Raw genomic sequence first — 55236 nt, 5'->3', positions numbered from 1 at the left:
TGAGGCGGTCGGTTTCGCGGTTGGCAATTTCCAGATAATCCTGCCGCTCCGCCGAGGACATCTGCTCGCCGTACTCGTAGAGGGTCTCGATAAAAGACTTGATGCTGAAGAGGGGGGTGCGCAGCTCGTGGCTGATGTTGCTGATGAATTGAGCCTTGGCTTCGTTGAGCTCCACCTCGCGGGTGATGTCCTGCACCGTCATCACGATCCCCTTGAGATTTTGCCGCCGCGGATCCGACACCGGCGAAAGCAGGATGCGGATAACACGCTTGGTGGGGCCGGTGAGGTTGACGCGAACTTCCTCTGCCTCTTGATCCCCGCGGGCAATTTGCATCAGGGGGCGGGCCAGTTGCTGCTGCAGATCCTCCGGCAACAGCTCCGGCAGGGGTTTGCCCAAAACGGGATCCCCTCCCCAGCCAAACATGCGGGAGGCGGCAGGGTTGAGCAGCAGCACCCGCAACTCGGCATCCAGCAAAATGGCAGCATCGACGATGGAGAAGACCAAGGTCTCCAACTTGGCTTTGGCGGCAGCCAGTTCCTCGATGTTTTGCTCTTCGTAGCTTTGCAGCCGCTCCGCCATCTCGTTAAAGCTGTCGATGAGCTGGGCCAGCTCTCCCCCGAAGGGCAGGTCGATGCGCTGCTTGAAGTTACCTTTGGTGATCTCCTGGACACCTTTGACCAGCTCTTTGATGGGATAGGTGATGGTGAGGGCATTGACCACCGCTCCCAGGATGGCCAAGACCCACACCGCCAAAAACACCCCAATCGAGACCTCCCGCGCCAGCTGGGTGGAGCGCACCAGGGCAGGATTGGGATTGATCCCCAGGCCGAGGGTGCCCAAAAAGCGGCCCTGATGGTAGATGCCGACAAAAATATCCGTCACCCGCCCGGCAGGAGTGAGGTGGGTGCGCACCAGCGGTTGGCCCTCAGCAGGGGGGCGATTGTCCGGCAGTTGCATGCGACGGGTGAGGCTGAGGGAGGTTTTCACCTCTTGGTTGGAAAACGGGATCCCGTAGTAGATGTTTCCTTCGGGATCGGCGTAGAGCAAATAGCGGATGCTGCTGGTGCTCTCAAAGTACTGGCGGGACAGTTGGGCAACTTCGCCAATGCGATCTTCCGCAATCAGGGGGGCGACATTGGCGGCCAAGAGCAGCCCCAGATCTCGGCCAAAGCGGGCCTCGTTGAAGCGGGCATCCTGCTGCACAGTGCTGACGGCCCAGAAGGTAAAACTGCTCACCACCAATGAGACCACCAGCGTTGCCACAAAGAGCAACTGAGTTTCCAACCGCAGTTTTTGCTTCCATCGCGCCCACCAGCGCTGCAGGGATCCCATAGAGATCCCGGTCGTTGTTGGCACTGACATGTCCACAGCGCCAGGCAATGGCTCGGCAGGAGAAGAAGCCAGCTCAGGAGATTGGACTTCGGCAATGGGCTCGGCTGGCTCGACAGTGCTGACAGGAGGCATGAACCCAACGTGAACAGATAGCGTGAACGGATATAGGGCGGTGATTCGCCACCATTCTGACATGGGCAGGCGATCCCTTTGTCTCAGCCAAGGCCGGGTGAGAACCGGTATGGGATCCCGGCTTCGCAACGCAACCTGCTCCAGCCGACCTGCAGGGGAATGGTTGCCAATACCGATAAAGGTATCCCCAAGCAAAGCTTGTCAGCGCCCCTAAAGTTGATAGACTAGAAAATCGTGCTTCACCAGGTCAGAGTGACCGGAAAAATCGTGACCAACAGCCCCGTCAGCCAATTTATCCAACATCATTTTCGCCACTTCAACGCCGCCGCGCTGGTGGATGCGGCCAAGGGCTACTGTGCTCACCTGGAAAAGGGCGGCAAAATGATGGTGACCCTGGCCGGTGCCATGAGCACAGCGGAGCTGGGCCTTTCCCTAGCGGAAATGATCCGGCAGAACAAGGTGCACGCCATCTCCTGCACCGGCGCCAACCTAGAAGAGGACATCTTTAACCTCATCGCCCATGAGTTCTACGAGCGGGTGCCCCACTACCGCGATCTTAGCCCGCAGCAGGAGCAGGAGCTGCTGGAGCGGCACCTGAACCGGGTAACCGATACCTGCATTCCCGAAGAGGAGGCGATGCGGCGCCTAGAAAAAGCCCTTTTGGAAGAGTGGATGGCTGCCGACCAGGCCGGGGAACACTACTTCCCGCACGAGTTTATCTACCGCATCCTGCGCAGCGGCCGGCTGGAGCCCTACTACCAAATTAATCCCCGGGATTCTTGGGTTTACGCCGCTATGGAGGCCAACTTGCCCATCTATGTGCCGGGATGGGAAGACTCCACCACCGGCAACATGTATGCCGCCCACTGCATCACGGGTGAGATCCGCAATGTGCATACCGTCCGCACAGGGATCGAGTACATGATCCACCTGGCGGACTGGTACACGCACACCTCGGCGGAGTGCTCCATTGGCTTCTTTCAAATTGGCGGCGGCATAGCCGGGGATTTCCCCATTTGTGTGGTGCCCATGCTCCATCAAGATCTGGGTCGCCAGGGCGTACCCCTGTGGGGCTATTTCTGCCAGATCAGCGACTCCACCACCAGCTACGGTTCCTACTCGGGGGCAGTGCCCAATGAGAAGATCACCTGGGGCAAATTGGGGATCGACACCCCCAAATTTGTCATCGAGTCGGATGCCACCATCGTGGCGCCTTTGATCTTCGCCTGGGTGCTGGGGTGGTAGAGAAGGGGAATCAATCTGTATGCCCGTCGGTTGAGGCGGAGCGGGGCCAGCGGGACAACAGGGTTGCAGCTTCCCAGCGGCGCAGATCCTGGGCGATGCGCAGGGGCGTGAGGCCGTAGCCGTCCGGCTCGTCGATCTCGGAGCCATGTTCCAGCAGCAGCCGAACGACCTCGGGGTTGCCGGACCAAGCGGCAAAATGCAGGGGAAGGCCACCGGCGCCAAAACGAGCGTTCACCTCGGCCCCTCCCTGGAGCAGGGCTTTCGTAACCTCAGGGTTGCCCAGGCGAGCCGCTTGGTGCAGTGGGCTAGCTCCCCCATGGTCTAGTTGATTGGGATCCGCCCCCGCTGCCAGCAAAAGACGGGCGTTGAGGCCGCTCTCCACGAAAAACAGGGCTGTCTTGCCCCGCTCATCGACGGCGTTGGCGTCTTTCCCCAGCCAGAGAGCCAGTTGCAGCCGCAGCGGGTTGGCTTGGGCCAAGGCTTGTGGATCTTCTGGTAGGGAGTATCCATAGAATCCCAGACCCCCCACTAGCAGGGATCCCAGTCCGACAGCGATTTTTAGGACCTGACCTCGCATAGCCCTATTCCTCAAAGAAAAGGATGGCGAGCCCCTGCCTGGGCAGAGCCTGGGCCGAGAGCAGCAACGGGTTGCTGAGGGCAGGTTGCGGGGCAGCAGCGGGGAAGAGACGCAAAAACTCCTGCAGCGGCAGCAGCTCGCATTGGGATTCCTCGGCGGCGGCCGTGCGATACATGGTGGGGATGACCAGCTTGGGCTGCAGCGCCTCAATGGCCGCCTTGGCCCCGGCAGGATCGTAATTTTTCGGCCCACCCCCCACTGGCACCAGCAACAGGTCGGGACGAGCAAGCAGGATGGACTGCTCCCGCGTAATTGGCTGCAGCGCCCCTCCCAAATGGACAATGTCGATCCCAGCCATGCGCCAGCGCCAACCCACGTTTACGCCAAAGCGAGGGCCACGGGGCATGCGTACTCCTTGCACCCGGATCCCGTCAATCAGATAGTCTCCCGGCTGAAACAGCACCTTGGGGTTGCCGGGCACCACATCCAAAGCACCCTCATCCAACAAGCGGCTGCTGAGCAACACCAGATCGGCAGCAACTCGTGGGGCAGGATAGCCAGCCGTACAGCCCGCCGGCCGAAACGGGTTGACCAGAAACCGTTGGCCCTCCCCCTCGAACAAAACACAACTGTGGTGCAGCCAAGTCAGTTGCAGCCCCTGCGAGCTGGAGCCGGGAGTGAACTCTATAGACCCTGGGGTTGTTGGCGTTTCCGAACCTTGTGCCGGCGCTGTCTGAGCGCCCGCTTTGCGCCCTCTGGCCAGGTTCACGGCCATCGATCCCAGCAGCCCAGCGCTGGCTTGCAGAAGCTGGCGACGCTTCATGGAGTGGGGATCCCTGATGTAACAACGGCAACGGTTTCCTGAGGTTTCTGCGAAACATTGGGCTGAGCAGCAGTTGAGGCTTTGGCGCTGCGCAGGAAGTTGCTCAACAAGCGCTTGCCCTCTGCAGTCAAGATGCTCTCCGGGTGGAACTGCACGCCCTGAACATGGGGATAGCGGCGGTGGCGTACCCCCATGATGATCCCATCGCTGGTTTGGGCCGTCACCTCCAGCTCGTCAGGACACGTAGAAGGCTCGATCACCAAGCTGTGGTAGCGGGTGGCCGTGAAAGGCTGGCTCAACCCCTCAAACACCCCCACCCCTCGATGGTAAATGAGCGAGGTTTTGCCATGCATCAGCTCAGGTGCGCGCACGATCTGACCACCATAGACCTGGCCAATGCACTGGTGCCCCAGACAAACCCCCAAAATCGGCAGCTCTGGCCCCAGCTCCCGAATCAACTCCAGCGAGATCCCAGCATCTTCTGGCCGCCCTGGCCCAGGAGAGATAACTACAGCTTGCGGCTGCATTCGGCGCAGGTCGTCAACGGAGAGCTGGTCATTGCGAAAAACCTGAAGCTGAGCTCCCAACTCCCCCAGGTACTGCACCAAGTTGTAGGTAAAGCTGTCGTAGTTGTCGATGACGACCAGCACGATAGCATCCGGCAACGGCACCCCATTTTAGCACTTGCTTGAGCTGCTGTTCTTGATCCAAAGAAGCAGAGTAACTGGCGCTTTTTGCAGGGGAGCAGTCGACGCCCCAAGAAAGCTTGTATCCTAGAAGGTACAACCCACAGGAAGCAGTGAATTGGGCGGGTTTCCAGGTTTCCCAATGTTGATTTGGATCCCATGAGTGCGCTTCTCTCCCCGGCAACCGATTTGCTGGACGAGTTGCGGCAGCTTTTCCCCTTTGAGCTGGACGACTTTCAGATCCGAGCCATTCAGGTTCTGGCTGCTGGGGAATCGGTGGTGGTTTGTGCTCCCACAGGATCCGGCAAGACCCTGATTGGAGAATATGCGATCTATCGAGCCTTATCCCAGGGCAAGCGGGTTTTCTATACAACGCCCCTAAAGGCCCTCTCCAACCAAAAGTTCCGGGATTTTGGCCAGCAATTCGGCCCAGAACAGGTTGGCCTGCTCACCGGCGACATTTCCATCAACCGGGATGCACCGGTCTTGGTGATGACCACCGAGATCTTCCGCAACATGCTCTACGGCACACCGATATCCTTGGCAGTGCAAAGGTATGCCTACGGCGAACGCGATGACGGCACAGAATTCTCAGAGGGCGAGGTGGATCCCTTGCGGGATGTGCAGGCGGTGATCTTGGACGAATGCCATTACATGAACGACCAGCAGCGGGGCACCGTCTGGGAAGAAGCAATCATCTACTGCCCCCCCACGATCCAGCTCATTGCCCTTTCTGCCACCCTGGCCAACAGCGACCAGCTCACCGATTGGATGAACCAGGTGCATGGCCCCACCCATCTGATCGACTCCAACCACCGCCCGGTGCCGCTGCAATTTCACTTTGCCAATCGCAAAGGGCTGTTCCCCCTGCTGGAGCAAACCGAGTCGGGGCAGTGGGTTCGCAACCGCCGCTTGAAAAGCAAACGGCCCAACTCCCACGAGCCCTCCTGGGCAGGAGTGCCGGACATAGCGCAGGTGTTGGAAAACTTGCGCCAGCGGGACATGCTGCCGGCCATCTATTTCATCTTCAGTCGCAAAGGCTGTGATATGGCCGTGGCCAGCGTAAGGGATCTGGACTTGGTAGCCAGCGAGGAAGAACGGCAGCAGTTGGCCGAGCAGATCGACCGCTTTTGTCGAGAAACGCCCGAAGCTGTCCGACGAGATCAGTTGGATGCCCTTTACCGGGGTATTGCCGCTCACCATGCCGGCATGTTGCCTGCCTGGAAGGGACTGGTGGAGCATCTGTTTCAGCAGGGGCTAGTGAAGCTGGTCTTCGCCACTGAGACTTTGGCCGCCGGGATCAACATGCCTGCGCGAACCACGGTGATCTCTTCCCTTTCCAAGCGCACCGACAACGGCCACCGCCTCTTGACCGCTTCCGAGTTCATGCAAATGTCGGGCCGAGCCGGACGGCGGGGCAAGGACATCATCGGCCATGTGGTGACGGTGCAATCCCCGTTTGAGGGGGCCCAAGAAGCTGCGCGGCTGGCCACCTCTGGAGCGGATCCCTTGGTGAGCCAGTTTACCCCCACCTATGGCATGGTGCTGAACCTGCTGCAAAAGCACTCTTTGGAAGCAGCACGGGATCTGATCAACCGCAGCTTCGGCCAGTATTTGCTCTCGTTGCAAAAGTTGCCCGAACAACAGGAGATCCTGCACACGCGCGCCGAGCTGGAGGAGATCGACCGTCTCTTGGGAGGCATTGCCGACGAAGATATCGCCCGCTATGAGAAGATGCAGGCGCAACGGCGGGAAGAACGACGCATTTTGCGCTACTTGCTCAAACAACGGGAAGCTGAGCCGGATCCCACCTTGCGGCTGTTGGCCTTTCCCCACATTCATGCCCAAGAGGAAAAAATCCGTGCCCTAGAAGCTCAAATCCGAGAGAACCCCGCTCACCAAGTGGGGAAAAAATTGCTGGGTTTGCGAGAAAAACGCCAGCGCTTGCTCAAGCGCCTCGAGCACCTGGAGCGGCAAAGCGATTCCGTGCAGGAGTTGCGCTGGCAGCAATTTATGGCCTTGGTGGGGGTGTTGCAGGATTTCAACTGTCTGCAAGAGTATCAACCTACCGATAGCGGAGAGGTGGTGGCCGCGCTGCGGGGGGATAACGAGCTCTGGCTGGCGCTGGCTCTGCTCTCGGGTGAGTGTCAGGGCTGTGCTCCCCATCATTTGGCCGGAGTTGTGGCTGCCTTGGTCTCAGAGGCTCCCCGTTCAGGTACCTACAGCCGGCTGCGCACCTCGGGGCTGGTGGAGGATGTGCTGCACGGATTGCGGGGTTTACGGCGGCAGCTGTTCCGCAGCCAACGGCAACACCAGGTGTTTCATGTGCCGATTGGGTTTGAGCCCAGCTTGGCTGGGATCGTCGAACATTGGGCGCAAGGGATCCCTTGGGAAACCCTAGAAGCCAGCACCAACCTAGATGCCGGAGACTTGGTGCGCCTGATCCGCCGCACGCTGGATTTGCTTTCTCAGATCCCTTATGTTCCCCATCTGCCGGCGGAGTTACGGGAAAATGCCCGTCAAGCCCAAAAAATGCTGGATCGCTTCCCGGTGAGCGAGTTGATCTAGCGAGCTCAGACCGTTTGCTGTTCAGTGAGGTTGCAGCTCTATGATGCCCGCCGGTGAACCCACCCTCAGGGATGTGTTGAGTGTTATTGAAGAGATCCGGCAAGATGTGGAAGAGATCCGACAGGATGTGGAAGGACTACGGCAGGATGTCTCCAGAACCAACGAGCGGCTAGAAGCCCTGGCAGCCGATCAAGCAAAGCGCTGGGCCGAGCAGGAAAGACGTTGGGCTGAGCAGGAGAGACGTTGGGCCGAGCAGGAGAGACGTTGGGCCGAGCAGGGGATAGAAAACCGGGTGATCCTAGAACGAATTGACACCTATCAAAAGGCTAGCGCCCAAGTGGTTAACCTGGCTTTTGCCTTGATTGGAGCTGCCACCGTAGCTCTTGTCGGCATCGTCCTACGGTTGGCCGTTAGTCTATAGTCTATAGTCAGCTGGTTCGGCAAAAACTTCGGCAGGCAGGATGGCCTTGCTTCTCTATTCGGCAACTGGTACGGCTTGTCCTTGAGTTTGGCATTCCGAATGGCCATCTCTGACAGGGCCATGTCCCACCCCGTCTGTTATATCCCCTATTGTGTCCCACTTTAGCCTGGATTACAGTGGGTTTCCCCGGTCTATCGTGGACACTAAAAAGCCCAGAAGCCTTGCTGGGTAAGAGCTTTCTGGACTTCAGTGGACGTTATCGGATTACGGAGAGAGTAGGATTCGGTCGCGCCAGCGGGCCGGATGGCCTTACCCACGGTGAGTTGCTCTGACAAACAAGTTCCAGCGGAGAGAGTGGGATTCGAACCCACGGTGAGTTGCCCCACACAGCATTTCCAGTGCTGCGCCTTCGACCACTCGGCCATCTCTCCAGATTGAGAACAGGGGCGACTTTCCAGGAGGGCTAAAAAGTCAGCTTTGTGATCCTAGCAAAGGATGGAAGCTATTAACGGGATCCTTTGGGATCCCCAGGCCGAAACATTTGCAGCAACACTTGCCGGCGAGAGCACCGCCAGTAATCAACATGGGATCCGATCAACCCCGTCTCATTGATCTGCATCTCTGTCCAGCCGGGGATGCACAGGCGGGGACGCCAAGGCAAAGCCAAAGCACCGCTCAGGATCCACTCGGTGCGGATCTGGTTGCCGGTTTGCCGAATATCCTGCAGATCGAGACGGATATCCTGTAGCCAACGCCCTATCCCCTCGATCATGCGGCGATAGCGATCCAAGCCGCGAAACTCGTTGAGGGGATCCCGGAAGTAAACCTGCGGGTCGTAGATCGCATAGGTCTGATCCCGGGGAAAGCGAGCGTAATCTGCCCGCAAGATGGCCACCAGATCGGCGCTAGGCGGGGCTTGGGAAGGAAGGCTCATGTCTTGGCCACGACAGAAAGAGACACCGTTTCCCCAGGGGCGGGGCAACACAACTGGATGGATTGGGACGTGGCGGCATTCAAGGCTGCCAGCTTTTCTCGAAACTCCTGCAGGCTGCCCAAGGGGCGGATCTGGGCGGCAAACCACCCGTGGTAGTCCACCTCTCCCATCGCCGTAGGGATCACCTGCTGGGGGCGTAGGGCTGCCACCACCTCCAGGGCCCGCTCTGGCCCCATGATCACCTCTCCCAAGAGGGGAAAGATCTGCCCCACCACCGGAATCAGTAGGGTATGGATGGAGCCAAACTCCTGCTGCAGCCGCGGGCGGACATCCGGTTGGGAAAGATGAGGCTCGTAGTAAAGCCGTGTCTGAGAGGGCACCTCTTCCAGCAGATAGCCCAGCTCACGGACAGGCCCTAGGGGCGCACCGGGAATGGCCGTGACCCGCAGATCCCCCCAGCGAACAGACTGCCAGGGATCCAGAGCCTGAACCGTTGCAAATCCTAGACTCTTCACGACTCTGGCTGCAGCCGGCGAGGCCAAAACGGGGATCCGCTTATCCAGGCGCTGCAACGTTGGTGGGTGGCAGTGATCCGGCTGGGCTTGGCTGAGGAGGATCCCGTCGATTTTGGGCAAGGTCTCCGGCGTAAAAGGGAGCGGCTGGCGGTGCTCCAGGCGGATGAACCAGGGGATCCCCAGAAACACCAGGGGATCCACCAGCCACGGATCCAATAGGAAGGTTTGCTCCCGGGTGTGGATGAGCCAACTGTTGAGGTCGATGCGGGTCAGTTGCATGAGTTTGAAGTGAGGTTATTGCCCGGTAATGGAGAGATCGGCAACCCAGATGCGGGGACACAGCCCACCCGGTGTGACTTGCGGCTCGGGCTCGACGTAGAAAATCGACTTCAACAGCTCCAGGAAGTCTCCGGCCACCGTGGCCGCTTCGATGCTGATGCGTTCTCCTTGGCGTACCCACCACCCCTGAAACGGCAGCGAGAAGGATCCCTGTAGGGGCTTAACGCCGGCATGAAGCGCTTGCAGCTCATCGATCCAAACTACATTTTCAGCCGTAGCCAAGTCATAGGTGCTCTCCGGCGGTGCCCCGGCAAATACATGGTAGTAGTGGGCGGCAACTGTGACCTTGGCGCCGATGTTGGCATGGCCAGTGGGCTTGGCTCCTAGGCGCTTAGCCGTACCGGCGCTGTGCAAAAAGTGGGTCAAGACCCCATTGGTGATGAGAGGGACACGGCGGGTGGGGGTGCCTTCTCCATCAAAGCTGATCGCTCCCACATTGGTCGGGTGCAGGGCATCGTCACACACCGACAGAAGAGGTGAGGCAATGGTCTTGCCCAGGGATTCTGGGGTGGACAGGCTTTGGTTGTCCAAAATGTTTTGGGCATTGAACACATTGGAGAAGGCGCCCAACAAACTCAAAAAGGCTTCTCCTGAAAAGACCACTGTGTATTTTCCAGAAGGGATCCGCTCGTACTCCAGATGGCTAATCAGTTTCTCAGCAGCTTCCTGCACACAACCCTGGATATCCAACTCATCCAGGCTGCGAGCCACTCGCATGGCTCCGGCGCTGCGGGGTTTGCGACCTTCTTGCTCTGCCTTGCTGTAGAGAAAAACCGAAGCGAGGGTATGCTCCTCTTGTCGCAGGGCTTGGTGGCTGTTGAGGTAGAAGCGGTTGATTTGCCGCTGCGCTAGGCCGTTGTAGGGCACCCCCTGAATGGCGGGATGGGATCCCAGGAGTGCCTTTTCAGCAGCCACCAACTGTTCCAACAAGTCGCCAGCCAAAGCCAACGGCCCTTTGTCGTTACAAGGCTGGGCAATGGGCAGAGTGGCTTCCGGGCTGAATTGAGGGGCATGTTCCCGCACGCCAAAATGGCTGGCTTCAAAGGCCGTTTGCAGGGCCAGTTCCAGCCCCGCCTCATCCACATCGGTGGTGGAAGTTACTCCCACCTGCCCTTGGTCGTTCCAGGCCCGCACCGTCACGCTGCAGCGGTGGGAAGCCTTGACCTGGCGAGGTTCCCCATGATCTACCTGCACGCTGGTTTCATCCACTTGAGCCCCGTAGAGATCAAACTGAGGGATCCCCAGCCGCCGGGCACAGCTTTGTGTCTGTTCTGCCAACACCTCGACTTGCACCATTGCCACTCCCCAAGTTCCTGTTGCCATCCAGCGCCTCTAGTAAACTACCCGCACTCATGCTGACGCAGAGCGCTCCGCACCGCTAAAGCGAAAGAGTGCAGGCTTTCGGTAGCCCTGTAGTTGGCAAGCCAACCACGGACCTCTAGGCTGGTTTACAGCAGCCCCAAGTTTGGCAATCATGTTGGCCCCATTCCAGTCCGCATCCCCTTCCCATCCACAGTGCCCACACTTAAACTGCTTCCCACTGCGATTTTGCTACGCAACGCTGACGCGACAGGATTGCGCAGGGTCGGGATGGATGTGCAAACACTTGTGACAGGTCTGCGAGGTATAAGCAGGCGGAACAAGGATTAGAGAAACCCCTGCAACTCTCGCCTTGTATTCCAGAAACTGCCTCAGTTGGTAGAACGCCCAACTGTTGGCCCTGCGCCGCTCGGCTTTGCTGCGGGGTTGTTGGTTGATACGCTCCCGTATCCCTGTCAAGTCCTCTAAAGCAATAGCGCTATTTGTGGCCTTTGCCCTAGAAACAATAGCTTTAGAGATGCGATGATTGACCCACGTTTTTGCTACGCAACGCTGACGCGACTGAAAGCGTCTCTCCTTACCAGACAGCCGTTGCAACAGTTCTCTGCATCTGCGCCGCGAACTGCGTGTGCCCTTACTGGCTTTGCGTTGGAGTACCGCCCTCAACCGGGAGTAGTGGTCTCGGACTCTGTTCAACTGCTGTCCATTCCAGTTGTCCCCCTCTGACGTATGGGCAATATCTGTCCTTCCCAAGTCCACGCCTACCACCTGAGCGGTGTTCTGCTGTTCCGGTAACTTTGCTTCCACGCAAATCTGGATGGAGTAGGAACCGTCTTTGCGCTTGACCAGAGTGGCCGTTCGCGTCAGCGGACCGGAGGTCTTTTTGGGATTGGAGCCTGCCAACTGTTCTCTCTGGTAATGACCAATCGCCAGCTCAAAGCGTTCTCGACCCTCCACCGTGGTGAGCGACACCGTCCAGTCTTTCTCGCGAAACGAAAAGATACGAGCGTCGTAGGTAGCGAAGCCACCCTTGTTCGCGTTAGCGTCGCGTAGCGACAACGCTTTGACCGGGCGGTTTTTCTGTTGTGCCACCTTGCGAGCAGACGCTACCCGTCTGCATATCTGTTGGTCGCGTAAGCGGGACGTAGTCCTTGCCAAATTACTGGACAAGCCGAAACGGGCACGGATTTCGTAGTAGCACAGGGATTGGAGTTTCAGTGGGTTGACGACTTTCTCGGGTGTGTTTTGGTTGACCCAGTTCAAGGCTTGGCCGTTCGCGTTAGCGTCGCGTAGCGACAAAGCATCCAATGTCTCGTCCAATTTGGCGGCTTGCGACTGGGACACCTTGAGCTTGCAAGAAACGGTCAGGACTTGGGTCATAGCCTTATTGCATTTTACTCACATTCCTCCCGACCCTTGCCCTGTGGGCAGAGAGCGGGGCTCCTGCGGTTTCTAGCTGACGGGCTAGCCAGGCAGTTAAATCCTCCAAGCTGTTGAAGTCCAACAGAGCTTCCCCCAGCGCCTCCAGTTGTGACGTTGACAAAGCCCAAATCTTATTCTCAAGGGCCGGGTCAAGGGATCCCAACTTCCGCCTGAGCAGCCGCAAAACCAGCGTTGCTTCCCCGTGTTGCAATCCCTGTTGTAATCCTTGTTGCAATCCTTGTTGTAGCCCTTGTTGCAGGCCCAGTTGTAGTCCTTCTCTGCGTCCTTCTTTGCGCCCTTCTTCCAGCCCCTCTCGCAGAGCTTCTGCCCGCCACTCTTGGTAGATCACCGATTCCCTCATATCCAAAGACCTCATGATTTGTCGAATCAAACCCCGATCCAATGCTAGTCCCGCCAAGACGGCTGTTGCGGCTGCCAATTCCCTTCTCTCACTGGGGTCTGCCAAGCTCTCTAGCTCACTGACCACCTCTCGCAAGGTTTCTGCTGGATCTTCCACCTGGCTTAGAACCCGAAACGGTAGCAGGGCTTGCCGATCCGCTCCGGCCCTCAAATCGCATTCCCACAGGCGGACAACATCGAACTCATGGCTCAGCCTCTCTAGACGAAAAGAGGTCTGGAAAACTCCCTCCGACCCCGTTTTGCGCAAGTCAATCGCGTTAGCGGTGCGGAGCACCTTGACCACCTGCTGCACCGATAGGTGAGGATACCTCCGATAGAGTCGGAGCCGAGCCACTTCTCCCATGAGCCAGCGGGCAAACTGCTCTGGGAAACGCTCGGCCAGATATTTGCAGACGTTGTCATAGGCCATGTCGAGGTGGATCCCTGGAATTAGCGACCGCCCACGGTAATGGAATCTACCTTGATGTGAGGCTGCCCCACCGTCACATAAATGCTGCCGCTGACGGAGCCACAGAACCCAGCTGCCAAGCTGAGGTCTTTGGAACACATGGAGATTTTGGTCAAGATGTCTTTGGCTTCTCCGATCAGGGTGGCTCCCTTGAGGGGTTTGGTAATCTTGCCGTTTTCGATGAGATAGGCTTCTTCGACGGCGAAGTTAAATTGCCCAGTGGGGCCGACGCTCCCTCCCCCCATACGCTTGCAGTAAATGCCTTTGTCGATAGAAGCAAAAAGATCGTCCAGTTCTGCATCTCCGGGGGCAATGTAGGTATTGCGCATACGGCTGGCGGGGGCAAAGGTGTAGTTCTGTCGGCGACCGCTGCCGGTGCGAGGGTGGCCGGTGCGCATTGAGCCAGCCCGATCCGCCAAGAAGTTTTTCAAAATGCCCTTCTCGATCAGCAGAGTGCGCTGGACGGGCATCCCCTCGTCATCCACATCCAGGCTGCCAAAGGCCCCTTCAGAGAGACCTTCATCCCAGGCGGTGAGGTTTTTGTGGGCAATTTTCTGGCCTTTTTTGTCGGCAAAGGGAGTGGTTTTGCGCTCAATCTGGGTGGTTTCCAACAGATGCCCGCAGGCTTCGTGGAAAATGACGCCGCCAAAGGCGTTGGACATCACAATCGGGTAGGTGCCGGATTCCACATAGTCGGCATAGAGCATCTGGCCGGCAGCTTCTGCCAGCTCCCGGCTGTGGGCCTCCAGATCCCAACGGCGCAAAAAGTTGGGATCCCCCGTACCGCCGGAGCGTTGACTGACAGAGGCGCGATGGGATCCATCGGCACAGAGCAGCGTAGAGCTCACGGATTGGGTGAGGCGCACATCCCGCACAAAGGTGCCATCGCTGCAGGCCACCAGAATCTCTTGCCAATCGCGGAAATAGGTGGTGCGGCGGGACTGCACATGGCGGGCTTGGCGACCCAGTTGCTCGTTGGCTTTGAGCAGGATCTCCCCCATCTCCGCAATGGGGCTACATTCCTTCAACCAGCCATCTTTGCGGCGACGCTCGCCGTAGTCCTGCAGCATCTCCAGGTTGATGGCAGAAACCAGCGCTGTGGGGCCGGGAGGGGTGAGGCCCATCAGCGAAAGGCCCTTCTCCAGAGCAGCCTTGAGACCGGCAAAGGACAGATCGTTGGTGCTGACGTAGCAGTCGGCCAAGCCGCGAAACACCCGCACGCCGGCCCCGGTGGAGAGCCGTGGGGTGATGCTGGTGATGGCGTCATCTTCGGCCAGGCAACTGATGGAATTGCCCCGTTCTAGAAAAATCTCCACCAAATCGGCACCGGCAGCCCGACCCCAACCCAACAGGGCAGAGAGGGGATCCCGCCAATCCTCGTCGAAGCGCTGTAGAGTATGACGGTAGTTCAGGTTGGGCAGTTCTTTGGACAAAAGCAGCATGGCAGGCTCAGGGAGTAGAGACGAGCTAAGGCCGGCGCAAGTTTTCGTTTTCTCAGTTTAACAAGGAGTAAAGGTTCTCCCCTGCCGGCAGGTTGGCCTTGAGCTTGACAAGGGCGGGGGAGCAATCGAAGATCGCTGCACAAGGAAACCTCGACTTGCAATGGCTGCCAAGAAAAAACCGCCGGAGCTTCAGCCCAGCCTGTTTGACGATCCCATCGAGCCGCCAGCCCCGGCGGAGGAGACACTCCCCCAGTGGGATCAGATCCCCCTGTCGGCCCAGGTGTCCATCCCCCCCGGCACTTACAGGGATTTGGAGCAACTGAAGCAGCATTGTTTGGTATGCCAGCGCTGCGACTTGGCAGCCAGCCGTACCCATGTGGTGGTGCATCGGGGCAACCCCAAGGCAAGGATTTTAATCATCGGAGAGGGGCCAGGGGAAAGCGAAGACCTGCAGGGGCTGCCTTTTGTGGGCAAGTCGGGACAATTGCTGGATAAAATCCTGGCTTCGGTGGGGCTGGATCCCGAGCAGGACACCTACATCTGTAATGTGGTCAAGTGCCGCCCCCCTAACAACCGCGTGCCCACCCAGGAGGAGATGGACGCCTGCCGTCCCTATCTGTTGGAGCAGATTCGCCTGGTGGATCCCTGGATTATTCTGCTCACGGGGGCCACCTCGGTGCGCTCCCTTTTGGGCGAGAAGCGAGGGATCACCAAGATCCGCGGGGAATGGATCCAGTGGCAGGGGCGCTGGTGTATGCCCATCTTTCACCCGGCTTATCTGCTGCGCAACCCAGACCGCACCCCCGGCAGCCCCAAGTGGTTGATGTGGCAGGACATCCAGGCGGTGAAGCAAAAGTATCTGGAACTCAACGGCACAACGCCACCTCAGCCGGACTTTTGAGCCCATTTTCCCAAGCGCCCCTTCTCCCAAAGGGGAGCAAGGGATCCCTACCTTGGCTGATCCCCAGGTTTGAACCCAGTCAAGAGGCCAAAGCGGAGCAAGCCGGTGGCATAAGCCTGACGCATCAGGCCCAGCCCCAGCGCCCCGCGAACGGTAACCCAGCCGCTGCGCAGCAAAGCCCAGATCCAGCGCCAGTCGCGGGCAGAAGCGATCACCTCATCCCAGAAAGGGGCCACTCGCTCCGACCAGTCGGCGCTGCGCACCTGCTCAAAGCCCACCTGTTGGGCCAGAACCTCGTAGCCGGAGAGGCTGATCACATAGGGTAGGCAGTACACCTCGTAGATTTTCTGCAAAAGCTGTTGATCCTGCCGACTCAGGGATCCCTCGCGGTGGCACCAGGTCACCACCATCAACTGCCCGCCCGGTTGCAAGACCCGCCAGCATTCGGCCAGAAACCGCTGCTTATCCGGCATGTGCTCGCCGCTTTCCAAAGACCACACCAAATCGAAGGTGTCGGCTGCAAAGGGCATCTCCAGAGCATCGGCCACCTGAAATTGCACCATGCTGCTCAGGCCGGCCTCTTGGGCGCGCTCCCCGGCCCGCTTGGCTTGGACGGGGCTGAGGGTAATGCCCGTAACCTGTGCCCCGAAGCGCTGGGCTAATTCCAAACTGCTCCCCCCAATGCCACAGCCAAGATCAAGAATGTGCTGGGGAGGGCAGGGATCCCCGATCTGGCCCCACTGGATAACCCTATCAATCAAGTCAATCTGAGCTTGGCGGCGATCCTTACCGGTTTGGCCCGGCTCGTAATAGCCATGGTGCATGTGCTCCCCCCACACCCGCTCCCAGAGGCCGGAGGAGGCATCGTAGAAGTGGCGAATGCGTTGGTTGAGGGTGGAGGTCACGGCGGCAGATCTCGGTCTATGGCTTTCTCATTTTGGATCCTCTTGCCCGGTGGGGCTTGATGGGGAGGTCTTGAAACCCGATTCGCGTCAGCTGGACGGAGCCATAGGGACAGACTCCTTCCGAACTCACCTTGGAGCAGAAAGCGATCCCAGCGCCCAAACCAACCGCTGCACAGCACTCAAGAGCACCAGAATCGCCATCAGCCCAAACAAGCCCACCATGTACTCCGGGAAAAGGAAAAACAAGCCGTAGAAAAAGATGGTTTCGCTGCCCTCGATAAGCCCCGACGGCATACTTAAGCTGGTCAGTTCATCCAGGGATCCCGCCCCGCCGGAACCATCTGTCCTCATTGACCCGCAACGCTGTCGCGAACGCCGTTTTTCCAACAGCCCTGCCAAATACATCCAGGAGCAAAGGTTGATGTAAAAGCTGGCCAGCATCAGAGCCAGAGAAGCATAGCCCAGCAGGGATCCCTGGTGAAAGGCCAGCCCCAGGGGAACGACTGCGTAGACCACCACGTCCAGCAGCATATCCAGGTAGCCCCCCAGATCGCTTTGCCGTCCCTGCAGACGAGCCAACGTGCCGTCCAGCCCGTCCATAAACCGGTTCAGCAACCACAGGCCCAGCCCCCACCCGTAGGCCCCGTAAGCTGCCGCTGTCCCAGAGGCCAGGCCCATGGCAAACCCTGACAGGGTAATGGCTAGGGGATGCACCTGTTGGAGAGGGGTTTGCAGCACTGGAGCCAACAGCCGCTCCTTCCACTGCCTAAGCACCTTATCCAGCAAGAAACACTCCTTTCTTATTGCTCTGCAACGCTGTTGCCGATGATCACCACCGGCTGGGATCCCAGAGGCCAGAGGCACAAAACCTCTGGATTCAATTTTCTTGCTCCGCACCGCCAACGCGATGGAAATCATCATCCCAGAATCATCCCAGATGATGAGAATGCTACTGAAGGGAGGTCAGAGCAAAGTGCTGTGCCTACGGCAAAGGAACCGCACCGCTGTTGCGAATGAAGCGGATACCTACGCGGAGTATGTTTGCTCTGGCCCCTTTCCTCTACCGGAAGTGCTGCGGCAAGCCTAGGCTGGGACAAAGCCTGTGGGTAAACTAAAGGTTAGGCTGGGTAGCCTATCGCCTGGCGGACTGTGTGCTCCTTAACTCGGTGTTCGCGGCACCTTTTTCTCCCTCAACTCCAACATACCTACGAGCGAGTCCATGAGCGAGACCCCCACTTCCCCAGCAGAAGCGTTCGCGGCACCAGAGCCGGTCATTGCCATCACCGGCCTGACCAAAACCTATCGCACAGGATTTTGGCTGAACAAGGTGGTCAGCCCCCTCAAAGATTTTTCTCTGACTGTGGCCCGCGGAGAAACCTTTGGGCTGCTGGGGCCCAACGGGGCCGGGAAAACCACCACCATCAAATGCCTACTGGGCATTGTGGAGCCCACCCGCGGCAGCGGCACTTTGCTGGGCAAACCCCTGGGGGATCGCTCCATCAAGCAACAGGTGGGATATTTGCCGGAGAACCCCTATTTTTACGATTACTTGACGGCATGGGAGTTTCTCCAGTTTGCCGGCAAGGTGTTTGGTCTGCCCAATAGCCTGTTGAAGGAGCGGATCCCGCAACTGCTGGAGCTGGTGGGGCTTTCTATAGATACGGCCCGCAAAAAACAACTGCGCACCTACTCCAAGGGCATGCTGCAGCGCACTGGCATGGCCCAAGCGCTGATCAACGACCCAGAGCTGGTTTTTCTGGATGAGCCGATGTCGGGACTGGATCCCATGGGCCGCTATCAAATGCGCGAGATCATTCTGTCCCTCAAGCAGCAGGGCAAAACGGTGTTTTTCAACAGCCATATCCTGGCGGATGTGGAAGTTATCTGCAACCGAGTCGGCCTGATCATCGGCGGCAAATTGGTGCATCAGGGAACTTTGGATGACTTGCTGGGAGAGAGCAAAAGCTATCGGGTACAGGGGCACGGTGGCGCCGTCGAACAGTTCCGCGACCGCCTAGAGCACTTCTCGATTCAGGGATCCCATTGGTCGGGGGAATGGAGTGGATCCCTACCGGAGTTGCTGGCCCTTTTGAACCAAGCGGGGGCACTGGTCACCGACTTGCATTGGCAACGGCAATCCCTAGAAGAATTCTTTGTGGAGCAAGTGCGGGCCATTGAAGGGGATCATCCGGTCTCTGCCTAGGCTGGCCGTTCGCACTGGTGCTATGGAGAACCCCGAGAGCAGGACGGAGTTCTGCCCTGAGTATTTCCCAGTAGGGGACTCTGTGCTCCGCACCGCTAATCGGCGGCAATAACAGCCCGGTAGTAGCCTTCCAACTGTTGGGTGGCTGCCGACCAGCTCCAGCGTTCTGCCTCTTGGCGGGCTTGCTGTCGGAAGAGCTGTCGCTGCCCGACGCTGCTCAGGAGTTGCTGGGTAACCTGGACAAAGTCGCTATCCGAATTGGGATCGAACAGAAAGCCATTGCGCCCACTGTCCACCACATCGGTAATGCCGCCGCAGCGGGGGGCGATCACCGGACAACCGGCAGCCATGGCTTCCAACAGAACCAGCCCCAAGGTCTCGGTGCGGGAGGGGAACACGAACAAATCCGCCGAAGCAAAGGCCGCTGCCAGAGACTCTCCCTGTAGGTAGCCCGTAAACACCACATCGTGGCCGGCAAAATGTTGCTCCAGGGATCCCCGCTCTGGCCCATCCCCCACAATAGCTAGGCGCGCCTGTGGGATCCGCTCTAGCAACACCCGGATCCGCCCTACTTCCTTCTCAGCCGAAAGCCGCCCCACATAGAGCAAAAGAGGCCGTTCCGGTTGCCCTGCGGTGAGCCGAGCCCGCATTTCTGAACTGGCCGCCTGGGGATGAAACAACTCCGTATCCACTCCTCGCTGCCACAGCTGCACCCGCTCAATGCCGTGGGCGCTCAGCTCCTGCATCATGGCCGTCGAGGTGCAAAGATTGACCCGCGCCAAATTGTGCCCCAGCTTCAGGAGATTCCACAAAACCCCCTCCAGAAAGCCCAGCCCATAATGCTGCAGATACTTCGGCAGATGGGTATGGTAGGAGGCCACCAGCGGGATCCCCATCGTCTGGCTGTAGTAGAGGCCCCCCAATCCCAAAACTGCCGGGTTCACCACGTGGATCACATCCGGTCGGAAACGGCTGAGCAACTTGCCGATGGCCGGGCCGGGGGCAGCCAGCTTCAACTCTGGATACAGAGGCAGCGGCATCCCCGGGATCCCGTAGACCCGTGCCCGTGCAAACCGCCGGGGGGCTCCCCGGGGCGCGACGATGAGCACCGAGTTGCCTCGAGCGGTTAGGTGACGCACCGTGTGGCAGAGGCGGGTAACGATGCCATCCACCTTGGGCAGAAACGTCTCCGTAAACAGGGCTATGCGCATCAGGGATCCCAAGCCTACTGTTATTGCTCCGCAACGCTGCTGCGACCGCGCTACTCGGACGGAGCCCTTAAAGACTCTAGAATGAGTGTTGCACAAAACGACAACGCCGCTACGACTTCCGTCAGCAGACTTGAGTACCTCACTCCACCGGAAAAGAATGGGGCGTTGGCTCAGGTTCGGTGAAAGTCTGCACCTGGCTTTGGCCAAGCGTATCTGCGGCGGTTTTGCTGATCAACAGTAGGGTCGCCGCCAGGGCCAGCCCAATAACATCCCGCCACATGCTCCACTCCTCAACTCCTCACTCCTCTTGCCCATTACTGTAGCGGCGGTTTTCTCGACTTGGCAGGGATAGAGGACGGATTTTTACATAACACGAACCACTGCCAAAATTGCGGCTTTGCCCCCTGCCGGCTAGTCCCGGAACGTCAGCTGCAAGCTGGTTATCAGCAGCACCAAAGAAGAGACCGCCATCACCCCTCCCCAAAACCAGTAGGGCAAGAACAAGTTTTGGGCAATCTGGCTGGAATCGGAGTGGATCACCTGACCATTGATCACGGCAGAGGCCGTAAATAAGTAGTCAAGCTGGTGGTAGGTGCTCACACAGGCCTGCACCCCCAAAAATTGTGCAGCGAAGCCCCGCAGCCAGGGGGAGGCCCAGCGAGCTACCGCCAGGATCCCCAAACCCATACCCAAGAGGAACAGGAGGCCAAAGGGAGAGCGAACCCAGAGCAGCGTCGATAGCAACAGCAGGGATCCCAGAAGTACCAGCCCCAACCGAGTTGTGCTGTGGCGGCGGGAGGCAAGGATGAACAGGGCCCCAGCCAGCGGCGGCCCCATCGGCCCAGCAGCGGCCACCAAAGCTTGCCCCACCCGTCCCAAAAACAGCTCGCCACTGTGAATGGCCAGCCCCGAGCCGTCGGGATAGATCTCCAGACGATGAAACTCCCCACCCAACAGCACTGCCGTCAAGCCGTGGCCCATCTCATGAAACCAGGTGGCCAGAATCGTAAAGGGGTAGAGGATATAGTTGCCCCAGGGGAGCTGCCAGAGCAAGACCGTCAGACCTGCAGCAGCCACCAACCAAACCAAGCTGTGCCGGCCAGGTTTCTCGGAAGGGGAGGGAGGCAGCTCAAACTGAGTCATAGAGCAGCAGTGGGTAGACAGAAAAAAGCCTAAAACGCCTCGTCTTCTTAGACGACTGCCGGCAGAGGAGAGTTCCAAGCCAACCCCGAGAAAATCCAGAAAAACATATGTCTCAAACCAGTTTGCAATGGATGTAGGTCAGGTAGGCTGAAAAAGACTCTGAGGGATCCCTGTCTGTGGCCACCTTCCTGCGCGACTGGAGCTACCGCTTTCCCTGGCTTTACCGCAGCATCAGCCGCGGGGCTGCTCTGGCGGTGGGGGGATACGAGCGGTTGCGGAGATTGCCCATGCAAGGGATCCAGATTCATCCCCAGGAGCGGGTGTTGGATCTCTGCTGTGGCCCGGCTGAAGTGACCCCACTGTTGGCGGAGCTGAGCCAGCAGGTTATTGGGTTGGATGCTTCACCAAGAGCCCTGGCAGCGGCCCGCAAACGCCTCCCCAAGGTGGAATTTGTGGAAGCCTTTGCCCAGGATATGCCCTTTCCCAATGCCAGCTTTGATTGGGTGCATACCAGCTTAGCCCTGCACGAATTGTCCTTCGCAGATTTGGAGCAGGTGCTGCGGGAAGTGTGGCGGGTGCTCAAGCCGGGGGGAGGACTCTTGATTCTGGATCTGCACGCGCCTCGACAACCCTTGATCTGGCCTGGGCTGGCCCTCTTTTTGGCCCTGTTTGAAACCGAGACCGCCTGGGAGCTACTCAAGCTGGACTTGCCCGAGCATTTGCAGCAGCAGGGGTGGCAATCCATCCGGCAGACCCTCCACGCTGGGGGAGCTCTGCAGGTTATCCAGGCGCGAAAGCCTGCCGCCTGAGCTGCACCCCTGAGAGCGGCAGTCAGCCCTGGTGCCAAAAGGGAGTGCCGAGGACAGGCGTACTGGGCTGAGCTGTTTCCTGAGGGATCATGGCCCCGGCCAGGTAGGCTCGGCGGCCTGAGCGCACCGCTTCTGCAAAGGCCTCGGCCATGGCCACCGGATCCCGGGCCAAGGCCACCGCCGTGTTTAGCAGCACCCCGTCGAAGCCCCACTCCATCACCTGGCAGGCATGGGAGGGCAGGCCCAAGCCGGCATCCACGATCAGCGGCGCCTCGATCCGCTCCCGCAGCAGGCGCAAGTTGTAGGGGTTGAGAGGGCCTTTGCCGGTGCCGATGGGGGCCGCCCAGGGCATCACCACCTCACAGCCAGCATCCAAAAGCCGCTGGCAGAGCACCAGGTCGTCGGTGCTATAGGGCAGCACCTTAAAGCCGCGCCGGACCAGCTCAGCAGCAGCAGTGGGCAGTTGCACGGGATCCGGCTGCAGCGTGTAGTCATCCCCAATCAACTCCAGCTTGATCCAGTCGGTGCCGAACACCTCCCGCGCCATCTCCGCCGTTGTGATCACCTCCTGCACGCTGTGGCAGCCGGCGGTGTTGGGCAGAACTGGGATCCCCATCTTCTGCAACAGAGCCCAGAACCTCTGGGAAGTTTCTGGCCCCAGTGCCCCTTGCCGCCGCAGAGAAACCGTCAACAAACAGGGCTGCGCGCGCGCCACCGCCTGCTCCAAAATGGCCGGCGAAGGGTAGCGAGCCGTACCCAACATCAGACGGCTGGGTAACGGTTGGCCGTAGAGAACCAAAGGATCCTCATCGGCCAGAGTTGAGGGAGAGCAATGGAGAAGGGTGGACATGGCTGAGGCAGATAGAAAAGCGGACTTGAGCGCTAGCCGCCGGCAACCGGAGTGACGATCTCCACCTGGTCGCCTTCTTGCAGACGGGTTTGCTCGTATTGGGCACGCGGCACAAACTTCAGATTAACCGCTACCGCAAAAGGGCCGCTGGCCCCCACCTGAGCCACTGCCTCGGCCAAAGTGGTGCCTTCCGGCAAATCGTAAGGCTTTTGGTTGATCAAGACACGCATGGCGACAGGGACTCACCGGCAAGAGGGGCAGCCTGCACCTGAAAGGGGATCCCAAGCTGCTGCGCCAAGCGGCAACTGCCGTGGTGGAGGTACTCCAAAACGGCATCGTGAATGGCGGGGGAGATGAGGAAACCATGGCGGTAGAGGCCGTTGATCTGCAACAGCCGCGGGGAGCGCTCCACCACTGCGGGGAGATGATCTGCCAAGGTGGGGCGACATTGGCTGCCTAACTCCAGGATACGCGCTTCGGCAAAGGCAGGATGCACGGCGTAGGCGGCGCTGAGCAGCTCCAGAGCCGAGCGGACACTCACCGGCGAGCGATCTTCAGATTCGATTTCGGTAGCTCCCACCACAAACAGGTGCCCCGGCTTGGGAGCGATGTAGATCGGGTAGCGGGGGTGCAACAGCCGGGTCGGGCGCCGCAAAGATACTTCCGGGGCATACAGACGTACCACTTCGCCCCTAACTCCCCGCAGCGGTGCCTGTCCGCCCCATTCTTTTCGGGATCCCAGGCCGCGGCAGTCCAAAACCCACCCGCCGGTTTGCTCCTGCCAAGCTCGCGCCTGCTCCAGATCCCAGGGGCGGCCCCACTCCACCTCCACCCCGTGCTGGCGCAATTTGGCCAGCAAAGCAGCCAGCAGTTGGCGGTTGTCCAGTTGGCCCTCCTGGGGAAGATACAGGCCCTGCGCAAATCGCCCGGCTACCGATGGCTCCAGCTCGGCCAGAGCCTGAGCATCCAGAGGCTGGGGCTTAGGGAGAGCGGGAAGGCGCTCCACCACAGCGGCCAGCAGGGACGAGAAACGTCTGGCTTCCCCGGCATCTTGGCGGTGCCAGAGGATCAAAGTGCCCTCCTGCTGAAAGAAAACCGGCTCTGGCAGGCTGGCCAGAAGGGCGGGCCAGCGGGAGAGGGCATAGTACCCCTGGGCCACCACACTGGCTTCGGCGACGGCGGACTCGGCCAAAGGAGCTAGCATAGCAGCGGCAAAATGGGCAGCGCTGCTCTCAACAGCAGCAGCAGGAGCCGCCTCCACAATGCGGACGGGATGCCCAACCTCGACAAGGCTGGCGGCCAACAAACGCCCCATCAGCCCAGCCCCGAGGACAAGGATGGGATCCCGCTGCGCTGCCCAAGGCAAAGTGATCCCTACTGCTGACGCAGCAGCGGATGGGCCCGTCAGGCTGGCTGCCGGATTTGTCAGAGAAGAGGAGGGTGGAAGGGTTAAAGTGCCCCGCACCACTGGCACGATGGATTCCATACTGGATCCCATGATAGGCTTTCCAGCTCGGCGATGAATCTGCTCCCACCTGTGCCTGCATTTGTTGATGGAGTGCTGGGCCAAGCTTCGCTGGAACGCCTTTTCACTTGGAGCTTTTTGTTTGATCTCGCTGTTGGTCTCCGGGATCCGTCTGGGGGTGCCGGTGTTGCTGGCGATGTTGGGGGAGGTGATCACGCAGTGTTCTGGCATTCTCAATTAAACCGGAATGAAACATTTCCCTCTAGCCCCCTTCTCCCCCTGAGAGAAGGAATGGGGGTGAGGGCAGTGGCGCGGAGCGTTTAGGGGGTGTCTCAATCTAGTTTGAAATGACTATAGTTCCCCTCTCCCTTGGTGGAAGAGGGGCTGGGGGCGAGGGGGGATCCCTTGGGCTGAGAAGCGCCAAGGGTGGAAGTCCGTCAGGCAGTGTAGTAGGCAGTGCCTTTATTGACGAAGTCCAGCGTATAGGCAGCCCGGTAGTTGATGGTTGGCTCAAATACGCCGGCCACCGTCATGCTGTCGAAGAAGTCTTGCCAGCGTTTGTCGGTCATGGCGCCAATGCCTTTTTCCAACGCATCGCCGGACAAGATGATGCCGTACTCCTGCAATTTCTCGAAGCTGTAGGCCAACTGGGCATCGGTCATCTCCGGGTTGTCCTGCTTGATCAAGCGATAGGCCGGACGGGGATCCTCCAAGAAGCTGTACCAGCCTTTGATAGAGGCATCCACGAATCGCTCCACCAAGTCGGGCTTGGTTTCCACCAGTTGGCGACGGGTTTCGATGGTGGTGGCATAGGGTTTGTAGCCCAAATCCGCCAGGAGGAAGACCACCGGCTCAAATCCCCCTTCCCGTTGGATGGCAAAAGGCTCGGATGTCAGATAGCCTTGCTGAGCTGAGCTGGGATCCGCCAAAAAGGGGCCGGGGTTGAAGTTGTAGGGACGAACCTGATCGTCGGTGAAGCCAAAGCGGGCCTTTAGGTAGGGCCAGTAGGTGGCAAGCCCCCCTTTCGAGACGAAAATGGGCCGGCCCTTGAGCTCTTCAAAGCGCTGGGTGCCGGGGTGGGTCATGATGATCTGCGGGTCTTTTTGAAAAATGGCCGCCACGCACACCAAGGGGATCCCTTCTCGCACAGCATTGATCACCCCTGTGCTTCCCCCCATGGCAAACTCGGCAGCTCCACCGGCCAAAACTTGGGTGATGTTGATGCCAGGGCCACCCATCTTGATGGTCACATCCAGGCCATGCTCGCGGTAGATGCCGGTCGCCACCGCCTGATAGAAGCCCCCATGTTCCGCCTGAGCATACCAGTTGGTAGCATAGGAAACGCGATCCAGGCCGGATCCCTGAGCCACGATCAGGGTGGGAGAGGGTTTGCGCTGAGCTTGGGCACCCCCTGCCGCCAACAGACCGCCCCCAAGGGCTGCGGCCCCCACTTTGAGAAGCTGACGGCGGCTCAGAGCCTTGGTGTTCGAGTCAGAGGGTTGAGACGAAGCCATAATCCATTCTCCCTAAGCTAATCCTTGCAAGGTGTGAGGGGGCCAAAGATGCAGGTACAGCCTATTGAGGGGCTACGGATACGGTTGTAAACCTACTTGTTCTAAACCTCATCGGAGTCAAGCCTCAGAAACACGATGTTTTGTATCCCTTAAGTTTTGTATCCCTTAATTTGTGAACAGGCTGTAACTTGCGACACCCCATTAAGCCAGAAACCCTTGGACAGAGCGGTATCTCCGGCTACCGGTACTTGCAGACGAGATCCGCCGGCATTGGGTTCCATCGGCGGGAGGCCAAGCTGCCCTGGGGCCAGCACCTCAGTTCGCAAATGGCAAGAGGAACAAAACCCGAAACCAGCCTTGCCCTGGTCTATCCCAAACCTGTAGCCACCGAACATGACCGGCGCTCGAAGTAGCCTGCAGATCTCATTCTGCCGCAATCTTGCTGGGTCAAAGAGCCCCACCCCTTGAGCATTTGCCGGAGCTGTTGGCAATTTATCCCCGGTCGGGATGGAGTTGCGGCCAATTGGAGAGCTTGCTTTCTAGAGCTTGCTTTCTGCTAAGGCAACCCGCTATGCTACCGCCCAGATTGAGGCATTCTCCCGTGGCAAGTCAGCAGCTTCGTGTCTATGTCCCCCCTCACCCGCTCATTAAGCACTGGCTAACCGTGGCTCGGGATGCGGAGACGCCCATGCCCCTGTTTCGCACGGCCATGTCGGAGCTGGGCCGCTGGCTAACCTATGAGGCGATGCGGGAGTGGATCCCCACCCAAACCGTTCAGGTGCAAACCCCTTTGGAACCCGTTGCCGCAGAGGTCATCGCGCCGGATACCCTGCTGGGCATTGTGCCTGTATTGCGGGCTGGCTTGGCGATGCTGGAAGGCTGTCAGGCCCTTTTGCCCCAGGCGCGGATCTTTCACATTGGCATGGTGCGGGATGAGGAAACGCTGCAGGCCAGTTGCTACCTCAATCGCCTTCCAGAGCGGATCCCTGAACAGATGCGCATTCTCATTCCCGAGCCGATGTTGGCCACCGGGGGCACGCTGCTCTGGGTTTTGGATGAGCTAAAAAAACGGGGGGCGGATCCCAGCTTGGTTAGAATTGTCAGCGCATTGGCAGCGCCCCCAGGGTTACAGCGGTTGGGATCCCACTACCCGATGGTGCAAATCTTCTGCGCCATGATTGACGAGCGGCTGAACGATCGAGGGTTCATTTTGCCCGGGCTGGGGGATGCAGGGGATCGTGCCTTTGGCACAGAAAACTAGCCACTGACCCACTCAATCTGTCTGTCTTCTCTGCTGCTGGTTTTTGAGCCAAGATCTTCGGCGACACACGCATTCTGTAGTGCTCAATCGAGCTTTTACCACTTCTGGCGCACGGATTGCCCATTCACCCAGATGCTTTGAGGGAGAGCATTTGAGGCTAACCCCCCTCAGATTGGTCAAGCTATTGGATCATGGGTAATGTTGGCCGCTTCAGGGATCCCGGTCGCGCTGCTTGAAATTTTGACGGGGCCAGCGCCTTTCCCTTTCCTGCACCTATGCGACTTGTCCTTACCAGTTTAGATGGCAGCTTGCTGGATCTAGAGTTCAACAGCTATGGTGCTGCCCGACAAGCCTTGGCTGCCCTAGAGCGCCGCTCCATTCCCTTGGTGCTCTACAGCCTGCGCACCCGCGCTCAACTGGAACATGTGCGGCGGCAGTTGCGCCTGGAGCATCCGTTCATCTGTGAGGATGGCTCTGCCGTTTACGTTCCCGAGCATTACTTCCCGGCGGGCATCCTAGACGAGCAGTGGCAACACCGACCGCCCTACTACGTGTATGCTTTGGGTCTGCCCTATTCTCGCCTGCGCAGCATCCTGCAACAGGTGCGTCAAGATTTCCACTTGGACTTGATCGGGTTTGGGGATTGGACTGCCTCTGAACTGGCCGCTGCCACTGGGATCCCTTTGGAAGAGGCAGAGCGGGCGCAGCAGCGAGAGTACAGTGAGATTTTCAGCTATTCCGGGGATCCCGAAACCCTACGGGAAGCTTTTGCCCAACAAGAGGCCAACCTCACCCAACATCTGCTGCGGGTGCGTCAGCTCCACTTCTCCAGCCTGCCGCAATGGTATCTGACCGGATGGATACGGCCAACGATGGCCGCAGAACCCAATTGGTTACCGGGGGAACAGGCGGTGCAGCGGCTGCTGGATTGCTACCAACGGCATCTGGGCCCTATCAAAGCTTTGGGCATTGGGTGTTCCCCGCCAGATGTGGCCTTTTTGCGATGGTCGGAACAAAAAGTGGTGCTTCCCAGCCCCATTGCGGATAGTCTCTGGAGTGAGGCCCTGCCCCAATGGCAATTGGCTCAGCTCCCCGGCCCAGAGGGGTGGAATGAAGTGGTGTTGATGTGGTTGGAGGAAACAGATCATGGTGATGAATAGGCAGCAGATTGGTCGTCAGGCTGTACCCTTAGGCCTGAAAACGGTGGGGTGCCTGCTGAGCTTGGCGGTGGCCATGCCTGCCCACGCGCAACCGCCCATGACCCTACTGACAGGGGAGCCGACGGTCGCCCAACTGAAGGAAGACGGAGCTCGCTATCTGCAGATGGGCTTCCATACCTTGGCCATCAACGCCTACCGGAGCGCAATTGAACTGGAAGAAAAAACCTTGGTGCTGCCCAGCGAACGGGATCCCGACGTGCCTTTCAACCTCGGCTTGATCTATGCCCGTCAAGGCAAGCTGGCGGAGGCCCGCGCCGCCTTTCAGCGCTCGGTGGAGGTGGATCCCAGTGGCTTTAAGGCTCGCTATCAACTGGCCTTGGTGGATCTCAAGCTGGGGAACCTGGTCGCTGCCAAAGAGCAGCTCACCCTCTTGGCCCATGCCGCCAGCAACCATCCCGAAACCCACAGCCATATTCAAGCTCTGCTGGCCACTCTGGAGTCTGTTCCCTTGCCCGGCCAACAAGGGGAGAACCCGGCTCGCCCTCCAGCCGTTGAGTCAGAAGCCGCCAAGCTTTTGCTCGAACCTCAGAAAACAGAAACAGCCGCCCTGCCCACCGCAGCTGAGCAAAAACCGCCAGAGGAGACAAAACCTCTCTCGACTCTGCAGCGGCTACGTCAACGGGAGCGGGACTAGAGCCCCCTCTAGTTTTAACTATTTCTTAAGGCATGGGGCCGGCTGCCAGGGATCCCGTCACCGGGCCTTGGGCTAGGCTCGCCCCTTTTGGGGATCCGACTGAGAATCCTCGGGCTGGGGCCCTTTGGTGGTGAACACCGTGGTGAACATCATCAGCATGCCTCCCCCCAAGATCAGCAGGGCTAATCCGCCAAACATCCAATTCATCCAAGCTTGAACTTCCATGGGGGAGCTCTCCAGAATACGAGAATCCATTGGGCAGTTTTATCCTACATCTGGAGAAACGGTGCCCAGCAGCTACTGATTGGCTCGGTAAAGCAACCCCAGCCCTACGGCGGCACAGATCAAGTTGGGCAACCAAGCCGCCATTGCTGGCCCCAGCGTCCCAATTTGTCCCAGCGCCTGGGTGATGAACAGCAGCACATAGAAGGCAAAGATAATCAGCACACTGATGCCCAACCCCAAAGAGGAACCGGTGCGCTGCGGGCGCAGCCCCAAAGGCACCCCAATCAGGGTAAACGCCAGACACGCGAAAGGAATGGCATACTTTTGGTTGAGGCTGACCTGTAGACGACGCACCCGTTGCAGATCGCCAGAGCTGGCGATCACCTCGATGTAATGCTTCAGCTCCCGAATGTTCATTTCCTCAGGGCTGCGAATCTCCTGAGCCAGCTCCAGCGGCGCGCGAGGCAGACGCAACTCCTGCCGGCTGAAGGTGGCAATGTTGCTGTAGGTGCCATCCGGAGAAACGATGTAGTTGGTGCCATCCTCAAACACCCAAAGATTCTCTTGGGGATCCCAGCGCCCCCGCTGGGCCAGCAGAATTTGGTTGAGCGCCTCGTTGGAAAAATCCAGGACGATAATGCCGCGCATTTGCTTTCCATCGAAGCTGCGGGCGTAGAACTGACGGGTTAGCCCTTGTCGCCGGGAAAAGGTGCCGTCCGGCTCAGGCATGAGGATCTCGCCAAATTCTTGGTAGAGGATATTCTCCCGCCGGAAGTCCGGATCCCGATTTAAAGCTCGATTCAAAGTCGTGGCCGCTTGGCGATTGCTCACCGGCACCACCAGCTCATTGAACAGAAACGTTAACGTCGTCACCAGCAAGCTGAGGACGAGGGCAGGCACCATGAGGCGGTAAAGGCTCACCCCGCATCCGCGCAAGGCCGTGATCTCGTTGTCGGCAGACAAGCGCCCATAGGCCAGCAACGTCGCCAGCAACATGGACATCGGGAACGTCAAAACGATGATCCCCGGCGCCCGCAGCACGAACACCTGCAAGGCTGCTGAAATCGATAACCCTGCCTCCACCACCAGGCGCACCAGCTCGAACAGGGATCCCACCGCCATCACCAAGGTTGTGAAAGCTCCCACCCCAAAGAGAAACGGCAGCAGCATCTCCGAGAGGACATAGCGATCCATCAGGCCCACCGCGCAAACGAGGGAGAGCCTGTGGTCAGGCCGCTCGCGGGAACGGGCAGGAGGGAGAGAATGAAGTTTCACGCAACCCAAGGAAGTAGTAGGCAGGACAGCCGAAGGCTGTTAACGACTCTAGACCGGAACACTGGGCAATGAAAGGCTATCGCCTTCCTTTCTCAACCTAACCCGCCTATGATCGACCCCAAGTAAGCTCAGGCATAGAATTGGGCCGGGTTTGTCTTGGGAAGACTTTCGACATGGTTTCCTCCTCTTCCCCCTCCTGCAATCTTAGGAGTTTGCTGGAGCGGCTCCTGGAGCTGCGGCAGCAGGTTGTAGAGGGATCCCAGAAATACTTGGCCGCTTGGGGCTGCCTTACGAGCCTTCCTGCGGCCATCCACAACCTGGCGCGCTACCTGGCGCTGCGCCAACAGGATCTGCGCAGCTTGCAACTGGAGCTGGCGGCTGCGGGGCTGTCCTCGCTGGGGCGCTGTGAGTCGCGGGTTCTGGAGAGCCTGGATGCGGTGATTGCTATTTTGGCAGCCACCCAGGGTTTGACCCATACGGCACCCAGCTATGAAGAGTTTTACGCCGGGGATACGGCACTAGAGCAGCACGCCGAGGCGCTGTTTGGCCCTCCTTCTCCCCATCGCCGCGCGCGCATCATGGTGACCCTGCCCAGCGAAGCCGCCGAGCAGCCGGAGCTGTTGCTGCAGTTGTTGGAGCGGGGCATGAACGTGGCCCGCATCAACTGCGCCCACGACGAGCCCTCGGTGTGGGAGAAAATGGTGGCCCACTTGCGCCAGGCCGAAGCCCAGACCCAACGGCGTTGCAAGATTTTGCTGGACCTGGCTGGCCCCAAGATCCGCACCGGCCCAGTGGCCATGCCCCCCGGCAAAACCAAGGTGTACCGCGGGGATCGCATCCTGCTCACCGCGAAGGTTCCTGAGGCCAGCGCCGATATCTCCTGCCAGGTGACCTGCAGCCTGCCGGAGGTTTTGGCGCACCTGCAAGTGGGGGCAACCGTTTGGATCGACGACGGCAAAATCGGCGCCCGCGTGGTAAGGATCGAGCCGGCAGGCGTGGTGCTGGAGGTGGACAAAGTTGCCCCTCAGGGCAAGAAGTTGCGAGCAGAAAAAGGCCTCAATTTTCCTGACAGTCAGCTCCAGATCCGTTCCCTTACCGACAAAGACTGCCAAGACCTGGACTTTGTGGTGCGGCATGCCGACTTGGTGGGCTATTCCTTCGTCCAGCAGCCCGCGGACTTGCAGTTGCTGGTTTCTGAGCTGGAGCGGCGGCAGGCTCGCCCCGATCTGGGCTTGATCCTCAAGATGGAAACGCAGCGGGCGGTGAAAAACCTGCCGGCCTTGATCGCGACCGTTGCCGGCTGCCGGCCCCTGGGGGTGATGATTGCCCGCGGCGATCTGGCCGTGGAGATCGGTTGGCTGCGCTTGGGCGAGATCCAGGAGGAACTGCTGTGGATCTGCGAGGCAGCCCAGGTGCCGGTGGTCTGGGCTACCCAGGTGCTGGATCAGCTCACCAAGGAGGGCTTGCCCTCGCGGCCTGAGCTTTCCGATGCGGTGATGTCTGCCCGCGCCGAATGTGTGATGCTCAACAAGGGCCCCTACCTGCTGGAGGCGGTTGCCCTCCTGGACGAGCTGCTGGCTCGGATGCAGACCCACCAGCACAAGAAAAGCCAACGTCTGCGGGCTCTGTACTCTTGGCGCTAGAGGCGGAACTTCTCTCCTAGGTAATACTTGCGCACCAAGGGATCCGCCGCCAGCTCCGCCGCCGTGCCCTTGGCCAAAATGGCCCCGTCGTTGAGGATATAGGCCCGGTCGGTGATCTCCAGCGTCTCCCGCACGTTGTGGTCAGTAATCAAAACACCGATGCCCCGTTGCTTGAGCTTGGCCACCACCTCCTGAATATCCGCCACCGCGATGGGATCCACCCCCGCAAAGGGCTCATCCAGCAGCAGAAATTTCGGCCCGTGGATCCCAGCGGCCAAGGCACGGGCGATCTCCGCTCGGCGACGCTCCCCCCCCGATACCTGCAGGCCCAGGCTGTGGGCCACGTGGGCGATGCGAAACTCCTCCAGCAGTTGGTTGAGCCGCTGCTGCCAGAGGCGGCGAGGCACCCCCGTTTGCTCCATGATCAGCAGCAGGTTGTCTTGGATGCTGAGGCGACGAAAAATACTCGGCTCCTGGGCCAGGTAGCCGATCCCCAATTGGGCCCGGCGATGCATGGGCAGGTGGGTGATGTCTTGGTCATCCAACCAGACATGGCCGCGGTTGGGCTGGATCAGGCCGGTCATAATGTAGAACGTGGTGGTTTTCCCCGCCCCATTGGGGCCCAGGAGCCCCACGATTTCCCCCTGCTGAATGTTCAGGCTAACGTCGCTCACCACCTCACGGCGGCCATAGCGCTTACAGATGTTTTCTAAGTAGATCTGCATAGGGCCGGCACAGGGCTGCTGATCAATGCTTACTGATTCTGTAGGGCTGATTCTCTCCAACCGACAGGGATCCCGGCTGCCGCAGCGCACAGGCTACTTCCTCAAAGATGCCCCAAACCCCGCCCACAATCCAGGGGAGTGTAGGCAAAGTGGATCCCTCTCAAGCCAACTGGAGGGATCCTTAATGGGGTTCTCATATAGCTCACGGCAACTGCTCGCCCCCCTCAAAATGGGATCATTTCACTAGGGGATCCCTGGCCTTCCCATGCTTCGCTGCCCAGCTTGCTACTGGCTCAACTCCAACTCCGATTATCGCTGTCGTCGCTGTGGGCACTTTTTGCGCCATCGCCCGCTTCCTGTTGCCGGGAAGGGATCCCAGCTCAACCCAAGAAGGCCAAACACCAACCCTGCCGACTGGCGGGAAATCCGCTGGGATCGCGTCCTGACTTCCTCGGCAATACTCGGGGTTTTGGTGGGGTTGGGGCAACTGTCTTGGCATTGGGTGCAGCCGCTGCTCAAAGATCCACCCCTTCCCAGTGTTGGCAACGGCCCGGCAGCTTCGGGACGATAGGACTCCAAACGTCATCCCGCCCTGAGAGAGCCTGCTATCAGGTGGGCCAGACAGACCTGCGGAGTGGCCGAAGCCAGAAGATGCCACTATCATGTGACCAGCGCAGAACCATCCCCCTCTGCTGTGTCCCTTCACGTAAACCTTCAAAATTGTGAGGCTTGGTAACCATGAACCTCAATCTCAAAGTTCCCGCCATTTGGGCACTACTGGCCACGGCAGCCTTGGCTTCCTCTGCCGCAGCCACAACCTACAACTCTTGTTTTATGCGCTACCTCATGGCTTCCCGCACCTGTCCCAACTGCCGCCTGGGATCCATTGAGCTGAGCAATCTGGATTTGGCGGAGGCCAATTTCAGCGGTTCCGATCTCATCGAGGCCAATCTGGAGCGCACCATCTTGACGGGCGCCGATCTCAGCCAGTCTTACCTGGTGGGGGCCAATTTGCGGCGGGCTCAATTGAGCGGAGCCAACCTGAGTGGCGCTTACCTGGAGGGGGCAGACTTGCGGGGGGCCAACCTGCGGGGGGCCGATCTCTCTTCTGCATCCCTGTACGGCGCCGACTTGCGGGGGGCCGATCTACGCGACGCCAACCTGGTTGGGGCTGACCTGCGCTTTGCTCGCACCTGGGGCGCACGCCTGCAGGGTGCCGTTCGGGAATAGTGGCAAAGGCCGAAGCCAGCTTCCCCTCTCCCTCTCTGGGAGAGGGACTAATGAATAACGCGTACTAATTGCGTAATGCGGATGGCGAGACTCGAACTCGCAAGGCAAAGCCACACGCCCCTCAAACGTGCGCGTATACCAATTCCGCCACATCCGCTTCCAAGCCTAACCATCATAGCGACAGAGGGGTGGAGTTGTTAAGGGCATTGGCCATTTTGCAGCTATGGCTTGTCCTGCCTCGGCAAAGTTAAGGCAACTCCACCGACGTGGGCTTGGAAGCGTGGGGCAGTCCCCACCCCAACTTCTCTCGCATAACCCGGAAAAATTCCGGTCGGCGCAGGCGCATCAAATCTGTCCAATAGGGGGCACGTACCACCCGAATCTGGTCTTCCGGCATGATGTAGCAGCCGGCATTTCCATCTACCACCAAAACCAGTGGCTGAGGGGTAACGGGGCTAATCCATACCTCCTCCGAATCGGGGAAGACCAAGGCCCGCGACGCCATGGAATGGGGGCAGATGGGAATCAGCTGCAAAACCGGCACCCCCGGTGTGATCACCGGCCCACCCGCCGAGAGGGCATAGGCCGTCGAGCCGGTGGGAGTAGCCAAGATGACTCCGTCGGCAGCCACATCCAGAGGTGAGTGATCCCCGATGGTGATCTCGAAGTGGCACATGCTGGTCAAAGGCTCGCGGTGCAGCACCATCTCGTTTAAGCTCAAGACCTCCCAGCGCAATTCTTGCCCTCGGTAGGCTTGCACCAGCAACATGCTGCGGCGATCCAGGGTGTATTCCCCGGCAATGGCGGCACTGGCTGCCTCTTCTAGGTGAGGAAGGTAGGTCTCCGTCAGAAAGCCCAGATGGCCCGTATTCACCGCCAACAAGGGGATCCCTTTGGGGGCCAGTTGCCGTGCTGCTGCCAAGACGGTGCCATCTCCCCCCAACACCACCGCAAACTTCATGGTTTGATCAAATCCAGCCGGGGCCAGGCTATCTACTTTGGTCAGGCAGATGGGGCTGTCGGGCTTGGCATAACCGAGGATACCGCCCCAGTTGGGGGCCACACAGACTTCCCAGCCCTGCTCCTGAAACCAGCGGGCTAGGGTTTCGCTGCTGCGTTTGGCGGCGGGTTTGGCGTCGTTGTAGAGGATCCCGGCTTTGGGCTTGGTCATGGGCAATGGGAAGGCAGAGGTGCCAAAACTCTATCAGTTCTGCAGGCCCCTCTGCTGGCCAGGTGATCCATTCCACAATTTCTGCCAGCAGACTTCGCTGATACATTGACGCTGAACAAGACGGGTAGCTTGCATGGCGAGGCCATACACTGCTGCCCGGGGCTGCAGCGATTGCATCCTGCTCGTTGCCAATCGGCAGCTCAACCCTGGCAGGGCAAGAAGCTACGAGAAGCTACGAGGAAAAACGAGTGACGGCAGGTTGGAACGAGTACCTCAATCGACAGGGCGACCCCGGTACATCAGTCGGTACTTCACCTGCGGGGTCAAGTCTTTTTGCCCTGGATCCCCTTCCGCGGTGATGGGTTGTGGAGGGGCGGTGGGAGAGTGGGCGCTCGGCTGCGGGGGAGGGGTGGAAGAAGATGTACGGCTGACCTCCGCCGGCCATAAGCCCGCTTGCTTCAGAGCCCTGTGGAGCGCCTCCGTGTCAATAGGCAAAAACCACCTGGCAGCCTCGTAAATCCGTTCGAGGGAGTGGAGAAGGTCGCCGGCCTCCGCCAAGCCAGGGATCACATCTGCTGCCCCCTGGTAGATTGCCCAGCGCCGCTCTGCGGGCTCGATGTGGCGGCGGGGGTGATGAGTCAGGATAACAGGGATGTTGGGCAGCTTGCTTTGACACTCTCGACAAAAGGCATAGGGGTTAAACAGCCCCGTCGTCATGTCCACCACCATCAGATCCAAATCCAGAGGCTGACTTGCTGCCACCTCCAGCAGATCTTCACGTGGGGAAATCGGCACCACAGAGTGCCCCTGAGACTCCAGCCCCAACTGCCAGAGATGAGATTGCAAGGGCTGGCCCTGAGCTAGCAGTATGGTTTTTCTCACAGTGGATGGAGATATGCGAGTAGAAGGAAAGGCAAAGGCTTGCACCACTTAATAATCCGTCGTACGCCAGAATCTTGTGCGGGGCGCAATGTAGCATTCTTAGGGGAAGCAAATGGTAACCGGATATACAGATATACAAGTATTGCGGTTTAAGCCCGACGCTCCATACCCTTAAACCTGGATCCCCAGCAGCCGACAGCCCATTTCTGGGTGCGGCCTGTCCAATGGCCTCAATGTTTCTCCTGCTCAACCCAATCTGGGATCCCTTCTTTCTCGCTTTCCAATTCAGCTTGCAGGGCCTGCAACTCTTCTGGGGAGAGGGAGCGGAGCCTCTCTTGAATCTGCTGGGTCTCGAAGCTGGCCCATTGAGCCTTCAGGGTCATTTCCCCACGCAGCACCCGCTTCAGGTAGCCAAAAGTCCACCCCAAGCAGGCCAATAGAAGCACCACGCTCGATATCTGCTGCGCGGCCCTCGTATCCAAGCCCGCCCAAAGCAGCAGGCCATAGAGGATCCCTCCCCCCAACAGCAGGGCTAAGCCTATAGCAAGAACATCCAATCTGCGCATGGCTCAGTGAACCGACAAACGGCTGACCTTACAGCGACCGGGGCTTGGGCCGAAACGTCATGAAGGGAGCCAAGAGCACCATGCCGGGAAAGAAAAACAAGACCAAGAAAAACATCAGCACCTTTTCCCAAGCACTGCCTGAAGTCCAGCGTTTGTCCACGTACAGCAGAGACAACAGAGGCAGCACCAGCAGATAGAGAACAGCCAAACCGGCATAAGTTAACCCGATCAACGATGGAGTAGAAGCCATGTCGAGTGCGTCCTGCAGCTATTTGACCTGTGTCCAACAAGTCTAACAGCATTGTTAACGGCATTGTGAAGAGATTTGTCGGCTGAAGGAAGTCGGTAACTCGGCCAACTGACTACAAACTGGTGCTGATCGCCCCAACGGGGCAGGTGGCAACACACTGTTCGCACATGACACAGCGGTTGCGAGAGAACTCCAGCTTCCAGTTGGGAGCAGAAATCTTCAAGGCCTCGGTTGGGCAAACTCCCGTACACAATCCACAGTCCACGCACAAGTCTGGGTCGATTTGAATTTCCTTGGCCCGTTCAGTCACCTCAATGCCCAAAGACTGTACCCATTCCAATCCTGCTTCCACCTGGTCGATATCCCCCGACAGCTCCACCACCAAAGTACCCACTTCGTTGGGGGCTACCCTGGCGCGCACGATATTGGCAGCCACATCGAAGTCTTTGGCCAACCGATAGGTGAGAGGCACATTCACCAAATGGCGGGGGAAAATGAGGGTGACTCGTTTGCGCACGGATCTTGAGTGTTTTGAGTGCAGCAACTTCCTTCAGTATGGCAGGCTTGTGAGGTTCAGTTTGGCCGTGAATGCAGCTCACTTCCACCCTCCACAGGACACCCAAGGCGAACCCCACAGCGGTAGGGCGGGGCTTTGAACCCAGTTTTTCGGTGAGCTCAGCTTCTTGGGAAGATCACCAGAGGCAGCGCGTGAGACAACGGCGCCATTATCAGCGTGCCCCTCTCACCAAAAGCTATCTGTGGAAGCCGACCCAGAGCCTGCCACAATAGGATGGAGAGCGTCCCCGATCCCTATGAACCCATCTTTTGCTCAGCCCCGTCTCAACTCAGAGCAGTACCGCCAGATGCTGGTGCGGGATGGCGAACGTCGCTTCCGCGAGTGGCACACTGCCTTCCTCAAGTATCAACAGCAGTTTTTGCAAGAGATGAAGCAACTGCGTCTCCAGGGTTCCTTGCATCGCTGAATGGTTAATGCCCACCGTCCCCACCTTGCACCCGCTGCCAGTCTTCTCCAAGCCCGATCCCTCCCCAAGGCCTACGGCCTGCCAAGGCGAACGGCAAGAAACCTTGGAATTGCTGGAGTGGCCCCGCCTTTGTCAGCACTTGGCCACCTTTGCGGCCACACCCTTGGGCCGCCGCGCCTGCTTGGAGCTGGATCCCTGGCAGAGCCGCGCCGACAGCGAAGCCTACCTTGAGCAGACGGAAGAGGCGATCCGCCTCGATCGCACACAGGCCGGGGGACTTTCTATGGCAGGGATCCACAACTTGCTGCCGGCTTTGGAACGGGCCGAACGGGGGGGGATCCTGAGCGGGGAAGAGCTGGTGCAGATCGCTACAACTCTGGGGGCAGCCCGCCGCATCCGCCGCCTGATCGACGACCACGACCATCTGCCACGCTTGCAAACTTGGGTGAGCACCCTGCGCACCTACCCGGAGCTGGAGCAGGAGATCTTCCGCTGCCTGGAGGAACATGGCGAGGTGCGGGACAGCGCCAGCCCTACCCTTGCGGATCTGCGCCAGCAGCAGCGGCGGCAACGCAGCCAGATCCAAGAGCAGCTGCAACAATTGATGAGCCAGTATCCCCAGGCGCTGCAGGATACCCTGATTGGCCAGCGGCAGGGGCGGTTTGTCCTGATGGTCAAGGCCACCCATCGGGATCTCATCCGCGGCATTGTGCATGACAGCTCTGCCAGTGGGGCCACCCTCTATGTGGAGCCCTACGCCGTGGTGGAACTGGGCAACCGCTGGCGAGAAACCCAAGTTCAGATTCAGGCGGAGGAAGAGCGGATCTTAGCCGCGCTCTCGGCTCAGGTGGCAGCCGTGGCCACCGATCTGGAGCATCTGCAGGGGGTGATGGTGGGGTTGGATGTGGCTCTGGCTCGGGGTCGCTACAGCCTCTGGCTGGAGGGCAATCGTCCCCAGTTTGTCTCGGCAGGATTGCGCCTGCGTCAGGCCAAGCACCCCCTGCTGCTCTGGCAGTCCCGCGCCGCCGCCCCTTCGGAGGGTCAAGGCTCTGCCGTTGTCCCTATCGACTTCACCCTCGCGGACTCCATTCGTGTCGTGGTTATCACCGGCCCCAACACCGGCGGCAAAACCGTTGCCCTGAAAACCCTGGGCCTGCTGGTGCTCATGGCCAAGGCGGGGATCTTCCTGCCGGCTCAGGATCCGCCCCAGCTGCCTTGGTTCGACGGGGTTTACGCCGACATTGGGGACGAGCAGTCGCTGCAACAAAATCTCTCCACCTTTTCGGGGCACATCCGCCGCATCAGCCGCATCGTGCAGGCCCTGCAGTCTGCTCCGGAGCCGGCCCTTGTCCTGTTGGATGAGGTGGGGGCGGGCACGGATCCCACCGAAGGCGCTGCCCTGGCGGCTGGGCTATTGGAGTACCTCTCGGAAAGGGCACTGCTCACCCTGGCTACCACCCACTACGGCGAGCTAAAGGCCCTGAAATACCAACATCCCTGCTTTGAAAATGCCTCGGTGGAGTTCGACGAGGTCACCCTGGCCCCCACCTATCGCCTCTTGTGGGGGATCCCAGGCCGCTCCAACGCCTTGGCCATTGCCCAACGGCTGCAGTTGGATCCAGAGATTCTGCGGCGGGCCCAGCGGCACCTGCAAGGGGAAAGCCAGGTGGATAGGGTCATTGCCGGCCTGGAAGCGCAGCGGGCTCAATTGGAAGAGCGGGCGGCCCAGGTGGGATCCCTGCATCGAGAGCTGGAGAGCCTATATCAACAAATGCAACAGCGTAGCCGCCAAATCGCCGAGCGAGAAGCCCGGCTGGAGCAGAAGCAAAACCAAGAACTGCAAGCCCTGTTGGCTGCTGCCCGTCAGGAAGTGGCTGCCGCCATCCGCAGATTGCAGCAGGGAGAGGATCCCCAACGCATTACTGCCGAGCTGGCGCAAATCCAGCAGCGCTACTCTCCCCCACCGCCGCCCGTGGATATGGAGTTTGTGCCAGAGGTGGGAGATCGGGTGCGGCTGAGAGGCTTGGGTCAGACGGGGGAAGTGATCGCCATCGAAGGGGATGTGTATGTGGTGCGCAGCGGCATCCTCAAATTCACAGTGCCACGGGGGCAGTTGGATCCCATTGACGAACACCAGGCTAAGCAACGCCAACGCCCCAAAGCCCCACCTCCCTCCCCTGCAGCCACCGCTCCCCTGAACCTGCGCACCAGCCAGAACACCCTCGATCTGAGGGGGAAAACCGTTGCTGATGCTGAGGCCATTCTGGAACAGCACTTTGCCCAAGCTCCTCCCGGCCCGGTTTGGATCATCCACGGCCACGGCACAGGGCGCCTGAAAGCCGGCGTCCAGGCTTATCTCCAAAATCACCCGCGCGTTCAGCGTTTTTCAGCCGCTGATCCCGAAGACGGCGGTACTGGAGTGACCGTGGCTCATTTACAGTGAGGCTTGTACAGTGAGGCTTGCCAGTGCCAGAAGGGAGTAGGGGTGGTCGCGTTGGCATTCTCGAGTCGGAGACCGGACAAGTGCCGGGCAATGTCTCAAGCTTGACTGTGGAGCACTGCCGCTGCTGAGCTGACGGGCTGGGATCCCTTCTGTTGCCGCTGGCTTTGCCAGAGCCAGTAGCCCCGCACCAGTTGGCTATCCCCAATGAGCTTCAACATCACCGCCACCGTTGCACCTGTCCAACTGAGAGGCCCAAAGGCGGCGCCTGCTGCTGCCAACAGCGCCAACCCAGAAAGATTTAGCCCCAAGCCTTGCACCCACATCCACAAGACAGTCTCGCGCTCTGACATCTGTCAGCTCCTAGAGGAGAAATAGGATAGCCCTACTGTCCTGAATCTGAGCAGAGACGGGGATGGGGTTGAACCTTGGCACGGCTGCCCAAAGCTGCACACTTGGGGGGGGCGGTACTCCCTAGGGATTGGCTGCTTGACCCATCCACTCCTGCAATCGGGCCAGGGCCAGCCGCTTTTGGGCGGCAGAGCGTACCGTACCCTCCGTGAGCCGATTGAAGCCATGCACCAACCCCTTGCCCCCCAAAGCCACCAGCGTCACCCGATGGGTTTGGCCTGGCTCAAAACGCACCGCATTGCCGGAAGGGATGTTGAGGCGCATGCCAAAGCTGGCGGCGCGATCGAAAACCAGGGCTCGGTTCACCTCAAAAAAGTGAAAATGGGATCCCACCTGAATGGGCCGATCCCCTCGGTTGGTAACCTCCAGGGTCACGGTGGCCCGTCCGACGTTGGCTTGGATGGGATCCTCTGCCAGCAACAGTTCCCCTGGGATCAGGGCCGGCTCTGCGTTGGCAGCAGGGTTGGTTCTGGATTGGCGAGCCATGGGGACGACCTCCTGAAGTCTCTGGGTCTTTGGAGCATCTGGGGGATCCCTAGCGAATGGGATGGTGTAGGGTAACCAGCTTGGTTCCGTCGGGGAAAGTAGCCTCCACTTGAATTTCCGGGATCATCTCTGGGATCCCGGGCATTACGTCCTCGCGGGTCAGCCACGTCAGCCCCTCGCTCATCAATTGGGCGACTGTTTTCCCCTCCCGCGCCCCTTCCAAGACTGCTGCGCTCAAGTAGGCCACCGCCTCAGGGTAATTGAGTTTGAGGCCCCGCTGCCGCCGATCCCGAGCCAACTGGGCAGCCAGGTAGATCAACAACTTGTCTTTCTCCTGGGGGGATAAGTACATGGGGCAACCTCAAAGATAAAAAAGGATACAAAGAGGACAGCAGCAGGCCCAGTTGGCCTAGAGTTGACCGAACTCATGCGCAGAAATCCCCAGTCTTGGCGCAGCGGACTGTTGCTACGCAACAAGGTGGCTAGCCGTAGTTCATCTTCTACCACCTCTGGGCAAAAAAGGGGAGCCCAGGCTACAAGAGATTTCACTCTCTCCTGCACAAGCAGCAGTCTCAACCTCTTCCGACATCGGGTTTTGCAACTTCCTTCCTAGGCAACCCGCTATATAAAGAGTAACAATAGATGCATATAGATTAGAAGATGTAAAAGTCTGTCTGGATTCCTATCTCAGCTCTGAGTTGGTTTATCCTGGAGCAATTTACCGGCTCTGTATTAACAGTTTCCTTTGATAGGCGTTGACTGGGTTCTTTTGATCGGCTATGAAACTCGAACTGACTCCCCGCCAGCGGAAGATTCTCTGGGCGACAGTGCGTAGCTACATTGCTACAGCTGAACCTGTCGGTTCCAAAACCTTGGCCCAGTCCTACAACTTTGGGGTAAGCACGGCCACCATTCGCAACGACTTGGCCACCCTTGAGCAAGTGGGATTGCTGTTTCAGCCTCACACCTCCGCCGGACGGGTTCCTTCCGACTTTGGCTATCGGGTTTATGTCAACGATTTGTTGACCTCTGCCAACAGCGGTGGGATCCCCCACGATGCTCCTCAGCCGGATCCCCATCCCGCTCTGCAACAGTTGATGGATCAGCTTGGCCGTGAGCTGGGAGACGACCTAGACAGCCTCCTGCAAAGGGTAGCTCAGCTTTTGGCCCATCTGAGCGGTTGCATTGCTCTCATCACTCCTCCTCAGGGGCCGGTGGTAGCCATTCATCATGTGCAGTTGGTGTCGGTAGCGCCAGGGCGGGTGATGGTGTTGGTGGTAACCGACTCCTATCAAACCCATTCAGCTCTGGTCAGCCCCCCCGACTGGCCCAGCGACTCCCGAGAGGATTTGGAAGATGAATTGCAATTGCTCAGCAACTTTCTCACCCTGAAGCTGCGGGGCAAAACCTTTGCCGAGTTGCAGGATCTGAGCTGGCTGAAACTGGATGAAGAATTTCGTACCTACGGCCATTGGCTCCAGCAACTGCTGCGCTCGGTGGTGCAACGCTGTCTACAGCCCTCTCTGGGGCAGGTGTTCAGTGCCGGTATGGCCGAGTTGATGCGTCAGCCGGAGTTTTCCCAGGCCCGGCAGGTGCAGGCAGTGATGCAGTTGATCGAGGAGGGAGCCAAGCAACTTCAGGGGATGATTGGGCTCCATTTTGCCGATGGGGGTTTGCCCTCTCTGCCGAGCTTAACGGAGATGGATCAGGAGTCGGGACAGTCTGCCCGCAAGACCCCGGTGATCATCTACATTGGCAGCGAGAATCCACTGGAGTCTCTGCACCACTGCACGGTTATCGCCTCCACTTACCACCGTCGCTCGGCTCCTCTGGGTACGGTCACCTTGCTGGGGCCGACCCGAATGGCCTACGAACGCAGCATTGCTGCTGTGCAGGCGGTGGCCTCTCATCTGACCCGAGCTCTTGCCTAAGGGATCCCATAGCGGCAGGTAGGGTCTGGGTTGTACGTGAGCAATAGCAAGCTGTGGCCAGGCTCTCTCCTCTCCACCTGCGGGTACAGTGCGCCATTCGGCAGCAGCAACTTCTTCACCCAGGCCAGCGACTGCTGGTGGCTTTTTCGGGCGGGCAAGATTCTTTTTGCCTGCTCCAGATCTTGCGGGATTTGCAGCCTCGCTGGGGCTGGCAGATATTTGTTCTGCATTGTGATCACCGCTGGTCGGCAGATGAAACGGAGTGTGCTCGCTTTTTGCAGGGGTGGCTGCAGCAGCAGGGACTGCCTCATGCTGTTGAGACTGCGGATCCCATCCGCCGAGACGAAGCAGGGGCCAGGGCTTGGCGCTACCAACAACTGGAGAAATGGGCCCGCACCTGGGACTGCAGCGCCGTGGTGATGGGGCATACGGCCAGCGACCGGGCCGAGACATTTTTATGGAACTTGCTGCGAGGGACAGGAGCCGCCGGGCTGAGCAGCCTAGATTGGCAGCGTCGCCTGGACGACCGGGATCCCACCTCTGCCCAGGTGGTGCGACCCCTGCTGGGTCTATACCGTTGGGAAACCGAACAATTTTGCCAGCAGCACCAATTGCCGGTCTGGCCGGATCGCAGCAACCAAGATCTGGCCCATGGCCGCAACCGTCTCCGCCTGGAGGTGATGCCCTACTTGAAGCAGCACTTTAATCCGCAACTGGAAGCGGCCCTGAATCGGGCTGCCACGCTGCTCCAAGCAGAACATGAGCTGGTGGTAGCCCAAGCAGCTCAGCTATGGCAGCAGGTGTATGAGCCCGCTTTGCCAGGGCTGCGACGGGATCCCTTGCGGGCTGCCCCCTTGGCTCTGCAGCGGCAGGTGATGTTTCAATTTTTGTCTTTGGTGCTGCCCCACCACCCCACCTTTGACCAGGTAGAAGCCGGGATCCAGCTCTTAAAAGCAGACCGAGGCAGCCGTAGCCCCGATTATCCAGGTGGGCACTGGCTGGAAGTGAAAGGGGATCACTTGGTTTGTTTCCATTAATTTTTCCATTAATTCCACTTCCCCGAAGGGAAGCAACCACTCGATCCGTCATCTCTCCCCTCTCCACCTTCCAGTTTCCATTAATTCCACTTCCCCGAAGGGAAGCGACTGGCCGGCATACTTGTTACCAGCTCCGGATAAACCACGTTTCCATTAATTCCACTTCCCCGAAGGGAAGCGACTGATTCATTAATAGTAAGTATCACCACTGATTGTGGCAATACTTGGATACGATTAGCATCTTATGGTAATAATACAGGCCCGAGTCCATTGGCTACAGCACCTGATATGACCACTGCATTTGTACCTACCCCATCACAATGGGCAACCAAGACAATAGATTTAAGCCCGTATGCTTCTCAAACCGCCGCCGGAATCAGATTCCAATTGCGAAGTGGATGGGGAAATGTTACTTATCTGGATGATATAAACATTAGTGCTGCAACCAATACACCACCAAGCGCTTCTTTTAATGTTTCATCAACTAACATCTGTGCAGGGCAAAGTATTACATTTACCAATACATCTACCAATGCTACTTCCTATAGCTGGTCCTTCCCCGGCGGAACTCCTTCGACAAGTACAGCTGCCAGTCCTACTGTAACATTTAATTCAGCGGGGACATATACTGTAACATTAACAGCTAGCAATTTAAACGGAACAAACACGGCAACAGCCAGTATTGTGGTGAATCCTTTGCCCACACCTACTATAAGTGGTGGCGGTACTATTTGTCAGGGAAGCTCTGTAAATCTTACTGCTTCTGGTGGTAATAGTTTTACTTGGAATACAGGTGCTAATACTGCTTCCATCAATGTAAGCCCTGCATCCACTACTACCTATACCGTTACAGCCACAGCTACTAACGGATGTACAGCAACTGCGACTGCATCGGTTACAGTACTTAACTGTTCTTCGGTGGATGAAGTGATGAATACCTCCAACTTTTTGGTGTATCCCAATCCGGCTACTGATATGATTACCATTGCTCTGCAATTGGCTTCTGCCGAACCGTTGAAAGGAGAACTGATAACAACACTGGGTCAGGTGTTGCAGCAATTTACCATTGCTCCATCTCAGCAGCAAATAACTTTGATCACAGACGGATTGTCTTCTGGAATTTATCTTCTTAGAATATCTGACGGAAAACAAGCGATAACACAACGCATCATGGTTGTAAAATAAATCAGAAAGCCCCGGTTACAGGGCTTTTTTGTTTGTGTTTTCTTACTAGGATTAAGCAATGATAGTCTTTGAAAATTCTTCGCAGAATGTGCGTATCTCATTTCGAACCATACGAAATGCATGCATAATTTCTTCTTCACTTCCGGTTGCTTTGTCAGGATCAGAAAAACTATGATGTATGCGAATGGAATTACCTGGTATGTACGGACAGTTTTCTCTGGCATGATCACATACCGTGATGATGTAATCAAAGGGTATGTTTAAGTATTCATTTACATGGTTGCTGGTATGATGACTGATATCAATTCCATCTTCCTTCATGATTTGTATGGCTCTCGGATTTACGCCATGTATCTCAATACCGGCACTGTAAATATGAGCTTTACCTTGTAACAGATTTTCTAAATAACCATGTACCATTTGACTACGGGAGCTATTACCTGTGCATAAAACCAAGATTTTTTTCATTTAATACCTCCAACTGTTAGCGATGGCTACCAACGATAACATGATGGGTACTTCTATGAGTACACCAACCACCGTGGCTAACGACGCACCTGAATTAAGACCAAAAAGTGATATGGCCACGGCAACTGCGAGTTCAAAAAAATTACTGGCACCAATCATCGCAGCCGGTGCACAAACCGGATGTGATAAACGGAGCAATTTTCCACCCAGCCAGGTTATAAAAAATATGAAGTAGGTTTGAATGGTCAGTGGTATGGCTATCAACAAAATGGTGTATGGATGATCCAGTATGTGTTCGCCCTGAAAGGCAAAGAGTAAAACCAGGGTTGAAAGCAATGCTAGTATGGAAACAGGACGAAGTGCCGGAAGAAATTTTTGTTCAAACCAATCCTTTCCTTCTCGTTGAAGCAATATCCGATTGGTCAGATAACCCGTAGTTAGCGGTATAACAACAAAAACAACCACCGAAGTAATCAGTACTTCATACGGTATCTGTATGTTGGTTACTCCCAGCAGCAATTTTACAATGGGTACAAATGCAACCGGCAGAATAAGATCGTTGACTGAAACTTGTATTAACGTATAATTGGCATCGCCTTTTACCAAATAACTCCACACAAACACCATGGCTGTGCAGGGTGCGGCACCCAGCAGAATGGCGCCTGCCAGGTACTGGTCTGCATCTTCCGGAGTGATCCAGGTAGCATACAGATTTTTAAAGAAAATCCATCCAAACAATGCCATGGTGAAAGGTTTGATCAGCCAGTTTACAGTAACTGTCAGCGCCAGCCCTTTCCAATTTTTTGAAACACCGCCTATCGATGAAAAATCAATCTGTACCATCATCGGGTAGATCATCATCCAAACCAACACCGCTACCGGAATGTTGATGGTATATATCTGCCAGCTTTCAAGCACCGAAACAGAATTCCCCAGTATTTTCCCAAGACCAATGCCTGCAGCAATGCATAGCGAGACCCAAACGGTAAGGTATTTTTCAAAAAACTTCATGGGTTGAAATTTAATTACAGCGTTTCCATTAATTCCACTTCCCCGAAGGGAAGCGACTCCCCCCGATTATAACCCTTGCCCAGAGGTCTTGTTTTCGGCTGCAATTTCCCCTTGTTTTTCTCCGCCGAGGGGCCTGAAACCCTTGCCCAGAGCGGGATCGACCGGGTCAACGGAAGAATCAGGGTTTGAGGTTTGTCGCCGACCCTGTCGCTAACCATGTTGGTGTAGAAATTAACATGGATCCTGGGGTCGCTGCCTGGATAGGTTGGGGGCTTGGGCCAGCCCTGGGCAATGGGGCTTGCTGGTGGCGTCCGTAGAACAGAGTCTATGAGAGAATCTCTCGGCCCAACCGTGGGAAAAGTGTCGAGCATGTTAAAAGTAGACGAAAATGAGATCTCGATAGGATGCCAGTTTGCCTATCGACTGTTGTCGCTATAGTGGCTGAACACCATGCTGGATCCCCTTTTGGAAGAGAAAATCCGTGAGCAAATCCGCACCCACAAGGTGCTCATCTACATGAAGGGCACCCCGGAAATGCCCCAATGTGGGTTTTCCTATGCCGCCGTTCGTGTGCTGGATAGTTTGGGCTTCCCCTACACGGCGATTAACGTACTCGAGGATCCTGAGATCCGCCAGGGGATTAAAGAGTTTTCCAACTGGCCTACTATCCCGCAGATTTATATTGATGGGGAGTTTGTGGGCGGTTGCGACATCATCCAAGAGATGCACGCCCGCAACGAGCTGCGTCCGCTGGTCGAGGCAGCCTTTGCTAAGGCCACGGCTCAATCTTAAGGGATCCCATCTCATCCAGAGGGGTTGCCATGCTTACCCCCGACTACCTTCGGCAGCACCTGATGGAGAAGCTGCAGGCTCTTCATGTGCAGGTGGAGGATGAGTCCCACCTTCACATCGGCCACGGGGGCGGGACAGGAGGGCACTACCGAGTTCAAGTAGTGTCGCCTTCGTTTGTCGGCAAAACGACCCTACAGCGACATCGCCTGGTGTATGCCGCTCTGGCGGAACACATGGGGCGGAGCATTCATGCTTTGGCCCTGCAAACTTACAGCCCTGAAGAGGTTTCTGCGCAAGGGATCCCTGAGCAGATCGGCTAGCATAGAGGGCAAAATCGCGGCCCCATCAGGGCAGAGGAGGGAGCATGGCAACTCTTTTGGCCACCTGGCTGATGTCAGCCTTGAGTGTAATGATCCTGGCTTGGCTTTTGCCCGGGATCCACGTCTCCGGGTTTGGCGGGGCTTTGGTGGCGGCTCTGGCCATTGGTCTGGTCAATGGTTTGGTTAGGCCGATTCTCCGGCTGATCACCCTGCCGATTACGGTTCTTACCCTGGGTTTGTTTTGGCTGATTTTGAACGGCATTTGTCTAGCCATTGCCGATAAGCTGGCCGGGAACGCTTTCAATATCGATAACTTCGGTTGGGCGTTCGTCGGCGCGATTGTACTTTCCATCGTCAGTGGCTTGGTTCAGCAGGTTTTTGAGCAAGGTGCGCCGAACTGACTTCGTCCCCAGCCGTGAGAGGGCAGGGTTTGGTTCAAGATTGCAGGGGGTACGCTAGGGGAACGTCAACACTCAGCCCGACGATAACCAAAACCAACTTTGAGGGATCCCGATAAGCTTTACTCCATTGGCCCTGCCCGCTAAGTTTTTGCCGCAGAACCATAGGATTCTCCACAGATAGCCTGCACAAGATCTGCCAATGGCTAACATCAGCAGGATATTGCGAGCAGGCGTTTGATCTGTGGCTGCTTTATCTAAGCCTAGCAAATCGATAGGAAACCAGTAGGGGATCAAGTTGGTCGATCTGCAACTCAGGAGCTGGTTGGTATGAAGGCGTTGCTGCTCTATCCGCGTTTTCCTCAATCATTCTGGTCTTACAATCGCACCATTGAGATGGTGGGGCTAAAAGCGCTAATGCCACCTCTTGGCTTGATCACCGTTGCTGCTTTGCTGCCCCAACACTGGGAGATTCGCTTTGTGGATCGCAATGTAGCTGATGAAACAGAAGCCGATTGGCAGTGGTGCGATCTGGTGATCTTGTCAGCCATGTTGGTGCAGAAGCAGGATTTCCACGCCCTCATTCGCAAAGCGGTGCAGTTGGGCAAAAAAGTAGCGGTGGGCGGACCCTATCCAACTTCTGTGCCACAGGATGCCCTGGAATCTGGTGCTCACTATTTGGTTTTGGATGAAGGGGAAGTGACCATACCGGCCTTTGTCAAGGCTCTAGAAGCTGGGCAAGAGTCGGGCATTTTTCGGGCTGCGGAAAAACCGGATGTAACCCAAAGTCCTTTGCCAAGGTTTGATCTGCTGCGTATGGATCAATACTTCATGATGTCAGTCCAATTTTCGCGAGGTTGCCCCTTCAATTGTGAGTTTTGCGATATCATCTCTCTTTACGGACGCAAGCCAAGAACCAAAGAGCCAAGTCAAATGCTAGCTGAGCTACAGGCCCTCTATGACTTGGGCTGGCGGGGTTCGGTATTTGTAGTGGATGACAATTTTATCGGCAATCAGCGCAACGTCAAGCGATTTTTGCGAGAGCTGATCCCTTGGAGCCAGGAGCGCAATTACCCATTTACCTTTATGACAGAGGCTTCAGTCAACCTGGAGGAAGACGAAGAGCTGATGAGGTTGATGGTAGAAGCGGGGTTCTATGCTGTCTTTTTGGGCATTGAGACTCCAGACCAAGACAGCTTACAGATGACCCAAAAGCTCCAGAATACCCGCCACCCTTTGGTGGAGGCCTGTCGCAAGATCAACGAGGCCGGACTGCTGATCTACGCTGGGTTTATTCTGGGCTTTGATGGAGAGCGGCCAGGAGCAGGGGAGCGCATTCAGGCTTTTGTCGAGCAAACCGGTATTCCTCAGCCAATGCTGGGCATTTTACAGGCTTTGCCAAACACACAGCTCTGGAATCGCTTGAAGAAAGAGGAACGGTTGCTGGAAGGGATCGGCGTGACTGAGTTCGGCGATCAAAATACGCTGATGAATTTCATTCCCACCCGTTCTCTATCGGAGATTGCCCGAGAGTATCTGGAAAGTTTTTGGAAACTGTATGATCCTGCGCGATATTTATCTCGCTGCCTGCAACAGTGCCTGAATATCGGCATCAAAGATGGCCGACGGCAAATGATGAAGCTGCCCCTTCGCAAAGGGATCCACCTGCTTCTACAACTCATCTGGCGGCAAGGGATCCTTCATCCCGAAATCCGCGCCCAATTTTGGCGGCAGCTATGGACGATTTGGCGACAGAAACCGAGCCTGCTGAACCTATATTTGGGCCTCTGCGCTGCAGGAGAACACTTTTGGGAATATCGGGAATTGGCCCGCGCCCGGCTTACCCAGCAACTGGGATACGATCCTTTGCTGGCCAGCTCATCTTGACAGTATTTCTGGGGGAATGGTCTATCGATAGAGGATGCCCGGATGGGGCCTATGCGGCGACGACAGTTGGGGGCGATGGTGCTGGGATCCCTGTGGGCTGTTTGGGGAGGCTCTCGGCAGGCCCAAACGTCCGGGCGCGGAGATTGGCTGGCCGTGGAGCTGTTCAGCCGCTGGAGTGCGGATCCCTTGGCCGAGTTGGAGCTGATGGGCCCTTTTGTTTTAAATCAGCAGCCTTTTCCAACAGGCACCTGGAAGTTACAGGTGCGCCGCCAAGAGCTCCTTCTGACCGGGCCGGGACAGCCTCGTCGCTACCAGGGATCCCTTTGGCTACAGGGGGGAGCTCTGCGCTCCCTCGCAGGGGAGGAGCGTCGCTATCGGGGCTGGGTACAGATTCGTCCCAAGGGTTTAGGTCGCCTGCATCTGGTGAACTGGGTCAAGTTGGAAGACTATCTGCTGGCTTTGGTGCCCAGCGAAATGCCTGCCGATTGGCCAGCCGCCGCCTTGCAGGCGCAAGCCATCTTGGCCCGTACCTTGGCCGTTCCCCATCTGCACCCCGGCCCCAGAAGAGAATGGCCCTCTACCTCGATAAGGCTATTGCAGGATTCCACCGCCCACCAGTTCTATGGTGGCCTGGCCTATGAAACGGCGGCGACCACTGCTGCGGTGCAGGCAACCCGAGGGCAGATCCTAACCCATGCCGGCCAGCCGATAGAGGTTCTGTTTCACTCCACCTGCGGCGGTCACACCAGTGCCAACCAGGATATTTTTGCCCCACCCGCCCGCCCCTACCTACAAGGGGTGATCTGTGACGGGTGTCGCGCCTCTCCTTTCTATGGCCCTCACAGCGTCCGACTCAGCCGACGGGAGTTGGAGCCAGCCTTCGGCAACGGCGATCTGGAGATTGTGCAGTCGGATCCCTGGGGTCGCCCCCTGCGCATCCGCGTTGGATCCCAACTGTTGACTGGCCAAGAGTTTGTGCTGCGCCTTGGCCAAACCCTGGGTTGGGGGATCCTCCCCAGCAACCGCTTCACATGGGAACGTCTCCAGCCAAAGGCCGGCCAGCAGGAAGTGTACCTTTTCACCTATCGTGGGGCCGGCCATGGGGTGGGACTGTGTCAGTGGGGATCCCGTGGCTTGGCCGAGAAGGGCTACACGGCGCCGCAAATTCTCAATCACTACTTCCCCGGCACCCAGGTGATAACGTTGAGCTGAAGGCTGTTGGCCCCGACTCCAACTCTCATTTACTCCCGTGTCCCTTGCACACCCCCATCGTCGCCATCCTGCCTACTGCTACTGCAGTGAGCTGGAACACGCCCAGATTCCCAAGCGCCAGCAGCAGGATCCCTTGCCGTTTGCAGAAGCAATGGGTTGCATTGCCAATCAGGAAGCCGCCGTGGCCGCTGCTTGCGGCCCTTGGAGCAGTTGTTTCGTCAGCAAAGCTGCTACATAGCCGATCCCTGAGCCACCTTGAGCAGGCGACCTTGGGCCATCGCACCCCAAGAAGCTGACCTCAGGCGGGGGCTTTGGGGGTGATCTTCACAATGGTGGGACGGGATCCCACCTGGGCTGACCCATTCGCTTGCGGCTCTTTGGCCATCCCGCCGCCGGTGGAAGTTGTTTGTGCTTTACGCCGCTTCTGCGGCACAGCATCTCCAGCCGGCTGGGCTGTAGGGCTGCTGGAGGCAGCTTTGGCTTGGGCTTTACCTGCAGAAGCGGTCGAGCGGCTTTTCCCCTTGACCTCTGCAGAAGAGACTTCTTTTTCAGCCAGCACCTGCAGGGCCATTTCCAGGGTAACCGCTTCGGCAGGGATCCCTTTGGGCAAAGAGGCATTGACCTTGCCATGTTTGACATACAGCCCGTAGGGGCCGTCGTGCAGATTGACCGGCTCACCATCCTCAGGATGGGATCCCAGCTCCCGCAGCGGCTTGGCCGAGGCGCGCCCACGGCCTTTCTTGGGCTGGGCCAGCAGCTCCAGCGCCCGCTCCAGGCTGATGGTCAGCACATCCTCATCGGCGGGCAGAGAGCGAAAATCGCCATCGCAGACCACGTAGGGGCCGAAGCGGCCAATGCCGGCCTGCACTTTTTTCCCCGATTCCGGGTGTTCCCCCAAGGTGCGGGGCAAGCTCAGCAACCCCAAGGCGATCTCTGGCGTAACCTGATCCGGTTTCAGCCCTTTGGGCAGAGAGGTGCGCTTGGGTTTTTTGTTGTCCTCAGAAACTTCCCCCAACTGCACATAGGGGCCATAGGGGCCCTGCGGGATCACGTAGATGGGCTCTTGGGTTTCCGGGTGAAAGGCAATGGGCTTGGGGCCTTCCTGCTTCCGCTGGATCAGCTCCGCGATGTGTTCTGCGCTCAGATCGGCGGGGGGAATATCCTCCGGCAGGTTGGCGCGCACCTCTCCGGACTCGGTTTCGACCGCCACATAGGGGCCATAGGGGCCAATGCCGATCTTGACAGGCAGGTTCTCCAGATGGATGGAGCGGGCCAGGCCGGAATCAATTTCCAGCTCGCGCGCCTTCACCTGTCCCTCGAGACCCTGCTCGCCCAAGAAGAAATGGCGCAGATAGGGCAGCCACTCCGCCTGTCCAGAAGCAATGTCGTCCAGCGTTTGCTCCATCTCGGCGGTGAAGCGGGTATTCACCAGGTTGGGAAAGTATTTTTCCAGTAGCTCGGTGACTGCAAAAGCCGTGTAGGTGGGCACGAGGGCACTTCCCATCGGCCTGACGTAGCCACGGCTCATGATCGTATTCAAGATGGTGGCGTAGGTGCTGGGGCGGCCAATGCCCTCACTTTCCAACACCTTGACCAAGGAGGCTTCCGTATATCGGGCCGGGGGCTGGGTTTCGTGGGCAACGGGTTCCAGCTTCCGGCAGCGGAGGGGATCCCCCTGCCGCAACAGAGGCAGATGCACCTCCCGATCTTCCAAAGCCGCCTCTGGGTCGTCGGATCCCTCCACATAGGCGCGGAAAAAGCCGGGAAAATCGATGCGCTTGCCGCTGGCCCGGAACACCGCATCGTCTACGGCGATGAGTACGATGGTGTGGGTCTGCCGCGCCTCAGCCATTTGGCTGGCGACGGTGCGCTTCCAGATCAGGTCGTAGAGGGCCAGCTCCTGGCCGGAGAGGGGGGTTTGGCTGGGCAGGCGAAACTCTGATCCAGCAGGACGAATGGCCTCGTGGGCTTCTTGCGCCCCTTTGGTTTTGGTGGTGTACTGACGGGGCTCGGGGCTGAGATATTCTCTGCCGTACATCGACTCCACGCAGGCGCGGGCAGCGCGGATGGCCTGCTCCGACAGGTGGACCGAATCGGTGCGCATGTAGGTGATGTAGCCCTCTTCGTAGAGCTTTTGGGCAATGCGCATCGTCTGCTGGGCCGACAGGTGCAGCTTGCGGTTGGCCTCCTGCTGCAGGGTGGAGGTGGTAAAGGGAGGGGCAGGTTTGCGGGTGGAGGGGCGCTCTTCCACAGAGCTGACGATCCAGGCTTTTCCCAGCAAGCGATCCCGCAGGGCCTCGGCCTGGGCCTGATCCAACAACACCACATCCCGCCCGGCAATGAGCTGGCCGGTGCTGGGATCGAAGTCTTGCCCATTGGCCAGGCGTTTGCCACCCAAGCTCACCAGCTCTGCTGGAAAGACAGCCTGCTGGCCGGCGACGGTCGTTTTGGGCTGCAGCTCTGCTTTGAGATCCCAGTAGGAGGCTTTTCTGAAGGCGCGCCGCTCCCGCTCTCGATCCACCAAAAGCTTGACCGCCACCGACTGCACCCGCCCTGCCGAGAGTTTGGGGGCAATTTTTTTCCACAGCAGCGGCGACAGGGTATAGCCCACCAGGCGATCCAAGATGCGGCGGGTCTCCTGGGCACGCACCAGTTGTTCATCCACCTCACGGCAGTTTTGCAGCGCCTCCTGAATGGCCTCGCGGGTAATCTCGTGGAACACCATGCGGCGGGTGGGCACTTTGGGTTGCAGCACCTGTTGCAAGTGCCAGCTAATGCTTTCCCCTTCGCGGTCTTCGTCGGTGGCCAGGATCAGCTCGTCCGCCTTCTTGAGCGCTTCCTTCAGCTCCTTGACCACCTTTCTTTTGTCCTTGGGGATGACGTAGAGGGGCTCGAAGTCGGCGTGGACATTGACCCCCAGGCGGCTCCACTCTTCTCCTTTCAATTCTTCTGGAATTTCAGATGCCGAATCGGGAAGATCCCGCACATGTCCCATCGAGGCCTGAACCTCATACCCCGCAGGCAAGAACCCACGGATGGTACGGGCTTTGGTGGGAGATTCGACAATGACCAGCTTAGGCATAATTGAGGTTGGCAGCAATCGGCTTAGGTTGTCGCATTTCCCGCCCCAAGGATTGGGCGGGCCAGCATACACTGCAAGAGGTGCTTAAGATAGACAGCCTACTTTTCTGGAGCGTAGCAAGTCTACCTGCGCTTGACCAGCCGTCATCGGCGATGATCCGAGCGGTCTGGCCCCATCTGGCTGCTTTGTAGGACGATGAAACTACACCATTTTTCCATTCGCACCGCCGATATCTTCCGCTCCATCGCTTTTTACGAGGGGCTGGGCTTTGCGGTGGAAGAACGCTTTACTGCCGGGATCACGCTGGCCTGCTGGATGCGCGGCCCCTGGGGGCGTTTGGAGCTGATGCAAGTGCCGCAGCCCCATCCTGCCCCGGATCCCTTTGGGGATCCCCACTATGTGGGCTACTATCACCCCGCTTTTGAGGTGGGCCCCGAATGGGGATCCCTGGCCAACTACCTAGAACATTTGCGAGCGCAAGTGCCCCTTACCCTGCTGCTGCCGCCCCAGCTCCAGCAAATTGGGGGCCAGGTCTATGAAGTGGCGTTCATCGCCGATCCCGATGGCCTGCCGATCGAGCTCATTCGTCCCCAGGGATCCTCAGGAGAGAGTCTGCCCCAACGCCCAGAGGACATTAACTAATAAATAGTTGGATAACTAGTTGATGGGTTAGAGGATCTAATTTGGGTGGGAGCGGTCGTTCCCCCTTGTCCAGATCCTGGAGAGCCAACCCTAAAGCTAAGCTAGTAGAGCTTCTGGGGAACTTGAGAGAAGGGTTTGTTGGCCGCTTGTCAGCTAGAAATCGCAGGAGCCCCGCACTGTACCCGTAGGGTCAGTGTCGGGAGGAATGCGGAAGTTATGATAGAACCATGACCCAAGTCCTGA

Annotated in this window: 56 protein-coding genes, 2 tRNA genes and 1 pseudogene (1 of these 59 only partly in view); 24 read left to right on the top strand and 35 right to left on the bottom strand. The window is 58.2% G+C overall.

Annotated elements, in window-relative coordinates:
• Nucleotides 1-1465, bottom strand: partial view of a HAMP domain-containing sensor histidine kinase gene (locus ACVWZJ_RS03155; RefSeq protein WP_457394541.1) — the 5' portion only. It extends 620 nt beyond the left edge of the window; the window shows 1465 of its 2085 coding nt (coding positions 1-1465); its start codon is at nt 1463-1465; its stop codon lies off the left edge, out of view.
• 267 nt (nt 1466-1732) lie between these two features.
• On the opposite strand from ACVWZJ_RS03155, the gene ACVWZJ_RS03150 reads away from it, so the two are divergent.
• The gene (locus tag ACVWZJ_RS03150; RefSeq protein WP_414406823.1) at nt 1733-2710 is read left to right on the top strand and encodes a deoxyhypusine synthase family protein; all 978 of its coding nucleotides are present in this window, start codon (nt 1733-1735) and stop codon (nt 2708-2710) included.
• A 10-nt stretch (nt 2711-2720) separates the two neighbouring features.
• On the opposite strand, the gene ACVWZJ_RS03145 is transcribed toward ACVWZJ_RS03150, so the two are convergent.
• The 3 genes from ACVWZJ_RS03145 to ACVWZJ_RS03135 are packed head-to-tail and all read right to left on the bottom strand — an operon-like array spanning nt 2721 to nt 4760.
• Nucleotides 2721-3287 carry an ankyrin repeat domain-containing protein gene (locus ACVWZJ_RS03145; protein WP_011433982.1) on the bottom strand — a complete coding sequence of 189 codons (567 nt, stop codon included), beginning with the start codon at nt 3285-3287 and terminating at the stop codon, nt 2721-2723.
• Between the two features lie 4 nt (nt 3288-3291).
• Nucleotides 3292-4110: an MBL fold metallo-hydrolase gene (locus tag ACVWZJ_RS03140; protein ID WP_041436742.1), complete on the bottom strand. Its 819-nt coding sequence runs from the start codon at nt 4108-4110 to the stop codon at nt 3292-3294.
• Nucleotides 4107-4760, bottom strand: coding sequence for an anthranilate synthase component II (locus ACVWZJ_RS03135; RefSeq protein ID WP_414357317.1), 654 nt, complete (start codon nt 4758-4760; stop codon nt 4107-4109). The genes ACVWZJ_RS03140 and ACVWZJ_RS03135 overlap by 4 nt, the downstream gene beginning before the upstream one ends.
• A gap of 195 nt (nt 4761-4955) precedes the next feature.
• Between ACVWZJ_RS03135 and ACVWZJ_RS03130 the strand changes: the two genes are divergently transcribed.
• A complete protein-coding gene (locus tag ACVWZJ_RS03130) occupies nt 4956-7364 on the top strand; it encodes a DEAD/DEAH box helicase (RefSeq protein WP_457394536.1) in 2409 nt (802 codons plus the stop codon).
• Between the two features lie 40 nt (nt 7365-7404).
• Nucleotides 7405-7785 (top strand): hypothetical protein, encoded by a 381-nt coding sequence (locus ACVWZJ_RS03125; RefSeq protein ID WP_011433978.1) that lies wholly within the window; start codon nt 7405-7407, stop codon nt 7783-7785.
• Between the two features lie 346 nt (nt 7786-8131).
• Here the strand turns inward: ACVWZJ_RS03125 and ACVWZJ_RS03120 are convergent.
• The 7 genes and pseudogenes from ACVWZJ_RS03120 to ACVWZJ_RS03090 form a co-directional block, all read right to left on the bottom strand.
• Nucleotides 8132-8216, bottom strand: a tRNA-Ser gene (locus ACVWZJ_RS03120).
• Nucleotides 8217-8290: 74 nt separating this feature from the next.
• On the bottom strand, nt 8291-8719 hold the full coding sequence (locus ACVWZJ_RS03115) for a DUF2358 domain-containing protein (protein WP_011433977.1): 429 nt from the start codon (nt 8717-8719) through the stop codon (nt 8291-8293).
• A complete protein-coding gene (locus ACVWZJ_RS03110; RefSeq protein WP_011433976.1) occupies nt 8716-9513 on the bottom strand; it encodes an MBL fold metallo-hydrolase in 798 nt (265 codons plus the stop codon). The genes ACVWZJ_RS03115 and ACVWZJ_RS03110 overlap by 4 nt, the downstream gene beginning before the upstream one ends.
• Before the next feature lie 15 nt (nt 9514-9528).
• Nucleotides 9529-10869, bottom strand: a complete 1341-nt coding sequence (locus tag ACVWZJ_RS03105; RefSeq protein ID WP_011433975.1) for a TldD/PmbA family protein — start codon at nt 10867-10869, stop codon at nt 9529-9531.
• Between the two features lie 54 nt (nt 10870-10923).
• Nucleotides 10924-12273: pseudogene (locus ACVWZJ_RS03100) on the bottom strand (RNA-guided endonuclease InsQ/TnpB family protein).
• A 4-nt stretch (nt 12274-12277) separates the two neighbouring features.
• Nucleotides 12278-13144, bottom strand: coding sequence for a DUF4351 domain-containing protein (locus ACVWZJ_RS03095; RefSeq protein ID WP_457394531.1), 867 nt, complete (start codon nt 13142-13144; stop codon nt 12278-12280).
• Nucleotides 13145-13164: 20 nt separating this feature from the next.
• A complete protein-coding gene (locus tag ACVWZJ_RS03090; protein WP_011433971.1) occupies nt 13165-14625 on the bottom strand; it encodes a TldD/PmbA family protein in 1461 nt (486 codons plus the stop codon).
• Between the two features lie 160 nt (nt 14626-14785).
• Here ACVWZJ_RS03090 and ACVWZJ_RS03085 point away from each other — a divergent pair, with 160 nt between their 5' ends.
• Nucleotides 14786-15526, top strand: a complete 741-nt coding sequence (locus ACVWZJ_RS03085; protein WP_238376782.1) for a uracil-DNA glycosylase — start codon at nt 14786-14788, stop codon at nt 15524-15526.
• A 47-nt stretch (nt 15527-15573) separates the two neighbouring features.
• Here the strand turns inward: ACVWZJ_RS03085 and ACVWZJ_RS03080 are convergent, their stop codons facing one another.
• A complete protein-coding gene (locus tag ACVWZJ_RS03080) occupies nt 15574-16431 on the bottom strand; it encodes a methyltransferase domain-containing protein (protein ID WP_011433969.1) in 858 nt (285 codons plus the stop codon).
• A gap of 126 nt (nt 16432-16557) precedes the next feature.
• Entirely contained in the window at nt 16558-17352 is a 795-nt protein-coding gene (locus tag ACVWZJ_RS03075) for a CDP-alcohol phosphatidyltransferase family protein (RefSeq protein ID WP_202943701.1), read from the bottom strand.
• Between the two features lie 298 nt (nt 17353-17650).
• Here ACVWZJ_RS03075 and ACVWZJ_RS03070 point away from each other — a divergent pair, with 298 nt between their 5' ends.
• Entirely contained in the window at nt 17651-18634 is a 984-nt protein-coding gene (locus tag ACVWZJ_RS03070; protein WP_011433966.1) for an ABC transporter ATP-binding protein, read from the top strand.
• Nucleotides 18635-18729: 95 nt separating this feature from the next.
• On the opposite strand, the gene ACVWZJ_RS03065 is transcribed toward ACVWZJ_RS03070, so the two are convergent.
• From ACVWZJ_RS03065 to ACVWZJ_RS03055, 3 genes are all read right to left on the bottom strand, one after another.
• Complete coding sequence (locus ACVWZJ_RS03065) at nt 18730-19845, bottom strand: glycosyltransferase family 4 protein (RefSeq protein ID WP_011433965.1); 1116 nt, start codon at nt 19843-19845, stop codon at nt 18730-18732.
• Nucleotides 19846-19984: 139 nt separating this feature from the next.
• Nucleotides 19985-20125 carry a hypothetical protein gene (locus ACVWZJ_RS03060; RefSeq protein ID WP_011433964.1) on the bottom strand — a complete coding sequence of 47 codons (141 nt, stop codon included), beginning with the start codon at nt 20123-20125 and terminating at the stop codon, nt 19985-19987.
• Between the two features lie 131 nt (nt 20126-20256).
• Nucleotides 20257-20988: a M50 family metallopeptidase gene (locus ACVWZJ_RS03055; protein WP_041436739.1), complete on the bottom strand. Its 732-nt coding sequence runs from the start codon at nt 20986-20988 to the stop codon at nt 20257-20259.
• A 176-nt stretch (nt 20989-21164) separates the two neighbouring features.
• On the opposite strand from ACVWZJ_RS03055, the gene ACVWZJ_RS03050 reads away from it, so the two are divergent.
• On the top strand, nt 21165-21797 hold the full coding sequence (locus ACVWZJ_RS03050; RefSeq protein ID WP_011433962.1) for a class I SAM-dependent methyltransferase: 633 nt from the start codon (nt 21165-21167) through the stop codon (nt 21795-21797).
• Nucleotides 21798-21819: 22 nt separating this feature from the next.
• Here ACVWZJ_RS03050 and ACVWZJ_RS03045 read toward each other — a convergent pair whose 3' ends face one another.
• The 4 genes from ACVWZJ_RS03045 to ACVWZJ_RS03030 all read right to left on the bottom strand — a co-directional run bounded on the left by ACVWZJ_RS03045 (nt 21820) and on the right by ACVWZJ_RS03030 (nt 25626).
• Nucleotides 21820-22647 (bottom strand): thiazole synthase, encoded by an 828-nt coding sequence (locus tag ACVWZJ_RS03045; protein ID WP_041436737.1) that lies wholly within the window; start codon nt 22645-22647, stop codon nt 21820-21822.
• A 32-nt stretch (nt 22648-22679) separates the two neighbouring features.
• Complete coding sequence (thiS, locus tag ACVWZJ_RS03040; protein ID WP_011433960.1) at nt 22680-22877, bottom strand: sulfur carrier protein ThiS; 198 nt, start codon at nt 22875-22877, stop codon at nt 22680-22682.
• Nucleotides 22865-24013 carry an FAD-dependent oxidoreductase gene (locus tag ACVWZJ_RS03035; protein ID WP_011433959.1) on the bottom strand — a complete coding sequence of 383 codons (1149 nt, stop codon included), beginning with the start codon at nt 24011-24013 and terminating at the stop codon, nt 22865-22867. Before ACVWZJ_RS03035 ends, thiS begins: the two co-directional genes overlap by 13 nt.
• 536 nt (nt 24014-24549) lie before the next feature.
• Nucleotides 24550-25626 carry an ABC transporter substrate-binding protein gene (locus ACVWZJ_RS03030; protein ID WP_011433957.1) on the bottom strand — a complete coding sequence of 359 codons (1077 nt, stop codon included), beginning with the start codon at nt 25624-25626 and terminating at the stop codon, nt 24550-24552.
• Nucleotides 25627-26197: 571 nt separating this feature from the next.
• Between ACVWZJ_RS03030 and upp the strand changes: the two genes are divergently transcribed.
• From upp to ACVWZJ_RS03015, 3 genes are all read left to right on the top strand, one after another.
• Nucleotides 26198-26887 carry a uracil phosphoribosyltransferase gene (gene upp, locus ACVWZJ_RS03025; RefSeq protein WP_011433955.1) on the top strand — a complete coding sequence of 230 codons (690 nt, stop codon included), beginning with the start codon at nt 26198-26200 and terminating at the stop codon, nt 26885-26887.
• A gap of 275 nt (nt 26888-27162) precedes the next feature.
• Nucleotides 27163-28047, top strand: a complete 885-nt coding sequence (locus ACVWZJ_RS03020; protein ID WP_457394521.1) for a hypothetical protein — start codon at nt 27163-27165, stop codon at nt 28045-28047.
• Nucleotides 28034-28741, top strand: coding sequence for a tetratricopeptide repeat protein (locus tag ACVWZJ_RS03015; protein ID WP_414328993.1), 708 nt, complete (start codon nt 28034-28036; stop codon nt 28739-28741). The genes ACVWZJ_RS03020 and ACVWZJ_RS03015 overlap by 14 nt, the downstream gene beginning before the upstream one ends.
• A 72-nt stretch (nt 28742-28813) precedes the next feature.
• Here ACVWZJ_RS03015 and ACVWZJ_RS03010 read toward each other — a convergent pair whose 3' ends face one another.
• On the bottom strand, nt 28814-28966 hold the full coding sequence (locus ACVWZJ_RS03010; protein ID WP_414328994.1) for a hypothetical protein: 153 nt from the start codon (nt 28964-28966) through the stop codon (nt 28814-28816).
• Between the two features lie 72 nt (nt 28967-29038).
• Nucleotides 29039-30241: an LptF/LptG family permease gene (locus tag ACVWZJ_RS03005; protein WP_414523008.1), complete on the bottom strand. Its 1203-nt coding sequence runs from the start codon at nt 30239-30241 to the stop codon at nt 29039-29041.
• A 173-nt stretch (nt 30242-30414) separates the two neighbouring features.
• Between ACVWZJ_RS03005 and ACVWZJ_RS03000 the strand changes: the two genes are divergently transcribed.
• Entirely contained in the window at nt 30415-31884 is a 1470-nt protein-coding gene (locus ACVWZJ_RS03000) for a pyruvate kinase (protein WP_457394517.1), read from the top strand.
• Here the strand turns inward: ACVWZJ_RS03000 and lptB are convergent.
• Complete coding sequence (gene lptB / locus ACVWZJ_RS02995) at nt 31881-32609, bottom strand: LPS export ABC transporter ATP-binding protein (protein ID WP_011433949.1); 729 nt, start codon at nt 32607-32609, stop codon at nt 31881-31883. The two genes, ACVWZJ_RS03000 and lptB, sit on opposite strands and share 4 nt — an antisense overlap.
• Nucleotides 32610-32874: 265 nt before the next feature.
• Here lptB and ACVWZJ_RS02990 point away from each other — a divergent pair, with 265 nt between their 5' ends.
• Nucleotides 32875-33180 carry a hypothetical protein gene (locus ACVWZJ_RS02990; protein ID WP_457394514.1) on the top strand — a complete coding sequence of 102 codons (306 nt, stop codon included), beginning with the start codon at nt 32875-32877 and terminating at the stop codon, nt 33178-33180.
• 167 nt (nt 33181-33347) lie between these two features.
• Entirely contained in the window at nt 33348-33839 is a 492-nt protein-coding gene (locus ACVWZJ_RS02985; RefSeq protein WP_414332111.1) for a pentapeptide repeat-containing protein, read from the top strand.
• A 76-nt stretch (nt 33840-33915) separates the two neighbouring features.
• On the opposite strand, the gene ACVWZJ_RS02980 is transcribed toward ACVWZJ_RS02985, so the two are convergent.
• The 6 genes from ACVWZJ_RS02980 to ACVWZJ_RS02955 form a co-directional block, all read right to left on the bottom strand.
• Nucleotides 33916-33996, bottom strand: a tRNA-Leu gene (locus ACVWZJ_RS02980).
• A gap of 90 nt (nt 33997-34086) precedes the next feature.
• Complete coding sequence (locus tag ACVWZJ_RS02975; protein WP_011433945.1) at nt 34087-35010, bottom strand: NAD(+) kinase; 924 nt, start codon at nt 35008-35010, stop codon at nt 34087-34089.
• A gap of 273 nt (nt 35011-35283) precedes the next feature.
• Nucleotides 35284-35856 carry a DNA-binding transcriptional response regulator gene (locus ACVWZJ_RS02970; RefSeq protein ID WP_187147234.1) on the bottom strand — a complete coding sequence of 191 codons (573 nt, stop codon included), beginning with the start codon at nt 35854-35856 and terminating at the stop codon, nt 35284-35286.
• Nucleotides 35857-36122: 266 nt separating this feature from the next.
• A complete protein-coding gene (locus ACVWZJ_RS02965; protein ID WP_011433943.1) occupies nt 36123-36458 on the bottom strand; it encodes a DUF3007 family protein in 336 nt (111 codons plus the stop codon).
• Nucleotides 36459-36486: 28 nt separating this feature from the next.
• The gene (ndhL, locus tag ACVWZJ_RS02960) at nt 36487-36708 is read right to left on the bottom strand and encodes an NAD(P)H-quinone oxidoreductase subunit L (RefSeq protein WP_011433942.1); all 222 of its coding nucleotides are present in this window, start codon (nt 36706-36708) and stop codon (nt 36487-36489) included.
• A gap of 112 nt (nt 36709-36820) precedes the next feature.
• Entirely contained in the window at nt 36821-37225 is a 405-nt protein-coding gene (locus tag ACVWZJ_RS02955) for an NIL domain-containing protein (RefSeq protein WP_011433941.1), read from the bottom strand.
• A gap of 295 nt (nt 37226-37520) precedes the next feature.
• Here ACVWZJ_RS02955 and ACVWZJ_RS02950 point away from each other — a divergent pair, with 295 nt between their 5' ends.
• Complete coding sequence (locus tag ACVWZJ_RS02950) at nt 37521-37691, top strand: hypothetical protein (protein WP_187147233.1); 171 nt, start codon at nt 37521-37523, stop codon at nt 37689-37691.
• A gap of 7 nt (nt 37692-37698) precedes the next feature.
• Nucleotides 37699-40134 carry an endonuclease MutS2 gene (locus tag ACVWZJ_RS02945; RefSeq protein ID WP_083757661.1) on the top strand — a complete coding sequence of 812 codons (2436 nt, stop codon included), beginning with the start codon at nt 37699-37701 and terminating at the stop codon, nt 40132-40134.
• A 95-nt stretch (nt 40135-40229) separates the two neighbouring features.
• Here the strand turns inward: ACVWZJ_RS02945 and ACVWZJ_RS02940 are convergent, their stop codons facing one another.
• The 3 genes from ACVWZJ_RS02940 to ACVWZJ_RS02930 form a co-directional block, all read right to left on the bottom strand.
• Nucleotides 40230-40484 carry a hypothetical protein gene (locus tag ACVWZJ_RS02940; protein WP_011433939.1) on the bottom strand — a complete coding sequence of 85 codons (255 nt, stop codon included), beginning with the start codon at nt 40482-40484 and terminating at the stop codon, nt 40230-40232.
• A gap of 121 nt (nt 40485-40605) precedes the next feature.
• Nucleotides 40606-41028 (bottom strand): urease subunit beta, encoded by a 423-nt coding sequence (locus ACVWZJ_RS02935; RefSeq protein ID WP_083757660.1) that lies wholly within the window; start codon nt 41026-41028, stop codon nt 40606-40608.
• Between the two features lie 49 nt (nt 41029-41077).
• Entirely contained in the window at nt 41078-41380 is a 303-nt protein-coding gene (locus tag ACVWZJ_RS02930; RefSeq protein WP_011433938.1) for an urease subunit gamma, read from the bottom strand.
• Between the two features lie 427 nt (nt 41381-41807).
• Between ACVWZJ_RS02930 and hrcA the strand changes: the two genes are divergently transcribed.
• The 3 genes from hrcA (at nt 41808) to ACVWZJ_RS02915 (ending at nt 45181) form a co-directional block, all read left to right on the top strand.
• Complete coding sequence (hrcA, locus tag ACVWZJ_RS02925) at nt 41808-42959, top strand: heat-inducible transcriptional repressor HrcA (RefSeq protein ID WP_457394506.1); 1152 nt, start codon at nt 41808-41810, stop codon at nt 42957-42959.
• A gap of 53 nt (nt 42960-43012) precedes the next feature.
• The gene (gene tilS / locus ACVWZJ_RS02920) at nt 43013-43996 is read left to right on the top strand and encodes a tRNA lysidine(34) synthetase TilS (protein WP_457394503.1); all 984 of its coding nucleotides are present in this window, start codon (nt 43013-43015) and stop codon (nt 43994-43996) included.
• 288 nt (nt 43997-44284) lie between these two features.
• A complete protein-coding gene (locus ACVWZJ_RS02915) occupies nt 44285-45181 on the top strand; it encodes a T9SS type A sorting domain-containing protein (RefSeq protein ID WP_414328748.1) in 897 nt (298 codons plus the stop codon).
• 51 nt (nt 45182-45232) lie between these two features.
• On the opposite strand, the gene ACVWZJ_RS02910 is transcribed toward ACVWZJ_RS02915, so the two are convergent.
• Both ACVWZJ_RS02910 and arsB read right to left on the bottom strand, forming a co-directional pair.
• Entirely contained in the window at nt 45233-45649 is a 417-nt protein-coding gene (locus ACVWZJ_RS02910; protein WP_414328749.1) for an arsenate reductase ArsC, read from the bottom strand.
• Entirely contained in the window at nt 45650-46660 is a 1011-nt protein-coding gene (arsB, locus tag ACVWZJ_RS02905) for an ACR3 family arsenite efflux transporter (RefSeq protein ID WP_457394498.1), read from the bottom strand.
• Between the two features lie 450 nt (nt 46661-47110).
• Between arsB and grxD the strand changes: the two genes are divergently transcribed.
• The 6 genes from grxD (at nt 47111) to ACVWZJ_RS02875 (ending at nt 51507) form a co-directional block, all read left to right on the top strand.
• On the top strand, nt 47111-47452 hold the full coding sequence (grxD, locus tag ACVWZJ_RS02900; RefSeq protein ID WP_011433932.1) for a Grx4 family monothiol glutaredoxin: 342 nt from the start codon (nt 47111-47113) through the stop codon (nt 47450-47452).
• A 29-nt stretch (nt 47453-47481) separates the two neighbouring features.
• Nucleotides 47482-47772: a BolA family protein gene (locus tag ACVWZJ_RS02895; RefSeq protein ID WP_414383123.1), complete on the top strand. Its 291-nt coding sequence runs from the start codon at nt 47482-47484 to the stop codon at nt 47770-47772.
• Between the two features lie 44 nt (nt 47773-47816).
• Complete coding sequence (locus tag ACVWZJ_RS02890; RefSeq protein ID WP_414389567.1) at nt 47817-48173, top strand: phage holin family protein; 357 nt, start codon at nt 47817-47819, stop codon at nt 48171-48173.
• A gap of 327 nt (nt 48174-48500) precedes the next feature.
• Nucleotides 48501-50057, top strand: coding sequence for a B12-binding domain-containing radical SAM protein (locus ACVWZJ_RS02885; RefSeq protein ID WP_457394494.1), 1557 nt, complete (start codon nt 48501-48503; stop codon nt 50055-50057).
• 51 nt (nt 50058-50108) lie between these two features.
• On the top strand, nt 50109-51269 hold the full coding sequence (locus ACVWZJ_RS02880) for a SpoIID/LytB domain-containing protein (protein WP_457394491.1): 1161 nt from the start codon (nt 50109-50111) through the stop codon (nt 51267-51269).
• A gap of 37 nt (nt 51270-51306) precedes the next feature.
• Entirely contained in the window at nt 51307-51507 is a 201-nt protein-coding gene (locus tag ACVWZJ_RS02875) for a hypothetical protein (protein WP_457394488.1), read from the top strand.
• A gap of 60 nt (nt 51508-51567) precedes the next feature.
• Here ACVWZJ_RS02875 and topA read toward each other — a convergent pair whose 3' ends face one another.
• Complete coding sequence (gene topA / locus ACVWZJ_RS02870; protein WP_457394485.1) at nt 51568-54351, bottom strand: type I DNA topoisomerase; 2784 nt, start codon at nt 54349-54351, stop codon at nt 51568-51570.
• A 195-nt stretch (nt 54352-54546) separates the two neighbouring features.
• Between topA and ACVWZJ_RS02865 the strand changes: the two genes are divergently transcribed.
• Nucleotides 54547-54993 carry a VOC family protein gene (locus ACVWZJ_RS02865; protein WP_414329315.1) on the top strand — a complete coding sequence of 149 codons (447 nt, stop codon included), beginning with the start codon at nt 54547-54549 and terminating at the stop codon, nt 54991-54993.
• Nucleotides 54994-55236 lie beyond the last annotated feature (243 nt).

Source organism: Thermostichus sp. OS-CIW-29 (assembly GCF_054058195.1).
Note: the sequence above shows the minus strand (reverse complement) of the source record. Positions and strands in the feature narration are given on the sequence as shown.

Coding starts and splice junctions, on each gene's coding strand:
- ACVWZJ_RS03045 (WP_041436737.1), bottom strand. CDS start 22,647: ATGTCCACCCTTCTCCATTGCTCTCCCTCAACTCTGGCCGATGAGGAT.
- ACVWZJ_RS03000 (WP_457394517.1), top strand. CDS start 30,415: ATGGTTTCCTCCTCTTCCCCCTCCTGCAATCTTAGGAGTTTGCTGGAG.
- ACVWZJ_RS03015 (WP_414328993.1), top strand. CDS start 28,034: ATGGTGATGAATAGGCAGCAGATTGGTCGTCAGGCTGTACCCTTAGGC.
- thiS (WP_011433960.1), bottom strand. CDS start 22,877: ATGCGTGTCTTGATCAACCAAAAGCCTTACGATTTGCCGGAAGGCACC.
- ACVWZJ_RS03095 (WP_457394531.1), bottom strand. CDS start 13,144: ATGGCCTATGACAACGTCTGCAAATATCTGGCCGAGCGTTTCCCAGAG.
- ACVWZJ_RS02975 (WP_011433945.1), bottom strand. CDS start 35,010: ATGACCAAGCCCAAAGCCGGGATCCTCTACAACGACGCCAAACCCGCC.
- ACVWZJ_RS02915 (WP_414328748.1), top strand. CDS start 44,285: ATGACCACTGCATTTGTACCTACCCCATCACAATGGGCAACCAAGACA.
- ACVWZJ_RS03070 (WP_011433966.1), top strand. CDS start 17,651: ATGAGCGAGACCCCCACTTCCCCAGCAGAAGCGTTCGCGGCACCAGAG.
- ACVWZJ_RS03065 (WP_011433965.1), bottom strand. CDS start 19,845: ATGCGCATAGCCCTGTTTACGGAGACGTTTCTGCCCAAGGTGGATGGC.
- hrcA (WP_457394506.1), top strand. CDS start 41,808: ATGAAACTCGAACTGACTCCCCGCCAGCGGAAGATTCTCTGGGCGACA.
- grxD (WP_011433932.1), top strand. CDS start 47,111: ATGCTGGATCCCCTTTTGGAAGAGAAAATCCGTGAGCAAATCCGCACC.
- ACVWZJ_RS02965 (WP_011433943.1), bottom strand. CDS start 36,458: ATGCGCAGATTGGATGTTCTTGCTATAGGCTTAGCCCTGCTGTTGGGG.
- ACVWZJ_RS02990 (WP_457394514.1), top strand. CDS start 32,875: ATGCTTCGCTGCCCAGCTTGCTACTGGCTCAACTCCAACTCCGATTAT.
- ACVWZJ_RS02935 (WP_083757660.1), bottom strand. CDS start 41,028: ATGGCTCGCCAATCCAGAACCAACCCTGCTGCCAACGCAGAGCCGGCC.
- ACVWZJ_RS03110 (WP_011433976.1), bottom strand. CDS start 9,513: ATGCAACTGACCCGCATCGACCTCAACAGTTGGCTCATCCACACCCGG.
- ACVWZJ_RS02940 (WP_011433939.1), bottom strand. CDS start 40,484: ATGTCAGAGCGCGAGACTGTCTTGTGGATGTGGGTGCAAGGCTTGGGG.
- ACVWZJ_RS02910 (WP_414328749.1), bottom strand. CDS start 45,649: ATGAAAAAAATCTTGGTTTTATGCACAGGTAATAGCTCCCGTAGTCAA.
- ACVWZJ_RS03125 (WP_011433978.1), top strand. CDS start 7,405: ATGATGCCCGCCGGTGAACCCACCCTCAGGGATGTGTTGAGTGTTATT.
- ACVWZJ_RS03055 (WP_041436739.1), bottom strand. CDS start 20,988: ATGACTCAGTTTGAGCTGCCTCCCTCCCCTTCCGAGAAACCTGGCCGG.
- ACVWZJ_RS02885 (WP_457394494.1), top strand. CDS start 48,501: ATGAAGGCGTTGCTGCTCTATCCGCGTTTTCCTCAATCATTCTGGTCT.
- ACVWZJ_RS02950 (WP_187147233.1), top strand. CDS start 37,521: ATGAACCCATCTTTTGCTCAGCCCCGTCTCAACTCAGAGCAGTACCGC.
- ACVWZJ_RS03090 (WP_011433971.1), bottom strand. CDS start 14,625: ATGCTGCTTTTGTCCAAAGAACTGCCCAACCTGAACTACCGTCATACT.
- ACVWZJ_RS02880 (WP_457394491.1), top strand. CDS start 50,109: ATGCGGCGACGACAGTTGGGGGCGATGGTGCTGGGATCCCTGTGGGCT.
- ACVWZJ_RS03085 (WP_238376782.1), top strand. CDS start 14,786: ATGGCTGCCAAGAAAAAACCGCCGGAGCTTCAGCCCAGCCTGTTTGAC.
- ACVWZJ_RS02945 (WP_083757661.1), top strand. CDS start 37,699: ATGCCCACCGTCCCCACCTTGCACCCGCTGCCAGTCTTCTCCAAGCCC.
- ACVWZJ_RS03010 (WP_414328994.1), bottom strand. CDS start 28,966: ATGGAAGTTCAAGCTTGGATGAATTGGATGTTTGGCGGATTAGCCCTG.
- upp (WP_011433955.1), top strand. CDS start 26,198: ATGCTACCGCCCAGATTGAGGCATTCTCCCGTGGCAAGTCAGCAGCTT.
- ACVWZJ_RS03030 (WP_011433957.1), bottom strand. CDS start 25,626: ATGGCTTCGTCTCAACCCTCTGACTCGAACACCAAGGCTCTGAGCCGC.
- ACVWZJ_RS03020 (WP_457394521.1), top strand. CDS start 27,163: ATGCGACTTGTCCTTACCAGTTTAGATGGCAGCTTGCTGGATCTAGAG.
- ACVWZJ_RS03115 (WP_011433977.1), bottom strand. CDS start 8,719: ATGAGCCTTCCTTCCCAAGCCCCGCCTAGCGCCGATCTGGTGGCCATC.
- ACVWZJ_RS03060 (WP_011433964.1), bottom strand. CDS start 20,125: ATGTGGCGGGATGTTATTGGGCTGGCCCTGGCGGCGACCCTACTGTTG.
- ACVWZJ_RS02985 (WP_414332111.1), top strand. CDS start 33,348: ATGAACCTCAATCTCAAAGTTCCCGCCATTTGGGCACTACTGGCCACG.
- ACVWZJ_RS03130 (WP_457394536.1), top strand. CDS start 4,956: ATGAGTGCGCTTCTCTCCCCGGCAACCGATTTGCTGGACGAGTTGCGG.
- ndhL (WP_011433942.1), bottom strand. CDS start 36,708: ATGGCTTCTACTCCATCGTTGATCGGGTTAACTTATGCCGGTTTGGCT.
- ACVWZJ_RS02930 (WP_011433938.1), bottom strand. CDS start 41,380: ATGTACTTATCCCCCCAGGAGAAAGACAAGTTGTTGATCTACCTGGCT.
- topA (WP_457394485.1), bottom strand. CDS start 54,351: ATGCCTAAGCTGGTCATTGTCGAATCTCCCACCAAAGCCCGTACCATC.
- ACVWZJ_RS03075 (WP_202943701.1), bottom strand. CDS start 17,352: ATGATGATTTCCATCGCGTTGGCGGTGCGGAGCAAGAAAATTGAATCC.
- ACVWZJ_RS02865 (WP_414329315.1), top strand. CDS start 54,547: ATGAAACTACACCATTTTTCCATTCGCACCGCCGATATCTTCCGCTCC.
- ACVWZJ_RS02895 (WP_414383123.1), top strand. CDS start 47,482: ATGCTTACCCCCGACTACCTTCGGCAGCACCTGATGGAGAAGCTGCAG.
- ACVWZJ_RS03140 (WP_041436742.1), bottom strand. CDS start 4,110: ATGAAGCGTCGCCAGCTTCTGCAAGCCAGCGCTGGGCTGCTGGGATCG.
- ACVWZJ_RS03145 (WP_011433982.1), bottom strand. CDS start 3,287: ATGCGAGGTCAGGTCCTAAAAATCGCTGTCGGACTGGGATCCCTGCTA.
- ACVWZJ_RS02890 (WP_414389567.1), top strand. CDS start 47,817: ATGGCAACTCTTTTGGCCACCTGGCTGATGTCAGCCTTGAGTGTAATG.
- arsB (WP_457394498.1), bottom strand. CDS start 46,660: ATGAAGTTTTTTGAAAAATACCTTACCGTTTGGGTCTCGCTATGCATT.
- ACVWZJ_RS03105 (WP_011433975.1), bottom strand. CDS start 10,869: ATGGTGCAAGTCGAGGTGTTGGCAGAACAGACACAAAGCTGTGCCCGG.
- lptB (WP_011433949.1), bottom strand. CDS start 32,609: ATGCAGATCTACTTAGAAAACATCTGTAAGCGCTATGGCCGCCGTGAG.